This window comes from Bovifimicola ammoniilytica (assembly GCF_025567085.1).
Classification (GTDB): Bacteria; Bacillota; Clostridia; order Lachnospirales; family Lachnospiraceae; genus Bovifimicola; species Bovifimicola ammoniilytica.
The window spans coordinates 211,804-266,060 of the sequence record NZ_JAOQJN010000004.1; the positions used below are offsets into that span (position 1 = coordinate 211,804).

Sequence of the window (54,257 nt, forward strand, 5' to 3'; positions counted from 1 at the left end):
GCATTATTATTAATGTTTATGACTATAACAGGTAGTGTTGGTAATGGTATTGGAATCGGATTAATTTCATATTCATTAATCAAATTATTCACAGGCAGAGGAAAAGAAGTATCTGTCTTAACATATGTACTTGCAGTGTTATTTATTGCAAAATTCTTTATAACATTCTAAATATAAATAATTATTTAAAATGATATTGATAATTTTATGTGATTAAATAAAGGTCATATAATATTCAGGTATTCAACTGATTATTATATGACCTTTTTAGTATGTGTTTTTTGTTGTAAATCCTGTTAGTGTAAATATAATTTAGTATGTGAAACTTGTTAGCATAAAAATAATGTGTTATACTATGCAACATAATTATTATGAAAACAGGAGGGCATTTAGAATATATGGTTAAATATTATATTGCAATTATAGTGGTAGTATTTGCAATCTTTCTATATAATTCAATACAATTTAGAAAACGTGAATTAGAAAAACTAAGAAAAAAGATAAAAGAGGGTTTTGGTACACCTCCTGATAGAGAATATGAAGCAGCAGAATTTGAAAAAATAGCTGCTTATTATAAGAAAAATGCCGAAAATACATTTTCTATCGATGATATAACCTGGAACGATTTAGATATGGATAGTATTTTTATGTTGTTAAATAACACTTTTTCTTCATCTGGTGAGGAATATTTATATAAAATATTAAGAACACCTGAATTTGATGAAGAGGTATTGAAGGAAAGAGATAAATTAGCAACATATTTTCAGGAAAATGAAGAGGAGACGTTCAAGATTCAGGAGGTATTTGCACGTCTTGGACGAACAAAGTCAATTTCATTAACAGAATTTATCGATAGATTCATAGGTCTTGGTAAAAGAAGTAATCTCAAACACATTATTATGGATATTCTGCTTGTGGCATCATTTGTAATGTTGTTTATAAAGCCAATTACAGGAATGGTAATGCTTATAGTTATGGTATTTGTAAATATCGGAACATATTATAAAGAAAAAGCAGAAATTGAGTCATATTTCACATGTCTGAAATATCTGATGGATATGATAAATTGTGGAAATGCTCTTATTAAGTTAGATAATGAGGGTATTTCATCATATATTGATACAGTTAAAAGTGATTTGGATAAGTTAAAGAGCATCAGTAAGGGGATATTCTGGATATCAATGAATGGAAATAGCGGTTCTCTTGGTGAGATTATTATGGAATATATTAGAATGTTATTCCATGCAGACATTATTAAATTCAACTCAGTTCTTGGAGCAACACAGAGTAATCTCGGAACAGTCGAGGAGCTTTTTATGACATTTGGCAAATTAGAAGTGGGAATTGCCATTGCATCATTCAGAAAGCTGCTTATATATACCTGTAAACCAGAATTTACAAAGGAAAAGATTGTTAGTACAGATGAAATTTATCATCCGATGATAGCTAATCCTGTAGCTAATACTATTAATGAAAACAGAAGCATTCTTATTACAGGTTCTAATGCTTCTGGTAAGTCAACTTTTTTGAAAACTATAGCAATTAACAGTATTTTAGCCCAGACTATTTATACATGTACAGCTAAAAGTTACAAGACCTGTTTCTATAAATTATATACATCTATGTCTTTACGTGATAATTTAACTAATAATGAAAGTTATTATATTGTAGAGATTAAATCAATTAAAAGAATCTTAGATAGTATTAATGATGAGATACCAACTCTTTGTTTTGTAGATGAGGTATTAAGAGGAACTAATACTATAGAGAGAATAGCGGCATCTTCTCATATACTTAAATCACTTACTGATAAGAACGCACTTTGCTTTGCGGCAACACATGACATAGAACTTACAAATATATTAGAGAATATTTATTCTAATTATCATTTTACGGAAGATGTTAAAGATGATGATGTTTTATTTAGTTATAAGTTATTGAGTGGCAGAGCAACATCAAGAAATGCAATTAAGCTTCTTAATATAATAGGTTTTGATAAAAAAATTGTAAATGAAGCTGAAAATATGGCAAGTAATTTCAGTCTAAATGGAGAGTGGGAGGTACTTTAGGATGTATATGTTATTTTATTATTGTATAGGAAATATGACGAAATTTTCTGCATAGTAATGAAATAGTTGATATGCTAAAAGAACCTATATGATGAAATGAGAGCTATAGGATAAAATATATTGATGTCAAATATATTAAGTTGTTGGAAATAAAATTAAGAATGATATAAAAAAGGTATATAGAAACTAATCTATATACCTTTTAAAGTTAGTGCAGGTGGCGGGACTTGAACCCGCACGATGTTGCCACCGTCAGATTTTGAGTCTGATGCGTCTGCCATTCCGCCACACCTGCGTTGTAATTCGTGCAGAAAACATTTTATCATTTTAACTAAAACTTGTCAATGAATTTTAAATATTTTATGGTATTTTAAAATTATAAAACATTAGGATATAGACTATTTTTGTCAGGAATTAGGTTTGATAGATGAAAAAGAAAATGATAAGGAATGTCTAAAACATAATATTGTTCCATTTATAATTGATGACAGGCATAAGTTATATTACTATCGTGACTTAAAAGAATTTGAAAATGAGCCGGGATATCTTACTGATACCTGCCGCTCGGCACAGGATAATTATAAATTACTATTAGATTATTTTGAAATTCCATATAACGCATAGATACTAAATTAATCCTTTATAAATCATTAAAAATTTGGTATATTATTAGTGTTGCATATTAATAATTATATTAATTATCCGGAATGGAGAATGACTATGAAGTGTGAAGAATTTAACAGGTTACTTCCTAAATTTATAGATGATACATTAGAAAGTGAATATTATGATGAATTTGTGAATCATGCCAAAGAATGTTATGATTGCAGAGATGAATTAGAGATACACTATATGATAAGAGTAGGTCTTGAGAGAATCGAAAATGATTCAGGAAAATCGTTTGACATACGAGGAGAATTAGAAAATCGTCTGTCGGAATATGAGAACAGGGCAGATTTGATATTTAAAAGAAATGTATATAAAAATGTTATTGTTGCCTTGGCAGAAATTTGTGCATTAGCAGTTAGTATAATACAAATAATAAAGCTTATATAAAGTAATTTATAAAATATTAATTATAAAAATTGTAGAGTTTATTTTAAATTATATAAAATATATGTTGTAAATGCATTATTTAACATTGTATGTTTATGATGCGGAAATGAGGAAAAAGTGGAAAAAAAATTAGTATTAATAGATGGACACAGTATTTTAAACAGAGCATTTTATGGAGTTCCAGATTTAACTAATTCAGCAGGACTTCATACTAATGCTGTTTATGGCTTTCTTAATATAATGTTTAAGATACTTGAGGAGGAGAATCCTACCAATCTTGCAGTGGCATTTGATGTTAAGCAGCCGACATTCAGACATATAATGTATGCAGAGTACAAAGGAACAAGAAAACCAATGCCAGAAGAATTAAGAGAACAGGTGCCTCTTATTAAAGAAGTCTTACAGGCTATGAATATACGAATTGTAGAACTGCCGGGCTATGAAGCTGATGATGTACTTGGTACATTAGCAAAACGTGGCGAGAAAGAGAATATGTCAGTAAGTGTTATTACAGGTGATAGAGATTTACTTCAGCTTGCTACAGATAAAATCTTAATCCGTATTCCAAAGACTAAGAAAGGTACTACGGAAGTTGAGAACTATTATGACAAGCAGGTAGAGGAGAAATATCAGGTAACACCGATAGAATTTATAGATGTGAAGGCACTTATGGGTGATACAGCAGATAATATACCCGGTGTGCCATCAGTCGGTGAGAAAACAGCCACATCGTTAATAGTCCAGTATCATTCGGTTGAGAATCTGTATAAACATATAGATGAGATTACTAAGAAGAAATTAAAAGAGAATTTAGAGAATAACAAAGATAAAGCATTTATGAGTAAAACTCTTGCTACGATTAATATAGAATCTCCTGTTGAACTTGATTTTGCAGAAACAGAACTTGATAATATCTTCACTGAAAAAGCATATGAAATCATGAAAAAATTAGAATTCAAAAGTATTATCAGTAAATTCGATAAAAATATTAAAGATTCAGATAATTCTGATATAAAAATCGAAGGAAAACTTATAGAAGATTATGATGAAGCAGGAAAAATATTTAAAAAGGCATATAAAGCCTCTGATATCGGTCTTAATATAAGTGGCGATGATGAAAGTAAAGAGATTACTGCATTATCCATTGCATTTTCAACAGAGGAAATCTATGTTATTAAGAAACAGTGGTTTATTAATGATGCTTATCTTAAGGAAAATCTTAAGAAACTTTTTGTGGATAACAAGGTAAGAATTAGTCTTATTAATCTTAAGAGACATCTTAAATATATTGATAATGATGAATTTAATTCAGATAAGATATTTGATAATGAGATTGCAGCTTATCTTATGAATCCTCTTAAAGATACTTATAATTATGACGATATTGCAAGAGATTACTTAAATATGACTTTACCATCAAAAAGTGAATTATTAGGTAAAGATACATTTGATAAAGCTATCAGTGAACAGACAGAAAACTTTATAAAATACAGTTCATACAGTGCAGCAGTCCCTTTTATGTCAAAGGACATTCTTGAGGTTGAATTAAAGAACAGCGGGCAGTTAGAACTATTTAATAATATAGAGATGCCTTTAATATATGCCCTTAACCGTATGGAGAATGAGGGTATAATGATAGAAAGAGATGAATTAGCGGCATATGGTAAAGTTCTAGGTGAAAAAATCGTTAAGTTAGAGAAAGACATTTATGAAGAAGTCGGTACTGAATTCAATATTAATTCACCTAAGCAGCTTGGAGAGATATTATTTGTTAAAATGGGAATTGAGGGTGGCAAGAAGACGAAAACCGGATATTCCACATCAGCAGAGGTATTAGAAAAATTAGCACCTGATTATCCCGTGGTTAATAAGATACTAGAATACAGACAATTAACTAAATTAAAGTCAACCTATGCAGATGGACTGGCGAATTATATTAGAAGTGATGGTAGAATACATGGTAAGTTTAACCAGACTATTACTGCAACAGGAAGAATAAGCAGCACAGAGCCTAATCTTCAGAATATTCCAATCCGAATGGATATGGGCAAGAAATTCAGAAGAGTGTTTGTACCTAAGGAGGGTTGTGTGTTCATTGATGCGGACTATTCACAGATAGAATTAAGGGTGCTTGCACATATTTCAAATGATGAAAATCTTATAGAAGCATATAAATCAGCACAGGATATTCATAGAATTACTGCATCTAAGGTATTTAATACGCCATTAGAAGAAGTTACAGATACACAGAGAAGTAACGCTAAGGCAGTTAACTTTGGTATCGTTTACGGAATAAGTTCATTTGGACTTAGTCAGGACCTTAGCATTTCAAGAAAACAAGCAAAAGAATATATAGAACAGTATTTTGTGACATATCCAAAGATTAAGGAATTTCTTGATAAAACCGTAGCCGATGCAAAGAAAAATGGTTATGTAACAACACTTTCAGGTAGAAGAAGACCAATTCCTGAACTTAAATCAAGCAACTTTATGCAGAGGTCTTTTGGTGAACGAATAGCTATGAATTCGCCTATTCAGGGAACCGCTGCAGATATAATTAAGATTGCAATGATAAATGTTGACAGAGAATTATTAGACAGAAAGTTAAAGTCAAGAATTGTGCTTCAGGTTCATGATGAACTGTTAGTTGAGACATATGAGGACGAAATCGAAGAAGTTAAGAATATACTTGAAGACAAAATGAAGAATGCCATGCAGCTTCGTGTTAATATGGAAATAGGCCTTGGAATTGGTAAAAACTGGCTAGAAGCACATTAATATACTAATGTATTTAGAAATGAGGATTAAAATGATAATTGGAATAACCGGAGGAATAGGAACCGGAAAATCAACAGTTTTAAAGATACTTAATGAGAAGTTTGGATTCTCTATATTTGAAGCAGATAAAATTGCACATGAACTTATGAGTAAGGGCAATGCAGTATATGATAGAATTGTCAATGAATTTGGAAATGATATACTTAAGAGTGATGGCGAAATAGACAGAAAAGTAATGTCAAGTCTGGTATTTAATAATAAAAGCCGGTTAGAAACGATTAATAATATAGTTCATCCAGCAGTGATTGATGAAATTAAGAATAGGATTGAAAGAGAGAATAAGTTAAACGGAACAGATAAGTTTGTTGTCGAGGCTGCACTACTTATTGAATCAGGCTGTGGTAAGATATGTGATAAAATCTGGTACATTTATTCAGATGATTCAATAAGAATTGAAAGACTTAAATCAGGGCGTGGAATGGAAGAAGATGCTATTAAGGCTGTTATAAAGAATCAGCTTAATTATGAAGATTTTGAAGATAAAACAGATGCAATGATTGATAATAGTTTTTCGATTGATAATACGATTAGCCAGATAGAAAAATTACTAGAGTTTTAGGTGGATTTATGATAATATAGATATGATATAATACCATTTAGTTGGAGGATTACAATGTCAGAAAGCAATATTAATATTAATAAAAAGAATTTAGTTTTCGGACTTGATATAGGTACAAGAAGTATTGTAGGTTCAGTAGGTTATCTTGAAAGCAATAATAAGTTTAATGTTGTTGCACATTATTCTAAAGAGCATGAGACAAGATCGATGATGGATGGGCAGATTCATGATATATCCAAGGTGTCTGATACTATTTCCAAGGTTAAGAAAGAGTTAGAGATACAGCTTAATATGCCTTTGAAAGATGTATGTATTGCGGCAGCCGGACGAGTTCTTAGAACCATTACCGTACATATTGATTATGAACTTCCACAGGAAGGACCTGTTACAAGTGAACAGATTTATTCATTAGATTCCATGGGAGTCGAGAAAGCCTACGAGATAATAAGAGAAAATGAACATGAGATTAAATTCTACTGTGTCGGATATACAGTAATTAAGTATTATCTTAATGATTTTGCGATTACTAATCTTGAGGGACATAAGGCTAAGAAGATATCAGCCGATGTACTGGCTACATTTTTACCAGAGGACGTAGTAGATGGTCTGTATGCAGCAGTCGAAAATGCAGACTTAAATATTGCAAATCTTACTTTAGAGCCTATAGCAGCTATCAATATAGCGATTCCTGAAAAATTTAGATTATTAAATATTGCATTAGTTGACGTTGGTGCAGGTACAAGTGATATTTCTATTACTAAAGACGGAAGCATAGTTGCTTATGGAATGATTCCAAGAGCAGGAGATGAGATTACAGAGAGTCTGGTTTCAAAATATCTCGTTGATTTTAATACTGCCGAGAAGATAAAGCGTGGTTCGCTGATGAAGAGACAGATTAATTTCAAAGATATTATGGGACTTAAGCAAAAGATTTCACCTGATGAAGTAAAAAAAGCATATAGCAGTGTTGTAGAGTCAATAACAAAGGAAATAGCCAATAAGATACTAGAGTTAAATGGCGGCAAGAGTGTAAGTGCAGTATTCGTCGTAGGTGGCGGTGGAAAGGCAGCAGGTTTTACAGAAAATCTTGCTAAATATCTTGATATCCCAAATGAACGAGTTGCATTAAGAGGTGAAGAAGTTCTTACGGAAGTTAATTTTATGCAGGAGGGTATTAAGAAAGATCCACTTCTTGTTACACCTATCGGTATCTGTATGAGCTATTATGACCATAAGAATAATTTCATATTCATTAATGTTAATAATGAAAGAATTAAACTTTATGATAATGATAAACTTACGGTAATAGATGCTGCCATGCAAATAGGTTTTCCGAATGACGGATTATTTCCAAGACGTGGAGAAGCTCTTGAATTCACAATTAATGGTGAGAAACGCCTGGTAAGAGGCGCAATTGGTGAACCGGCGGTAATAACCATTAATGGCGAAGAAGCTAATATTAATTCTAAGATAGCTAAGAATGATAATATTGTAATTGAGGAATCTACATATGGTAAACCAGCAAGCCAGAATATAGAAGGGCTTCCTGAATATAAACAGACGATGCGGTTTATAGTTAACGGACAGGCAATAGATTGTCCAAGATTTGTTGAAGTAAATGGTGAACTTAAGTCTGGAGATTATAACATCTGTCAGGGAGATAAGATAGAGATTCTTAATTATTATACATTAGGACAGGTTCTTAAATTTATGGATATAGATTTCAATAAGAAGCGTGTTAAGGTTAATAATAAGATTTCTAATGAAGATGAGAAAGTATATGAGAACTTCAGCATAGATTTTGAAGATGATGAATATGAACCTGAATATAGGGAAGATGAAGAAGATTACGAAGAAGATTATAAAGATAATCAGATAGTTGAGATTTTAGAGAACGATTTTGAATATAATAAAACAGTTAATGAAAATACAACTGCTAATATGATAATTACAGTAAATGGAACTGTTGTGGTATTAAAGAATAAGAAACAATATATCTTCGTTGATATATTGGATTTTTATCATTTTGATACAAGTGTGGCAGGGGGAAAAGAACTGGTAACCACTATAAACGGAATTAAATGTGATTTTACAAGTAAGTTAAAAGATGGAGATGTTATAGAAATTTATTGGAGGAATTAAATTGCTTAACGAAGAAGAACCCTTAATTGTTAAAAAAAGGTCATCACTCTTTAATATGATATTAGTTGTAGGACTTTGCATATATCATCTTATATTCTATACATTTAATGAAGATGTTGCGAAGATAAATATATATATTTTTCTTTCATTTGCATTATTATTTATGTTGGAATTTGTGCTTGGAAAATATGATTTCTTTAAATCAGGCTTCCTGTATATAATTATAAAGATGTTAGAGTTGAGTCTGACTGTGATAATTGTATTTAATGCAAGAAATTTTATGATTAACAGTATAATTTATGTTATGTTATATTGCTTAATTGCTTTGCAGTTATTTGTTACATATGATGTTACTGAGATTTATTCTAAGATTGAGGCGATATTTTTAAGCAGTCTGCCAATGCTAGGAGTAACATTATTTGAGATTATATTTAATGGAATAAATAATTTCTATATATTTGTATTTATGGCATTTATTATAATTATATATTTTTGTGAGTATGTAGCATTAGATATTCAGGCAGAAGTTTTAAATAAATTATATATTAAAATCAATTGCCTTAATGGAATCGCCACAGTTAACAGAGAAGAAAATGATAGTATGAAAGTCACACAGGCAAAGCTATTACATGCGAATAAACAACTGAGTATACAGAGATTTAAACTTCAGGAGGCTAATGAACAAATTATAAGGAGCAGTGAGGAGACTCAACTTCAGAATTATATAATGAAGAATTTCACGAGTTCGTTAGATATTGATAAGATGCTTAAGATTACCATAGATGCGATTATGGATGGATTGAAGTGTGATCTTGTAAGTATAGGCATAGTAAGCAATGAACCAAATGAAGATATGAATGTTATTACACATTCTGAATATACAAAAGAAAGTGGCATTAACAAAGAAATTATTAAGGAAATTGAAAGCATAAGATGTATAAAAGAGTGTCATAATCATAATATTGTTATTGAGATATCTAATTATGCAAGTGTTAAATATGAATATATAGCAGGCAGTACAATAAAATCATTAATAGTTATTCCGGCAACAATTAATGAAAATGCATACTGTGTATATACATTTGGCAGTTGTAAGAATGAATTTTTTGAGAAAAACAAAGACTTCATTCAAAATCTCAGTAACCAGATTACACTTTCAATCACTAATTTGCTTTTATATATGAAGATGCATACAATGGCGATAAAAGATCCACTTACCAATATCTATAATAGAAGACACTTTAATGTAATGTCGGATACATTTAAGAAAAATTATATTGATAAAAATAGAAAAATTTCAGTTGTTTTATTTGATATTGATAAATTTAAAAATATTAATGATACATATGGACACGTTTTTGGTGATGAGGTAATTAGTTTTTGCGGCAAAATTGCAAATAAATATGCTAAAATATATGATGGCTTTCCAGTAAGGTACGGTGGAGAAGAGTTTGTTATTGTATATACTGATAAAGATTCTGAAGAGGTCAGACAAATATGTGAAGAATTGCAAAATGAAATTAAAACAAAAAAATTTGAATATGAAAATAAAGAAATATTTATTAATATAAGTATTGGTATTGCAACATATCCTACATATTGTTCGGAATTTGAAGAATTAGTTAATGCTGCTGATAGTGCAATGTATTGTTCTAAGAAGAATGGTCGAGGAAGTATTACGGTTTATGCAGGTATGTGATTTAGAAAGGGAATGGTTGTTTAAATGGAAATACAATTATGGAGAGAATTACTAGAACCATATCAGTTAGCTGTTGATGAACTGATGGTTAAGTTTGAATATTTAATTAAGGCATACAGAAATGCAGGGAAATATTCACCTATAGAAGAGGTCAATGGAAGAGTTAAGAAGATATCAAGTATTCTTGAGAAGATGCAGAAGAAGAAGATTCAATTTGAAGATATAGAAAAAAAGATTGAGGACATTGCAGGAATAAGAATTATATGTCAGTTTGTTGAGGATATATATACTGTTGTAGACATTATTAAGAACAGAAGTGATATGACTGTTAAGGCTGAAAAGGATTATATCAATAATACAAAGCCAAGTGGATACAGAAGTTATCATCTTATAGTATACTATGATGTAATGACGCTTACGGGAACAAAACGCATTAATGTGGAGATACAGATTAGAACACTTGCAATGAATTTCTGGGCTACTATAGAACATTCATTACAGTATAAATATCGACAGAATATGCCACCACATATAAGAGAAAGACTTAGTGGTGCAGCAGCTGCGGTAATAGCTTTAGATAAAGAGATGTCGTCTGTGCGAAGTGAGATTATGGACTCACAGAATTCATTCCAGATTAAAGCACATGTGGTTGCAGTGATTCTTAACACAATCCAGAATCTGTATAATGTTGCAAATAAGCGTGAAATAGTTAAGATTCAAGACGAATTCTATAAGATTTATAAACTTGATGATATTGATGTGTTAGAGAAGTTCAGTAAGGAATTAGATATAATTGCTGAGGGATACAGAGCACAGGGAATGGAAAATTATGAGTAAAGTAATAAGACTTGACAAATTTCTTTCAGAAATGGGAATTGCATCTAGAAAAGAGACTAAAGAATATGTTAAAAAAAAGCGAATAAAGGTCAATGATACAATAGTTAAAGCATCAGATTATAAGATAGATGTACAGAAAGATATAGTTACATTTGATGGAAGAACCATAGCATACGAACAGTTTGAATATTATATGTTAAACAAGCCGGCAGGAGTAGTGTCGGCTACTGTTGATAATAACGATAGAACAGTTATTGACTTGATAGACAGCGAACGGAAAAAAGACTTATTTCCCGTCGGAAGACTTGATAAGGATACAGTTGGATTGCTTATTATAACAAATGATGGCAAGTTAGCACACAGCCTTTTATCCCCTGTAAAACATATAGACAAAAAATATTTTGCAAGGGTAGAGGGCATTATAACTGAAGAACATATTAAAAGATTTAAAGAGGGACTGAAGTTAAAAGATGGTACATTAACAAAACCTGCTCAATTAGAAATAATTAAATCAGGTAATGTAAAATCAGGTAATAAAGGATTGGATAATTCTAAATTAGAAAATGAAAAATCAAATAATATATCTGATGTTGAGATAACTATATGTGAGGGAAAATATCATCAGATAAAGAGAATGATTGCGTGTATCGGAGGAAAAGTAATCTATCTTAAAAGGTTGTCAATGGGAAGGTTAGAACTTGATGAAAACCTGCATGAAGGCGAATATAGAAGACTTACAGAAGACGAAATTAAATGTCTGCGAAATGGAGAATAGTTAGAAAAGTAATACTGATGCGATTACTTTTCTAACAGCTAATTGCTTTCGTAAGAAGCAATTAGCGTTTATCGCAGAGCTGAATTTGAGATTCAGCTCGCGGTTCCTCCGACATAAATGTCTATGGAAATGGAGAACAGTATGATTAAAGATTTTTTGCCAATATCTAAAGAAGATATGATTAAAAGAGGCTGGGAGGAGGTAGATTTTGCATTTGTAATAGGTGATGCGTATGTAGATCACCCCTCATTTGGACATGCTATTATAAGTAGAGTATTAGAAGCAAATGGATATAAGGTAGGTATTATATCCCAACCAGATTGGAGAGATAAGAATAGTATTAATACATTTGGAAGACCACGTTTAGGCTTTCTGGTTATGAGTGGAAATATGGATTCAATGGTTAATCATTATTCCGTATCTAAGAAAAGACGTGCAACAGATGCATTCACTCCGGGTGGTCTTATGGGTAAAAGACCTGATTATGCGACAGTTGTATACTCTAATCTAATAAGACAGACATATAAAGATGTACCTATAATAATCGGTGGAATTGAGGCATCTTTAAGGAGACTTGGACATTATGATTATTGGTCTAATAAAGTAAAACGTTCAATTTTAATGGATAGTGGTGCTGACCTGATATCTTATGGAATGGGTGAAAGGTCTATTGTTGAAATTGCAAATGCGTTAAATGCGGGAATAAATGTAAAAGATATCACATTTATAGAAGGAACTGTCTATAAAACTCAGACTCTTGAGAATATATATGATTATATTAAGCTGCCATCTTTTGCAGAAATAAAGGCATCTAAAGAAACCTATGCGAGAAGTTTTTATATTCAATATTGTAATACAGATCCATTTGTGGCAAAAAAGCTTGTAGAAGAGTATAACGATGGAATTTATGTAGTACAGAATACCCCTACTAAGCCACTTAGTCAGCCGGAAATGGACAGGGTATATGCACTTAATTACATGAGAAACTATCATCCGTCTTATGAAGAAGCTGGTGGTGTACCGGCAATAAGTGAAGTAAAATTCAGCCTTGTAAGCAACAGAGGGTGCTTTGGTGGCTGCAGCTTTTGCGCATTAACGTTTAATCAGGGAAGAATCATACAGACTAGAAGTCACGAATCAATTATAAATGAAGCAAAACAGATAATATGGGATAAAGATTTTAAAGGATATATTCATGATGTAGGTGGTCCTACAGCAAATTTCAGACATACTTCATGCAATAAACAGCTAACTAAGGGTGTCTGTCCTAATAAGCAGTGTTTATTTCCTAAACCATGTAAGAATCTGATAGTAGACCATTCGGATTATCTTAAGTTACTAAGGAAATTACGTGAACTACCGAAGGTCAAGAAAGTATTTATACGTTCAGGAATTAGATTTGATTATCTTATGTGTGATTCTGATGATACATTTATGAGAGAAATGGTAGAACATCACATAAGCGGACAGCTTAAGGTTGCACCAGAACATATATCTGATAATGTATTGCAGATGATGGGTAAGCCTGAAAATGCGGTATATGAGAAGTTTATTAATAAATATAAGAAATTAAATGAAAAGATGGGAAAAAAGCAGTTCGTTGTACCATATCTTATGTCATCACATCCGGGTTCGAAATTAGAGGATGCAATTGCATTAGCAGAATATTTGAGAGATTTAGGATATATGCCTGAACAGGTACAGGATTTCTATCCTACACCATCAACTATATCTACATGTATGTACTACACAGGTTTAGACCCACGTACAATGAAACCTGTATATGTTCCTATTAATCCTCATGAGAAAGCTATGCAAAGAGCATTGATTCAATATCGTAATCCTAAGAATTATGATTTAGTGCATGAGGCATTAGTTAAAGCTGGAAGAACAGATTTGATAGGCTTTGATAAAAATTGTCTTATAAGACCTAGAAAAAATTATGGTTCAAGCTATGAAAAATATGGAAATAGTAGTAAAACTAATGTAAGTATTGACAATAAAAATAATAAAAACAATAAGAATAGCCACAACCAGATTAGTCACAATCAAAACAACAATCATAAGAATAGTGGCAATAAAGGTAATAATAAGTCATATACTCATATAAGCAATGATGGAATGAACAACAAAAATACAATAAATAAGAATAAAAACAAGAAAAAAACTATAAGAAACGTTCATAAAAATAAACATAATTAAATGTCTGCGGAAATAGAGAACAGTGAGAAAAGTAATGCTGATGCAATTACTTTTCTCACAGCTAATTGCTTTCATAAGAAGCAATTAGCGTTATGGCAGATGAGAAATCGCCTGCGCGAATTTCTCATCGCCTCTTCGCATAATATGCTCAGAAATGGAGAAGTGATAATATGAAAAATATAGCAATTGTAACAGGTGCATCTTCAGGAATGGGAAGAGAATTTGCACTAAAGATTGATAGAATGTTTAAAAATATAGATGAAATATGGATTATAGCAAGGAGACTTGACAGGCTTGAAGAATTAAGAGACAGTATTAATAAACCGTGTATAATTGTATGTGAAGATATTACTGATTCAGGTTTTAATATCAGGTTTAATAAGATGCTAAAGCAGGAAAATGTGGGTGTTAAGTTACTTGTTAATTGTGCTGGATATGGAATAATAGGAAGTTTTGGAGAAGCAGCACATGATGTAACGGTCGGAATGGTTAATACTAACTGTGCAGGACTTACATCAGTTACATATATGGTGCTTCCGTATATGGTTAAAAACAGTCGTATAATAAATCTGGCATCATCTTCAGCATTTTTACCACAACCTGGTTTCGGGGTTTATGCGGCATCTAAAGCATATGTATTAAGCTTTTCAAGAGCATTAAGATGTGAAGTTAAGAACAGAGATATATCAGTAACTGCAGTATGTCCGGGACCTGTTGCGACAGATTTCTTCTCTATTGCAGAGGGTGAACATAAACGAGCCTGGTTCAAAGATTTATTTATGGTAAATGCCTCTGATGTAGTTGATAAAGCAATAAAAGATTCAATTGAAAAAAAGGAAATATCTATTTACGGAGTACCAATGAAGTTATTATATCTTCTCACGAAGATTGTTCCACACAGAATAATTCTTAATATATACAGTGCAACATTAAAATAGAAAAGGTGACAGAAATTGAAGAATAAGAACAAAATTGAAAAAGGTAATTATGGATATATTAATAAGAACAAATTAAAACAGCTTGGTATGACATTACTTCTGTTAGCTATAGTATTAATTATTTTTTATACAGGAATAATAAGATATCATCATACTAAAAGCATATTTACAGTATTAGCTGCCGTATCAGCTATTCCGGCTGCTAAATATGGTGTGGCTTATTTAGTAATGTTTCCATACAAAACAGGAGATGCAGAAAAATATAAGAAGATATCAGCTTATAAAAATGTGAAAATATTAAGCGATTTATTAATTTCATCACCTGAGAAAATATATAATATAGAATTAGCGGCAGTAAGAGATAATTCGGTATATTGCTATGCACCAATTGATAAATACGATAATGTGGTTATAGAAAAATATGTAAGAAGTTTCCTGGAAACAGAATGTAAGGTATCTGCTGTAAAAGTATTTAAAGATTTTATACAATTTAAGAAAAGTGTTGAAATACTTGATAAAAATGAACAGGGTAAATATGATAAGCGAATAGGTGAATTAATGACAGTATATTCAATGTAATATCAAATGTAAAGAAAAAAATTAAAAGTAATTATTTAAGAAAATATAAATATATGTAAACAAATTAATAAACTCTGTAATACAATTAAGAATATGTGTCAAATAGCGAGGAAAATATGCGTGAAATTAAGATAAATAGTAACGAAGCTAATCAAAGAGTCGATAAATTTCTAAGTAAATATTTAGACAAGGCTAACAAAAGTTTTATATATAAAATGTTGAGAAAGAAAAATATTACACTTAATAATAAAAAGTCTGATGGAAGCGAGAAGCTAAATGAGGGCGATATTATTAAGATATTTTTTACAGAAGAGACTTTAGAAAAATTTTCATCGAAACCAGATAAGAATAACATTATAAGCAGTATGCAGAAAGTGTCAAAAATTGATGTGCATAATATTATATATGAAGATGATAACCTCATATTATATAATAAGCCGGCAGGAGAATTATCACAGAAAGCCGAAGTAAATGATATGAGTGTTAATGAACAGTTAATCAGATATATGCTTGATAATAATGAGATTAAAGAGTCAGAATTTAAAACATTTAAGCCTTCTGTATGCAACCGCTTAGACAGAAATACAAGTGGTATGCTGATATTTGGAAAATCTATGGCAGGACTTCAGACGATGGCAGAACTATTAAGAAATAGGGATATGCATAAATATTACCTGTGTATTGTAAGGGGAATTATTACTAAAGAGGAAGAGATAACAGGATATCTTACTAAAGACAGGAAGAATAATAAAGTGAAAATTGTTAAAGATAATATAGATTCTAAAGGTGAATATATCCGTACAAAATATATTCCAATCTGCAATAATAAGGAATATACCTTATTAAAGGTTTTACTTATAACAGGAAAGACACACCAGATAAGAGCACATTTATCAAGTATTGGACATTCAATTATAGGAGATGTAAAATATGGTGAGCAGTCGGTTAATTCGTATTTTAAAAGGGAATATGGACTTAAATATCAGTTATTACATTCTTATGAATTACAATTTGACAATGTAGATGGTGCTTTATCATATTTAAGCAACAAGAAATTTACTGCACCGCTTAGCGATAGGTTTATACAGATTATAAATGGAGAAAAGTTAAATGGGAACTTGGAACAGTAGAGGATTAAGAGGCTCTACATTAGAAGATTTGATTAATGTTACTAATGAGAAATATAGAGAGAAAGGAATCGGATTAATCCAGAAGATTCCTACACCTATTAAACCGGTTGCGATGGACAAGGAATCAAGACATATAACGTTAGCATATTTTGAGCAGAGAAGTACCGTAGATTATATAGGCGTAGTACAGGGAGTTCCTGTATGCTTTGACGCAAAGGAATGTAATACGGAAACATTTCCTATACATAACATTCATAAACATCAGGTAGAATTTATGAAAGAATTTGAGAAACAAAATGGTGTGGCATTTCTGATAATATATTATACCGGAATAAATGAGATATATTATCTGCCATTTGATAAAGTTTTAGAATTCTATGAGAGAAGTGAAAATGGTGGTAGAAAAAGCTTTAGATTTGAAGAGATTGACAAGGCATACAGAATAAGAACCAATGGTGGTGTTCCGGTACATTATTTAGAAGCATTATCAAGAGATTTATCAAATAGAGATTGACAGTTTAAGGTTATTAAAGTATAATCTGAAACGATTAATAAATTAACGTTGTAACGAATTAACACTTTACAACACTAAAGTAATTATAATCTATTTTAATTTACATCTTAATTAGGTTATAGACATTATAATTAAGATTAAAAGATTCATTACGTTTATAAGGATTATTGTATTTGTAATCTTAGCGAATATTTATATATGGAGGAAACAAAGAAATTATGAATAGTAAATTATTACATACACCTGTAGGAGTTAGGGATATATATAATGATGAATGTTATGATAAATTATTAATCCAGAACAGAATTCATAAGATTTTCAAGGAATACGGATATAGTGATATCCAGACACCAACATTTGAATTTTTCGACATTTTCAATAAAGAAAGAGGAAGTGTTGCATCGAAGAATATGTATAAGTTTTTTGACAGAGAGGGTAACACATTGGTCTTAAGACCTGATATGACACCATCTATAGCAAGGGCTTCAGCTAAATATTTTATGGATGAGGAGATGCCCATTAGATTATGTTATGTTGGCAATGCATTTATCAATAATTCGGAATATCAGGGCAAACTTAAAGAATTTACACAGATTGGTTCGGAATTATTAGGTGACAATACTTCAGATGCAGATGCAGAAGTTATTGCAATGGTTATAGAATCATTATTAAAGGCAGGTCTTACTGAATTTCAGATTGAAATAGGTCAGCCTGAATTCTTTAAAGGAATAGTTGAAAAAGCAGGACTTGATACAGATACAATTGAAGAACTCAGGGAATTACTAGAGAATAAGAAATATTTCGGAGTGGAAGATGTATTAGAGAAAGCTAATGTTCCACAAGAAGATAGAGAGGTATTTCTTAAGTTTCAGGAATTTGTGGGATCTATTGAGATGATAAAATTAGCAAAGACATTAAATATAAATGATAAATCTAAGGCAGCATTAGAAAGACTTGAAAAATTATATTCTATTTTAGTTATATACGGTTATGAAAAATATATTTCATTTGATTTATCAATGCTTAATATGTACCAGTATTATACAGGTATAGTATTTAAGGGATATACATATGGAACCGGTGATGCGATTGTTACTGGTGGCAGATATGACAATCTCTTAGGTCAGTTTGGAAAAGATTTTGCAGCCATAGGTTTTGCAGTTAACTTAGACCAGTTAATGGTTGCACTTGAGAGACAGCATATTAAATTAGGTGAGAGAGACAATAAGAAGATGATTTTATATGGTGTTGAGAACCAGAGAGAGGCAATTAATTATACAAAAACATTGAGAAGTGAAAATGAGTGTGTTATGATGGTTAGAAAGCGTTCTAATCATCAGATGGAGGATTATATTTCTTATGCAAAGAGAAGTAATGTATCCGAAATTATAATCATAGACGGAAATGGAATTGAGAAAAAGGAGATTAACTAAGATGAGATACTTAACATTTGCATTAGCAAAGGGAAGACTGGCAAAGAAATCTCTTGAAATGTTTGAAAAAATCGGAATTACCTGTGAAGAGATGAAAGATGAGAAAACCAGAAAGCTTATATTCGTTAATGAAGAATTAAAACTTAAGTTCTTTCTTGCAAAAGCAGGAGATGTTCCTACATATGTAGAATATGGTGCAGCTGATATAGGTGTAGTTGGTAAGGATACAATTCTAGAAGAGGGCAGAAAGCTTTATGAGGTTATGGATTTAGGTTTTGGAAAATGCAAGATGTGTGTATGTGGTCCTGAATCAGCAAAAGAACTTCTTAAGCACCATGAGATGATAAGGGTTGCAAGCAAATATCCTAACATTGCCAAGGATTATTTCTATAATAAGAAACATCAGACAGTTGAAATTATTAAACTTAACGGTTCTGTTGAACTAGCTCCTATTGTTAATCTCTCTGAAGTAATCGTAGATATTGTAGAAACAGGTTCTACATTACGCGAAAATGGTCTTGGTGTATTAGAAGAGATTTGTCCTCTATCAGCGAGAATGGTTGTTAATCAGGTAAGTATGAAGATGGAAAATGAAAGAATTAATAAATTACTTTCAGATTTAAAAACAGTAATATAAAACGGACATTATAGAAAAATAGATTGTTGCAAAAGAGGCAGTTAAAGATTTATAATGCTGATAGCTGATAAGATAGCAGCAGATATGGAGGCAGAAATGAGAACTATAAAATTAGATGAAGAATCAAAAAAGGATATACTTGATAATTTATTAAAGAGAAGTCCTAATAATTATGGTAAATTTTCGGATAGTGTTAATGCTATATTAGAAGATGTTAAAGCAAGAAGAGATGAAGCAATATTTGAATATACGAAGAAATTCGATGGTGCCGATATTAATGCTGATAATATCATAGTTACAAAAGAAGAGATAGAAGAAGCATATAAGGAAGTTGAGAAAACAGGCCTTGTTGAAATTATAAGAAAAGCCCTTGTAAATATAAGAGATTACCATCAGAAACAGAAGCAGTATAGCTGGTTTGACAGTAAGCCTGACGGAAGTATCTTAGGTCAGAAAGTAACTCCACTTGAGAAAGTCGGCGTATATGTACCTGGTGGTAAAGCAGCATATCCATCATCAGTTCTTATGAATATCATACCTGCTAAAGTCGCAGGAGTGGACAGAATAATTATGACTACACCACCTAATAAAGAAGGGAAAGTTAATCCAGGTACATTAGTTGCAGCAAATGAAGCAGGTGCAGATGTTATCTACAAAGTAGGTGGTGCGCAGGCAATTGCAGCACTTGCGTACGGTACTGAATCAATACCGAAAGTTGATAAAATAGTAGGTCCGGGTAATATATATGTTGCCCTTGCTAAAAAGGCAGTATATGGTTATGTAAGTATAGATTCAATTGCAGGACCAAGTGAGATACTTGTGTTAGCTGATGAAACAGCTAATCCGAGATATGTGGCAGCTGATTTATTATCACAGGCTGAACATGATGAAATGGCATCTGCAATATTAGTTACTACATCTAAAGAATTAGCTGAGAAAGTATCTGAACAGGTAGATAAATTTATTGAAGAATTATCAAGAAAAGAAATTTTAACAAAATCTATTGAGAATTACGGATATATTCTTATTGCTGATAATATGGATGAAGCTATTGCTGTTGCAAATGATATTGCATCAGAGCATTTAGAGATTGTTACAAAAGATCCGTTTAATACAATGACCAAAATCAGAAATGCCGGAGCAATATTCTTAGGAGAATACAGTTCAGAACCATTAGGAGACTATTTCGCAGGTCCTAACCACGTTCTTCCTACAAATGGAACAGCTAAATTCTTTTCAGCATTATCAGTAGATGATTTCATTAAGAAATCAAGTATTATTTCATTTTCAAAAGAAGCACTTGAGCCAATACATAATGATATTATGGCATTTGCGACAGCAGAACAGTTGACAGCACATGCTAATTCGATTAAAGTAAGATTTGAAAAATAATATATCAGTTTTGTAAAATTATTATCACAGGTTATGATATTATGAATTCCATAGGTTATAACCTGTATAATAAGTTAACACAGAACTGGTATTTTGCAGTAGAAATGAGGAAAATATGGAAACAGTTATTAGAAAAGCATCGGTTAAGCGTGAGACAAATGAAACAGATATTTCTATGGATTTTGTAATTGATGGAAGTGGTAAAGCAGAGATAAGTACAGGAATAGGTTTCTTTGATCATATGCTTAACAGCTTTACAAGACACGGCCTGTTTGATATGAAGCTTAGTGTGAAAGGTGACTTATATGTAGATACACACCATTCTATAGAAGATACGGGAATAGTGTTAGGACAGGCTATTAAAGAAGCTATAGGCGATAAGAAATCAATTAAGAGATATGGAAGTGTCATTTTACCAATGGACGAAGCACTTGTACTGTGTTCATTAGATTTATCAGGCCGTCCATATCTTGTATGTGATGCGGAATTTACGACTGACAGAGTCGGATATTTTGATACAGAGATGGTTAAGGAATTCTTCTATGCAATTTCATATTCGGCAGGAATGAATCTGCATATCAAGGTGTTATCAGGAAGTAATAATCATCATATTATCGAAGGAATCTTTAAAGCATTTGCAAAGGCATTAGATGAAGCAACTATTACTGATCCAAGAATTAAGGATATAATGAGTACAAAAGGAAGTTTGTAATCAGTAAAAATACTTTAAATTAGCGAAAGGCGTGTGTGAAAAATGAATTATTGTAATCTTATTCCGAGAATTATTATAAAAAATGGTAAAGCATTTAGAAAAGATGATTCTACAGCATATGATGCAGTTGAATTATGCGAGAAATTTGAAAATGACGGAGCAGATGAAGTCTATATTTTCGAGATATCTTCAACAGATGAAGAGCATGAGACAAATATAGGAATTATCAAGGAAATTGTAGCTGAATGTGATATCCAGATTTTACTTGGAGGAAATGTAAAGAGACTAGAAGATGTTAAGAAATATCTTTATGCCGGTGCTAAAATGGTTATTTTAGAAGATTCGAAAGAATCAAACAGAGAACTTGTAAATGAAGCATCAGAAAGATTCGGTGCAGATAAGGTAGCGGTTTTATTTGAGCGTAAATGTTCTGATGAAGAATTATGCAAGGCAGCTAATTTTTATTTTGATGAGGGAGCAACATTGTTTGTAGTTTCTGATAAATTGTCTGATGAGGCAGCTAAAAATTTCTCTGAGATAAATATTGATTTACTTCTTATTAATGACGAAATTACTAAAGAAGATATTGTAAAATATTGTAAAGTGACTAATATATATGGTTTTACATCAGATGCAATTCTTTCAGATACGCAGGAGATAATGAACATCAAACAGGAACTTAAAAAAGATGGTGTAGATGTAAATGTATTTGAAAGTAAGATGAATTATAGTGAATTTAAGCTTAATTCAGATGGATTAATCCCTGTTGTAGTTCAGGATTATAAGACAAATGAAGTATTAATGCTTGCTTATATGAATGAAGAAGCATTTGACAATACAATTAAGACTGGAAGAATGACTTATTATAGCAGAAGCCGTAAAGAATTATGGATAAAAGGTCTTACTTCAGGACATTATCAATATGTGAAATCATTATCAATCGACTGCGATAATGACACACTTTTAGCTAAGGTTAAACAGATTGGTGCAGCCTGCCATACAGGTAAACGTTCATGCTTCTATACAGAGCTTGTGAAGAAAGAATATGATGACACTAATCCGCTTATGGTATTTGAAGATGTGTTTAACGTTATAAAGGACAGAAAAGTTAATCCTAAAGAGGGTTCATATACAAATTATCTCTTTGATAAAGGAATTGATAAGATTCTTAAGAAAGTCGGAGAAGAAGCAACAGAGATAGTTATTGCTGCTAAGAATCCTGATAAAGAAGAGATTAAATATGAGATTTCAGACTTCTTATATCATGTAATGGTGCTTATGGCAGAAAAAGAAGTATCATGGGAAGACATAACAAGAGAATTGGCCAGAAGATAGAATATGTACATTATTATTGAAAGGAAAGTAGTGGTTTGAGAAAACTTGCGTTATCAGACGAGATTTTACTAAGTGTTGAAAAGCCGGCAAGATATATTGGCAACGAAGTAAATATGGTAAAAAAAGATTTGTCTAAAATAGATATTAGATTTGCAATGTGTTTTCCTGATGTATACGAAATAGGAATGTCACATTTAGGAATCCAGATTTTATATGATATGTTCAATCAGAGAGATGACATATATTGCGAAAGGGTATATTCTCCATGGACTGATTTAGATCAGATTATGAGAGAGAGGAATATACCTCTTTTTGCGTTAGAATCACAAGACCCAATTAAAAATTTTGATTTTTTAGGTATTACAATCCAGTATGAAATGTGTTATACAAATATTTTGCAGATATTAGATCTATCAGGAATTCCATTAGAGTCGGCTGATAGAACTGAAGATGATCCTATTGTAATCGGTGGTGGTCCATGTACATATAATCCTGAACCACTTGCACCGTTTTTCGATATATTTTATATGGGTGAGGGTGAAACGGTATATTTTGACTTAATGGATAAATATAAAGAGAATAAGAAAAATGGTGGTTCAAGAAGAGATTTTCTTGAAATGGCTGCTGATATAGAGGGGCTTTATGTTCCGGCATTCTATGATGTTGAATATAATGATGATGGAACTTTAAAGTCTTTTACACCTAATAATCCACATGCTAAGACTAAGATTAATAAACAGCTTGTTATGGATATGGATAATACATATTATCCAGAGAAACCGTTAGTTCCATTTATTAAGGCTACGCAGGACAGAGTTGTACTAGAGATACAAAGAGGTTGTATAAGAGGATGTAGATTCTGTCAGGCCGGTTCGGTATACAAACCGGTACGTGAAAGAAGTCTTGAATTTCTTAAGGACAAAGCATATAAGATGCTTAAAAATACCGGACATGAGGAGATTTCACTCAGTTCATTAAGCTCTAGTGATTATTCTAATCTTGAGGGACTTGTTAATTTCCTTATTGAAGAATTCAAAAATAAAGGTGTAAATATTTCCTTACCATCTCTTAGAATTGATGCATTTTCATTAGATGTAATGAGTAAAGTTCAGGACGTTCGAAAGAGTAGTCTTACATTTGCACCGGAAGCAGGCTCACAGAGACTTAGAAATGTAATTAATAAAGGTCTTACTGAAGAAGTTATTCTTAAAGGTGCATCTATGGCATTTGAGGGTGGATGGAATCGTGTCAAATTATATTTTATGTTAGGGCTTCCAACTGAAACAGTTGAAGATATGGAAGGAATTGCTGAATTATCAGAAAAGGTGGCTGAGGTCTATTATAGAATACCAAAAGACCAGAGAAATGGAAAGGTTCAGATAGTAGCAAGTTCGTCATTTTTTGTTCCAAAGCCATTTACACCATTTCAGTGGGCATCTATGAATACTAAAGAAGAATTCTTAGGTAAAGCACGTATAGTTAATGCTAAGATGAAAGAAATGCTTAATAAAAAAAGTATTAAATACAATTGGCATGAAGCAGATGTATCAGTCTTAGAGGGTTTATTAGCAAGGGGGGACAGAAGAGTTGCAAAGACTATTTTAGCTGCATATAAATCAGGTTGTATCTATGATGCGTGGAGTGAGACTTTTGATAATTCGAAATGGGAGAAAGCTATTAAAGATACTGATATTGATATGAATTTCTATATTTCAAGAGAACGTGATGTTGATGAATTACTTCCATGGGACTTCATAGATATAGGTGTAACTAAGGCATTTCTTAAGAATGAATGGAAACGTGCCAAAGAAGAGACTGTAACACCTAATTGCCGTATGAAGTGTGCAGGCTGTGGTGCAGCAAGATTTGGAGGAGGTGTGTGCTTTGAAAATAAGAATTAAATTTGCTAAAAATGGAAGTATGAAATTTATCGGACATCTTGATATTATGAGATATTTTCAGAAAGTAATGCGAAGAGCTGAAGTAGATATTGCTTATTCAGAGGGATTTAGTCCACATCAGATTATGTCTTTTGCAGCACCTTTAGGAGTAGGACTTACAAGCAGAGGCGAATACTTAGATATAGAGGTACATTCTACAGATAGTTCTGCGGAAATGTTAAAGAGAATTAATGACACAATGGTTGAGGGAATGGAGGTATTAAGCTATAGATTGCTTCCGGATTCTTCTAAAAATGCTATGTCATTAGTAGCAGGTGCAGATTATGTTGTGAAATTTCGTGATGGCTATGAGCCTGATATAGATATAAGAGAAAAGTTTAATGAATTTATCAAGCAATCTTCTATTGAGATACTCAAGAAAACTAAGAAAAGTGAGATGTTAGTGGATATCAGACCAATGATTTACAAAGCGTATATAGATGATGATAATACATTTTTTATGAAGCTTGCAACGGGAAGTGCTAACAATCTTAAGCCTGAACTGGTTATGCAGGCATTTAGTGACTATGCGGACTTTGAATTAAAAGAGTTTTCATTAATTGTGGAGCGGCTTGAAATATATGGAATGTTAGAGGATAAGTTAATTCCTTTAGAAGATTTCGGAGAGGACATCTAATCGTGAGTAAATTTATAATTGCTGATATTGATTTAACTTATATTCATAAAAATGCAGGGGAAAAAACTTGTAATTATCTTGCGAATAAGCAAAATTATGAACCTGGTAATAAAAATGAAAATAAATCTAATAATAATGCTGATAATAAGGCATTTAATAAGGTTTTCTGTGGTCTATATGAGGATAACAGATTTTATGAAGTGAATTTCTCTGAATATATAAGTAATGACGAATCAGCAAAGGCAGATTCAATAGGAAATATATACGTCGGTAAGGTTAAGGATGTAGTAAAGAACATCAATACGGCATTTGTAGAATATAAGAAAGGCTGTATCGGATATCTTTCATTAGAAGATAATAAACATATTATCTTTTTAAATAAAAAGAATACTGATAAAGTATGCGAAGGTGACGATATTATTGTGCAGATTTCTAAAGCTGCCGTAAAGACAAAATTTCCTGTTTTAACATCAAATATAAGCCTTACTGGACGAAATGTTGTAATAAATATCGGAAAGAGTGGTATTGGATTTTCAGGAAAAATTAAAAATGCGGGATTCAAAAACCGCATTCAGACTGAATTGGATGACATATTAGATAAGCTTAATGTAAAATTTGGTATAGTTATCAGAACTAATGCTGAGAATGCAAAAGAAGATGAAATAAAGAAAGAATTAAATGAATTATTATCAGAATGGGAACATGTAAAAGAAATTGCTATGATGCGTAAGTGCTATACACTGTTAAAAAGCGAGGATGCACTATATATAAAAATGATTAAGAATTTATATGCGAATGAAACTGATGAAATAATTACTGATAATGAAGAAATTTATTATGAACTTAAGGATAAATTTAATGGAAAATATAATATTCGATTATATGATGATACCTTATTACCTCTATATAAATTATATAGTATAGAAAAAGTTGTAGAGGAAGTGTGTTCTAAAAAAGTTTGGCTTAAATCGGGAGCATATCTTGTTATAGAACCTACAGAAGCTATGACGGTTATTGATGTAAATACTGGAAAATGCATTAAGGGCAAGAGATTAAGTGATACAATTTACAATGTAAATATAGAGGCTGCTAAGGAAATAGCATACCAGATGAGACTAAGAAATATGTCAGGAATAATAATGGTAGACTTTATAAATATGGAAAATAAAGAATATCAGGATAAATTAATTGAATATTTGAAAAAGATTGTACTTAAAGATAGAATAAGGACAAATGTTGTTGATATAACAAAGTTAAATATAGTAGAAATAACAAGAAAAAAAGTTGAACGACCTGTATATGAGCAGATATACCAATAATTAATAGCATTAATTATAGATTATATTTTTGTGTAATTTTATGTAATTAGTACAATTTACTATTGACGAAAACGTTTTCATTTGTTAAAATTTAATAAGAAAATCGTTTTTAAAAAGTTTAAAGGAGATAGGTTTTATGGACAACACAAAAACAAAGAAAGATTATAATGATTCTGAATTGTATGCTAATCAGTTAAACTATAATGCATATGTAGAAAAGAAAAAGAATGTGTACAGAGTATTATATTTTGTTGCATCAATTATTTCATTAGTTTCGATATTTATACTTCCAATGTATAAATATGAATTATTAGGTAAGAAAAAAGGCCAGATGAGAATCATCGGTGAATATACAGCTGAATATATAATTGAGAAATATTTCAATTATTCATTAGGACCACACAGCTTACTTAATACAGCTCTTATAATTTCAATATTTGCAATGATTATATTATCAGCATATGTAATTGTTGGTGGTGCAATGAACTTATTTGCTAAGAAGAAAATTGAGTCAAATGCAACACTTGCTAAATTATTTAACTATGGTATGTTAGAGATAATAGCTGCAGTATTATTCGTTGTTTTAATGATTTCAATGGTTTTCTGTAAAGTAGATGCATTTGGTAATGTTGAGAATATGATAGGCTTCTGGGCAATATTCGCATCATCTATAGTAATGATTTGTACATCAATTTCATTATCATCTAAATAGAATCACCTGATAAGAATAATATTTGTACTTGAAAAAAGACGCACTATATGTTACTATTATACCAATTGAGTAAATCGTCTATCGATTCTAAGGAGGTGTTAGAGTGCTTAAAACAGTTTTAGATATTATATTTGTTATCATTTGTATAGCTTTAACTATAATAGTTCTTATGCAGGAAGGTAAATCAGCAGGACTTACAGGTTCAATAAGTGGTATGGCAGATACATATTGGGGTAAGAATAAAGGACGTTCTATGGAAGGTGCTTTAGAGAAGATTACTAAGGTATTAGCTGTATTATTAATTGTATTAGCGGCTTTACTAAATTCTAAATTTATATAGAATAAATCAAATATATTCCTGAATACTAATTATTAGTATTCAGGTTTTTTACTTACCAGGAAATTTCGTTGAAATTGCCCTGGTAAGTAAAAAACGCTTCGCGAGGATCGCACTGCGGCGGAGCAGAAAATGTTGCTATAGCAACTCGCCTCAGGCGGAGAATGTCGCTTGCGACATTCTTTATTCTTTTGTATGATATAATTAATATAGTTAAACTACTTCGAAATGGAGGTTAGAAAGTATGGAAGAAAAGTTAATGAATGAGCGTAAAAAGATTATTTTAGATATAATTAATTCTGAAGAATATATACCAATGAAATTAAAGGAACTTGCTATTATTCTGAATATTCCGAAAGATAGAAGAAGTGAATTAGAAGAAGTATTAGATGCATTGTTAGCAGAGGGCAAGATTGGAATTTCTAAAAAAGGCAAATATGGTAAGCCGGGTGCTAATGTATTAATCGGAACCTATGAAGGTAATGCGAAAGGTTTTGGTTTTGTATCTATAGAGGGACAGGACGAGGATATCTATATACCTGAAAGTGCTACTAACGGAGCGTTGAATGGTGATTTAGTACAGGTAGTTCTAAGAGCTGCTAATACAGGAAGAAGACGTGAAGGAGAGATTATCAAGGTTATAGAGCATAAAATAGTTGAGGTCGTAGGATTATTTCAGAAATCAAAGAATTTCGGCTTCGTAATTCCTGATAATGCTAAAATCTCCAGAGATATATTTATTCCATTAGAGAAATCTAAAGGTGCTGTGACAGGTCATAAAGTTGTTGTTAAGATAACAGATTATGGTGATAAAAACAGAAAACCTGAGGGCGTGATTATTGAGATAATAGGACATATTAATGATCCGGGAACAGATATAATATCTGTTGTAAAAAGCTTAGAGATTCCAATGGAATTTCCAGATGGTGTAATGAAGCAGACCGAAGATATTGAAAATGAAGTTAATAGCAAGGATATGGCAGGACGACTAGATTTAAGAGATGTTATGATGGTTACAATTGATGGAGAAGATGCCAAAGACTTAGATGATGCAGTATCTTTAAGCTATGATAACGGAATCTATACACTTGGTGTCCATATTGCAGATGTATCTAATTATGTTATAGAGAATAGTCCACTGGATAAAGAGGCTGTAAAGCGTGGAACAAGTGTATACCTTGTAGACCGCGTAATTCCTATGCTTCCACACAAATTATCAAATGGAATATGTTCGTTAAATGCTAATGCAGACAGACTTGCATTAAGCTGTATTATGGAGATAGATAAAAAGGGAAATGTAGTAGGACATAAGATAGCTGAAACAGTTGTAAGAATTGATAAAAGAATGGATTATACTACAGTTAATAAGATTCTTGAATTTAATGATGAGACTGCAATTGAAGAAAATAAAGAGCTTGTACCGATGTTTAGACAGATGAATGAGCTTGCACTCATTTTAAGAGAGAAACGTCATAAACGTGGTTCTATAGATTTTGATTTTCCTGAAAGTAAGATAATCTTAGATGAGAAAGGCAAGCCTATAGATATTAAGCCATATGAGAGAAATTCTGCAACAAAACTTATCGAGGACTTTATGCTCATTGCAAATGAAACTGTTGCAGAAGACTATTTCTGGCAGGAATTGCCATTTGTATACAGAACACATGATATTCCTGACCCTGAAAAGATGCTTAAATTAAGTTTGTTTATAAATAATTTCGGATACGGAATTAAGACTACACAGGAAGAGATACATCCTAAAGAATTACAGAAGCTATTAGAGAAGATTGAGGGAACGGAAGAAGAGACTCTTATCAGCAGACTTACTTTACGTTCTATGAAACAGGCTAAATATACGACTTCATGTACAGGACATTTTGGATTGGCAGCTAAGTATTATTGCCATTTCACATCTCCTATCAGAAGATATCCTGATTTACAGATTCACAGAATAATTAAGGAGAATCTAAGAGGTGGTCTGTCTGAAAAACGTATAAAGCACTACGAAAGTATTCTTCCGGAAATAGCAGAGCAGGCAAGCAAGACTGAAAGACGTGCCGATGAGGCAGAAAGAGACACAGATAAACTCAAGAAGGTTGAATATATGCAGAATCATATAGGTGAAGTCTTTGATGGCGTGGTTTCGTCAATTACCAACTGGGGAATGTATGTGGAGCTGCCTAATACCGTAGAGGGAATGGTAAAACTTACAGCGTTACTAGATGACTACTATTATTATGATGAAGAAAGCTACGAACTAGTAGGAAAAGATACAGGTAATACCTATAAGCTCGGACAGAAAGTTAAGGTAGAAGTAACAGGTACTGATAAATTGCAGCGCCAGATTGATTTTAAGATATATGAGCCTGAAGATGACAATGAATGAAAGGAATATAAATTGTAATGAGTAAAGAATCATTCAAATTAGTTGCCAATAATAAAAAGGCATATCATGATTATTTTATAGAAGATAAATATGAAGCAGGAATATGCCTGCATGGAACTGAGGTAAAATCTCTTAGAATGGGTAAATGCAGTATCAAAGAGGCATTTGTCAGAATAGAGAATGGCGAAGTATTCATATATGGAATGCATATCAGCCCATATGAGAAAGGCAATATTTTCAATAAAGATCCATTAAGAGTTAAAAAGCTTATGCTTCACAACTATGAGATTAATAAAATAGCAGGCAAAATGGCAGAAAAAGGTTATACTTTAGTTCCATTGCAGGTCTATTTTAAGGGAAGTCTTGTCAAAGTAGAAATCGCTCTTGCAAAAGGTAAGAAATTATATGATAAGAGACAGGATATAGCTAAGAAAGACCAGCGAAGAGAGGCAGAAAAGGAATTTAAAGTAAGAAATCTGTATTAAATATTGTCATATGAATTGAATAATTAATTATAGATATTGACATTTTAAGATATTAGTTGTAGTATGATTAATACGTGTCGTTTGTGACAGTGACAGTAATAACTCTTTCGGGGTTGTACTGGTTTCGACGGGGTTTTAGAAGTTAGGATAGCCACCCGTGGACTAGGACCACGTAAAAACTTAGAAATTAAATATAAACGCAAACGAAAATTTAGCGTACGCTGCCTAGTGGCAGCTGTCGACCTTAAGTCACTCGCTGCTTAAGAGTTCGGCATCGACTTTGCGAGGCACTCTTTTACCAAAGCTTTGAGGTATCAGAAGAATTTATGAAGCTACTAAGTTCGTAAGCCTGTCTGTGGGCGTATGAATGAGGGAATGTTAAAACATAGACTGTGGTGGAAGAAGTCTTAATGGAAGAGGCTTCGGACAGGGGTTCGATTCCCCTCAGCTCCATTTATAAGAATCCTTGAAAACATAGAGTTTTCAAGGGTTTTATTTTTTTGGGTAAGTATAAAATTGACTGTTCGATACCGTTTAAAACTTCTTAAATCTAAAAAAAAGTGTCGTCAAAAGTGTCGTCAAAAGTGTCGTCAAAAATGTAATAACATTGTATTTTGCTAAAGTGATATACAATGTTATTGTTATTATGATATAATTAAAATATTAATTTGATAAATTGGAATTTGAAGCGGAGGTATGTATTATGAATATAGGATTTTGGTCGTGTATAATTTTGGTAATACCATTTCTGATTATAGGTGTGTTATTTGCGATTTTTAAGGAAAAAGCAGCAAAATTTGTTTCAGGATTTAATTCATTTTCTAAAGAAGAACAGGCATTGTATGATAAAGCTCATATCTCTCGTGATATAAGAAATCAGTGCTTTATGTGGGCTATTATAATGTTGGCAGGAGCATTATTATCCTGCTTTTTAACCCCATATATAGCTATACCAACCTATATTATTTGGTTAGTTCTGTTTTTTAGAGAAGTCCACTTTGATAATCATAAAGCGTTTGAAAAATATTTATTAAAGTAAATTCCAGTTTAATGGAGTGTCAGATTTCAATATATAGAACAGTTTAATAAAGTTGAATTCCAGGAGGTGCGATAATGCAAGATATTATGAACGTTAATGAGAAAGAATATAAAATTCTGAAGTTATTAGGACATGGAAAAGGTGGTTATTCCTATTTAGTTGAACGAGAAGGTAATTTTTATGTGTTAAAGCAGATACACCATGAACCATGTGAATATTACGCATTTGGCAATAAAATTGAAGCGGAACAAAATGATTATAACAGACTGTTGCAAACAGGAATTAGAATTCCAAGAATGTTAGACATTGATATGGCGAATGAAAGAATATTAAAAGAATACATTGATGGACCAACTATATATGATTTAGTGAAAAAAGATACAATGAAAGATTTGTATTTGATGCAAATGAGAGAAATGGCAAAGGTAGTATATGATGCAGGCTTGAATATAGATTATTTTCCGACTAATTTCATTGTACAGGATGAACAGATTTTTTATATTGATTATGAATGTAACAATTATATGGATGAATGGAATTTTGAAAATTGGGGAATTAAGTACTGGTCTAAGACACAAGAATTTATTGATTATCTGGAACAACATTAGTTATACAAATTAGTAATATTCTACGAGAATGATAGGTATAAGATTTTTTAAACTTCCAGTTTTTGGAATTAAGAAAATTGGAATTTGACGGAGGTGTGCTATGAAAATTGAACATATTGCTTTGTATGTAAATAATTTGGAAGAAACTCGTTACTTCTTTATGAAGTATTTAGATGCAAAATCCAATGATGGATATCATAATTCAAAAACGAATTTCCGTTCTTATTTCCTTACATTTGATGGTGATACACGGCTTGAAATTATGAACAAGCCAGAAATGCCAGATTTTCCAAAAGAACCTGCTCGTACTGGATATGCACATATCGCATTCAGCGTAGGTAGCAAGGAAAAGGTTGATGCATTGACTGCAAAATTGAAGAATGACGGTTATAAAGTTATTAGTGGACCACGTACGACGGGAGATGGCTACTACGAAAGCTGCATTGTTGCAATTGAAGGAAATCAAATTGAAATCACGATTTGAGTGTAATAACTTCCAGTTTTTGGAATTAAGAAAATTGTTGTTTGAGGAGGTAAGCATGTTTTGAAAAAGTATAGATTTGGTTTTGATATTTTGGGATTAGCGCTTTTCTTTTTAATTATGATACCAAATTTTATTTGGTTTGCAATTCCTGCACAGCATGACATTTTAAGAGTTGAGTCTATAACGCCCATAGTAGACACCATTGCATCAATTGCTCAAGTAATAATGATAATTTGCTTATGTATTTTTAAAAATAAAGAGAAAGAAAAGATTCGCAAAACAAATTTGATAATAGCTATGATATTCGGCTGTTTATTATATTTTTTATGTTGGGTATTATATTACTTAGGAATAACAAATGCGGGAGTTATATTAGGTTTAACTATTTTTCCATGCTTAACATTTTTATTATATTCTTTAGAGCGGAAAAATATGATTGCTTTTGTTACTGCTTTAGTTTTTACGATATGTCATTTAATATATGCTATCGTTAATTATATTGTATAATAATTGGAAGTTGAGGTGGAAATATGGCATCAAGCAAGGAATACTTAGAGTTTATTTTAGAACAACTATCTGAGTTAGAAGAAATTACTTATCGAGCTATGATGGGAGAATTTATTATTTATTATCGTGGCAAGATTGTAGGCGGTATCTATGATGATAGATTACTTGTTAAACCAGTAAAATCAGCAATTAGTTATATGCCGACAGCTCCGTATGAATTACCATATGAGGGAGCAAAAGAGATGTTGTTGGTAGATGAAGTTGATAATAAGGAATTTTTGACTGGCTTGTTTTATGCAATGTATGATGAATTGCCAGTTCCAAAACCGAAAAAGAAATAAGCAACTTCCAGTTTTTGGAATTAAGAAAATTGGAATTTGTAGAGATTGTAAGTTTTTATATACTTAACATAGGAGGATGATCGAATATGGATGATATAGAATTTGTTAGATGTTCTGGCATAAATGAAGACTTTATTATGAACTGTCAGTTATTAGATATGGATCTAGATAGGCGAGTAGGAAGAGTAATTAAGAGAGAAAAGTACAAACAGTACAACCAACTTGATGAAATTAAAGAGGCTATAGTTGTATATGTTGATGGCAAAGCTGTTGGTGCAGGAGCAATTAGAGAATATCAGTATGGTGATATTGATGATGCAACCGAATTGAAAAGAGTATTTGTCAGAGATGAGTTTCAAGGGAAAGGAATAGGAAACAAGTTGCTTCTTGAATTGATTGAGTGGGCAAAAGAGCTGGGATACAAGAGGTTGATTCTTGAAACTGGAGAACTACTACAAGAATCATGTCATATATATCGGAAAGTAGGATTTAAAAAAATAGATAATTATGGTCCTTACATTTCGATGCCAGAATCATTGTGTATGATGAAAGAATTGTAGCTGACAACTTCCTGTTGCCGGAGAGTTGCATAGAGTGACAAATACAGATTTTATGGAGGCAAATCATGAATAGAATAATTTCTAAAATCGGTGCGACGGTCGTAGCATTACGGTTGATTGAAATCTTTAGAGGGAATAAATATGCTTGAGACAAATAGATTATTAATACGAAATTTTGTGGCGGAAGATACACATTCCTGCCTTGAGGGGTGGGGGAAAGATAAAAAGCTTGGAAAATATATACTTGGTTATCCGACAGAAGAAAAGCAGATGGAAGCATTTGTAGATGCCTGGTCGAAGAATAAAAACGCATGGCTTATTTTGGAAAAAGAGAGTAAGAATTGTATCGGATATGTAACGATTGATATACCGTACATACAGATTGGAATTGGAGAGATAGGGTATGTGATCGGTGAACGTTTTCAAAATAGAGGGTACGCATTTGAGGCATTACAGTGTATTATTCAAGAATATTTGGTAAAAAGAGATATGTATATGATTGAAGCAAAATATAATATATGTAATATGGCTTCTGGAAATTTATTGAAAAAGCTGGGCTTTCAATTTGATGGAGAGCTTAGAAACAGAAGAATTGATATTGCCTCAGGAGAACGTAAAAACTTAGTAATTTGTTCTATTACAAAGGAAGAATTGAAATTTAAAATGTGTAATTGTGATTAAAACCGTCCATATTCATGAGTTGTCAGATGTAATATTTTATTGCATAGAGGGTGATTTCGATATCGTGACCGACGACGGGATTGTGCATCTTACTGAAGGTGATTTTGTATTAATTGCGAAGGGAACACGACATAGACTAATACTAACAATACTTGTTAAGTGTCTGTTGATTGAGATGGACGGAATACTGAACAAAGAGAATATGGGTGGAACATACTACCAGACAAATTCAAGTTTGGAAAGCATTATCAAAAAAAATAGACCGTTAGAAAAATTGATATAAATTGGAGGATGGAAATAGTGAAAATTATAGATATTGTTGGAGAAAATTATTTTGGTAATTGGGATAAAACCAGAACTGCTTGCAGAGGAATCGTTATAGATGGTAAACGTATTTTACTTTCATATGAAACACAAACAAATCAGTATATGATTCCAGGTGGAGGCTTGGAAAACAATGAAAGTGATGAAGAATGCTGTGTTCGGGAAATTGCTGAAGAAACAGGAATGATTGTAGATGTTTCGGAGTGTATGCTTGAAATTGATGAATATTATGAGAACTGGAAATGGGTTAATAGGTATTTTATTTGCAAAGCAATAGGTACAACTGAAATAAAACAAACAGAAAGTGAAATACAAGTTGGTATGGAACCAAGATGGCTTAACATATCTGAAATTAAAGATATTTTTTCGCAGTATAATTTATATCAAGGAATAGATGATATGCGTAGAGGAATGTATTTTAGAGAATATACAGCATTAAGTGAATTGATTTAATGAAGTAACAACTTACTTTTGTTGTAAAGGAAATTAAGGCAGGCACTTAATGAACCGAAATGCTAATAAAATTAGAAATTCCAAACTCCCACGATAAGCTGCGTTAACGTGCTAAAACTTTTCCTTGACCTTGCATTTTATTAATGTTATTATATATCACTGTGTAAAGCACATATTAATTTTAAAAGGAGAATTGAAAATGAAGAGAAACGTAACAAAAGTAGTAAGTGTATTACTTGTCTTAGTTATGGCAATGTCGCTCATGGCATGTGGTTCAAAGAAATCAGATGACAAAAAGAGCAACAAGAATTTAGCATCACTTACAGCAGAGGAATTAGTAAACAAAGTATCAGAAGCTACTACAGATGTAAAAGGTATTTCATCAAAGATTACATTAGATGCTGCAGTATCAGCTTCAGGAATGGATATGTCAATATCTGGTACAGTTGAATCAAAGGCAAATGTTGATCCAGCTGAATCATATGTAAAAGTAGATTTATCATCAAATGCGTTAGGTCAAGAAAGAAATGTTAATTCTGAAGTGTATATGGTAAAGAATGATGACAAGATTGATACTTATACATTATATGATGGTGAATGGTCATATGAATCAGCAGATGCATCAGAATATACAGATAGTATTAATGATGTTATAGAACAGTTACAGTCAATTGATTATAAAGAAGTTTCTAAATATTTTGGAGAAGGAAAAGTAGAGAAAAAGAATGGTAACTACCAGTTAACAATGTCTGCATCTACAGAAGACCTTATCAGCAAATTAGAAGAATCTGAACTTGCTGACAAACTTGATTCAGTAGATTTATCATCAATACCAGCGGCAACAATTACATTAAAAGTTGTTTTAGATGGTAAAACATATTTACCAGTATCGGCAAAAGTTGGTTTTGATATGGATACAATTACTTATGAAGGAGTTGAAATTGAATTAACAAAATTTGATTTTGCTATTGATTTCACATCATACGATGCAGTAGATATCAAAGTTCCTGATGAAGCTTTAGATGCTAAATAAATTTCGAATTTAATAATACAGATTATTGAATAAAGAAGCTGTTAAATTTAGGATATGAATTAAATATTATATATGATATTTAAAATCTAATCCTTGAATTTAACAGCTTTTATTTAACTTATAACTATAGGATAAAATGTGTTGATGAAAAACCAGGACCATCGGAATCTAACTTACGGTTATCGTCGTATAATAATATTTTCCACATTTTGCTACAGGAGTGAAGCTGAACTGGGAAGCAGTCCGGCTATGTCCTAATTGAATTGAAATATCATCTGATATAGAACTGTTTTCTAAATCAATATTTTCAGGAAAATAAAAGGTTACTTTTGAGTTTCCGCGACTATACAGGGAAGTAATAGTTGATGGTAATTGATATATACTTGATAATATATAATAAGGAACATCTTTTTGCTTTTCCTGATACATATATTTCTCAGAAATACAGTTCTTTAATTTCTTATCAGGCTTATGATCTAAATACATCTGCTCATTAGTTATAAGAAAGTAATCATATCGCAGAAAATTATTACCTGCTTCATTACGCCCAGAGACATCAATAGGATCATCATAGGTACAGTCGACTTGATACCATTCTCCCTCTAAACATACTACATTCCAGGCATGTGATATTCCATCCGCATATCCAGTTTCAATTTCACAATCAATATCTAATGAATTCATTAGAAGTTTGAAAGCTTCTGAATATCCTCGACATACACCGATATGATTTTCAAGAACACCTTTAGCTGTATAGTCAATATCGGGTATTGTATTATTTTCGAGATTATCGTGGTCATATTCAGTTGTTGACACAATATAATCATGTATGGTTTTGACTTTTTCATAGTCTGTCATTGTTGGTATTATATTTTCGGTAATGATATTGTTTATAACATCAGTACTAACTTCATATTTAGATGGACTTATATAATCGTCATCGTATTTCGTATAAAAAGCATAGGCAACAATTACAGATAGTATTAACACTAGAAATAATTTTCTTAATTTCAAGGTATTTCCTCCACATTAATATTTTATTAAATTAAAGCAAAATAAATTATTGATATCAAATGTGTTAAGAGATATAAGCTTGTTTTACAATCACCAATAATATGATGCTAATATATTTATTATATATTATATCCTAAAATAAATCAAAACTTGTTTGAATTTTGACACTATAATAATTATATGTTAAAATCATTAGATAATTGAGTTGACATATTAAATTTGCATTTATTAGAAAGGCAGTGTTATTGATATGAAAAATGTAATTATGGGTTTTGAATTTAATAATGAAGAAAATTTTAATATGGCCAAAAAGGAATTAGATTATATGATGCATATAAATGTGAATCTTGACAATCTAAGTTCCGAAAAGACATTGGAATTATACAATAAATTAATAGATGATAAATTATTTAAGACCCCTATAGGTATGGAATTCTTAAGAAAGTTACAGAAGAAGCTTTTCGATGATAAGGCAATTGATAATTCTAAGATTAAAAATATTCCGGCGACAATATATATAGAAGAAACTACTGATAATTCAGACAATAGTAATCGCAGAGACAGAAAAAATAGCGGAAATAGCAACAATAATAGTAATATAAGTAATAATAAAAGTAGCAAAAGTATCAAAAGCAGCAATAATAAAAAAAATATTGTTTCTAAGGAGAATAAAAAGAATAACACAAGAGCAAATAGCTCTGGTAATAAAGGTAAAAATAATAAATATAAAGATTTATACGTAAAGATGCTGATTATTAATCTGGCACTTGTGATTACGATTGTTGTAATGTTTGTAATCACTAAAAGGGCGGATAAATTTGATGAAGATTATTATCGTGAAAGTATTGAAAATGAGTATGTAAGCTGGCAGAAAGCATTAGAAGAAAAAGAGTCATCTATTGTAGCTGAAGAAAATGCAAGTTAGTTCACAGATTAATCATATTTTTTGTTTATAATCAGGATAAGATAAAGTTTAATTATAAATCACTTGGAAATGAGGTTTAAATATGAATAATCTGAAGATATTAGTAGTTGATGATGAAAGCAGAATGAGAAAACTTGTTAATGATTTTCTTACGAAACATGGATATACAGTTATAGAGGCAGCCGATGGTGAAGAGGCTGTAGAGATATTTTATCAGGATAAGGAGATTGCTTTAATTATATTGGATGTTATGATGCCTAGGATGGATGGCTGGCAGGTATGTCGTGAGATTCGTAAGAATTCTAAAGTACCTATAGTTATGCTTACAGCTAAATCAGAAGAAAATGATGAATTACTAGGATTTGATTTGGGGGTAGATGAATATATCTCTAAACCATTTAGTCCTAAGATATTAGTAGCAAGGGTTGATTCGATTTTAAGACGTACGAATAAGTTAGATTCGAATGAGACTGTTTCAGCAGGAAATATTACAATTGATAAGTCTGCACATCAGGTTAAGGTTGGTGAGGAGACGATTGAATTAAGTTTCAAGGAATTCGAACTGCTATTATATTTCATTGAGAATAAAGGAATTGCATTATCTAGAGAAAAGATTCTTAATAATGTGTGGAATTATGATTATTTCGGTGATGCCAGAACAGTTGATACACATGTTAAGAAATTAAGAAGCAAATTAGGCGAATCAGGCGAATATATAAAGACTATCTGGGGTATGGGTTACAAATTCGAAGTAAATTAGGAGAAATCAGATCATGCATGTTAAAGTGAAGAATTCACTTAGAATGAAACTCGCAGTTGTACTGTTATGTCTTACAGCAGGAACTTTTTTAATATATTTCCTTATCAACCAGTTCTTCTTAGAGGATTATTATCTGTATACAAAGGAGAAGAGCTTGTTAAAAGGTTATCATAAGATTAGTGAGATATTGTCTGATTCAGGGGCAATAACGACTGAATCAGCTAATCAGATTGTAAATGTATGTGAAAAATACGGAATAACAATAATTGTAGTAGATACAGCAGATAATATTAAGTTACAATATGGTAATGGTGCCATATTACAGCAGAGGTTACAGCAGATTAATTTTGGTTTTAACCTGAATAATGAAAATACAAAAGTAATAAAAGAAACAGATAAATACGTATTGCAAAGTTATAATTTAGATAAAAGTAATGGTGGATATATGGAGGTAAGCGGGTTCTTTAATAAGAATATGATATTTCTTATGAGGATGGCAGTTCAGAGCATTAACGAAAGTGTAAGCATTTCAATGAAATTTTTCGTCTATGTTGGTACTTTCGTATCATTAATAGGAATAATTGTAGCATTTGTAATATCAGGAGAATTTACAAGACCGATTTTGCATCTGGCTGACATTTCTAAGGAAATGTCTAACCTTAATTTTAATGTAAAATATGAAAATAAATCGAATGATGAACTGGGTATTCTAGGAGAAAGCATGAATGAACTGTCAGATAAATTAGAGTCGACAATCATTGATTTAAAACAGGCAAATTATAAATTACAGAGTGATATTGAACAAAAAGAGAAGATTGATGAGATGCGTAAAGATTTTATCTCTAATGCATCTCATGAATTAAAGACACCAATTGCACTTATTCAGGGATATGCAGAAGGCTTAAGCGAATGTGTTAATGATGATGCAGATTCAAGAGAGTTCTATTGCGAAGTAATCATTGATGAAGCGAATAAGATGAATAAGTTAGTTAAAAATCTTTTATCACTTAATCAATTAGAATATGGAAGTTCAATGATTCAATATGAGAAATTCGATATAATTATGGTTATAAAGGGTGTGATTAATAAGCTTGATTATCCACTAAAGCAGAAAGAAGCAGTTGTGGACTTTGTTTATGACGGAAAATTATTTGTATATGCAGATGAATTTAAGATAGAGGAAGTTATAACTAACTATCTTACAAATGCCATTAACCACCTTGATGAAAATAAAATAATTAAGGTAAATATTTCTCAAAATGATAAGAAAATCAGAGTTTCGGTATTTAATTCAGGAAAACAGATACCTGATAATGAATTAGAAAATATCTGGATTAAGTTCTATAAGGTTGATAAAGCAAGAACAAGAGAGTATGGTGGAAGTGGAATTGGTCTGTCTATTGTAAAGGCAATAATGAACGCACATAATAATGAATGTGGTGTATTAAATAAGAAAAATGGAGTTGAATTTTGGTTTGAACTTGATACAGAATTATGTTGAACTTAGAGACATAAAATGATAAAATAGATATAAGATATTTTAATATTAAGACAATAATTGATGTTGTAGAACAGAGGAAGATATGAGATATAATAAACGTATAAAGCAGGTCGTAATGGTATGTCTTTTGTGTATAGGAATGGTAGCTTTAACAGGTTGTGATTCGCTTGATTATACAACTGAACAGGAAGATGTTATTGCTAATTATGCAGCAAATATATTGTTAAGACATGACAAGAATTATAAAAGTGATTACATAAGTGAAGAAGAGACTACATCTAAGGGAGAAGATACTGAAGTAACAGAAGAAGAGACTACAACTGTTGATAATTCTGTTAATGGTGATGGTATTAATGGTGACACTAATGTAGGAAAAGTGTCTAGTGCCGAAGATGTAACAAGTGCATTACATTTACCGGATGGAGTGACTGCACAATATGTTGATTATGATGTAGTTGACCAGTATCCTGATGATAGCTCGACAGATATATTTGTTATGAAAGCTGTTGAGAATAGCAAATTACTAATTGTTAAATTTAATATATCCAATACAACATCTCAGGATATTAGTATTAATATTATGTCATCAGTTCAGAAGTTTAAAGGAATTGTAAATGATGCAAAGAAATATAATGCACAGTTAACATTATTACTAGATGCTCTTAATACATATGAAGGTACTTTGAAAGCGGGGACATCACAGACATTGATTTTGGTTTATCAGACACAATTAGACGAGAAGGATGATGTAAAATCGCTATCGGTAGAACTTACAGATATATCAGGAAATGAAAGTGTTCTTAATCTAAAATAGCATACTATATTACCCAGGAGGAAAAGTATATGGAGACAAATATTTTATTAGAAAATGGAACAAATGAATTGGAGATTTTGGAGTTTTCAATTGACGGAAACTGTTATGGAATTAATGTTGCAAAAATTCGTGAGATTTTACCATATCAGACGGTTACACCTATTCCTAACTCACATACAAGTATTGAGGGTATATTTATGCCACGAGATACAATGATTACAGTAATTAATCTTCCTAGGGAATTAGGATTAAAAGAGAGTACTAATACTTCAAATGATATGATGATTATAACAAATTTTAATAATCTTAATATTGCATTTCATGTTCAATCGGTAATGGGTATTCACAGAGTTTCGTGGGCAGATATAATTACGCCTGATAAGACAATTAATACTAAAGAATCAAGTATTGCAACCGGAATAGTAAAGATTAACGGAAAGATTATAATTATTCTCGATTTTGAAAAGATTGTATCAGATATTAACCCTGAAACAGGACTTAAGGTTTCTGACATTGATGCACTTGGCGAAAGAAAAAGAAGTGATTCAACTATACTTATTGCGGAAGATTCAGCTTTACTCAGTACATTAATTGTAGATTCATTACATAAGGCAGGATATGTTAATGTTATAAAGAATGTAAATGGACAGGAAGCATGGGATAAGCTGTGCGAGTTGAAAGCCGATGGTTCGGTATTAGACAAGATAAAATGTATTATAACAGATATTGAGATGCCTCTTATGGACGGACATCGACTGACGAAGTTAGTTAAATCTGACGAGGTACTACATAATATACCTTTAATAATATTCTCATCACTTGTAAACGACGAGATGAAAACAAAAGGTGCTTCACTAGGTGCAGATGCACAACTTTCAAAACCTGAGATTGGTAATCTGGTTAAGATAATTGATGGATTAATTAAATAGATATGACATAAAGGTCGGCTTTATTTAGTCCGACCTTTATTATAATATTCATCAGGATTGTATAAATGTAGCATATAACAATCCAGTAAATCTTATTCATATATTTAATAACAGCTTAGTAATTGAATAAAGTTTTAAACAAATTCTATTTGTAGAATGGAGAATGAAATGAGTGACGAAACTAAAAGCGAGGAATATCTAGAGAATCTGCTTAATTCATTGAAGAATGAAGAATCAACTGAAGCGAATACAGATAATAATGAAGATATTGGAATATCAGACAATGAAAATATTTTAAATGATGATGCACCTGATTCATCGATAGTTGATAGAGATATTGCGGCTAATATGTTTTCAGCTGATAATAATATTAATAAATCATTAGATATTACTGATGATATGACATTAAATGACAATAATAATATTAATTTAGATGATATCTTAGACAATACTACAGAAAGTCCGGATATTGAAAAAATTATGAATGATTTAAATACAATGTCTGATAATTCAGATGATGATAAAAATATGGATAATGAAAAAGCGAAAGATGAGAAAAGTGACGTGGATAATGTAAAAAATAGTGATATAGACAATAAAGATAAGAAAAAGAAGTCTCTATTCGGTAAAATATTCTCAAAGAAATCTAAAAAAGAAAAGTCAGATTTGAATGAAATAGATGCTGATGAGATTCTGGATGAAACAGGAAGTACATCTGATGATATGGCAGATTTTGATTTGAATGAATTTGGTTTTAATGGAGATGCAGAAAGTATCTTGAGAGATTTAGATGAATTAGATGATATAGAAGATAAATCAGACAGTAAGAAGAAAGAAAAGAAGGAAAAAAAAGAGAAAAAAGCCAGAAAACCTAAAAAAGAGAAGAAAATAAAACAACCAAAGATAAAGACTAAGAAAGAAAAGCCAAAAAGGAGGGAAGAGATAATCAGAATTTCGCCATTGGCTATAATTCTTATGATTACGGTAATAGCTCTGTTAGTTGGTGGCATATATATAGGTTCTAATGTATTCTCATACAATAGTAATATTAAAGAGGCTACAAACAGTTACATTGATAATGACTATACTAAAGCATATAATCTGTTAGCAGGAATGAAACTTAAAGATAAGGATAAAGATTTCTACAAACAGGTAGAGAATATAATGAAAGTAGAAAAACATATTAATGATTTTAATTCATTTATAACCATAGAGAAATATACATATGCACTAGAGGCACTTATACGTGGTATTGAAAGCTACGATGAAAATATAGAGGCTTCTAAAGAACTTGGAACATATGAAATTCTTGAAACTGAAATGAATGAAATTGATACCCTGTTAAAGAATTATTTTGGAATGTCAATTGAAGATGCCCGTACAATTATTCAGATAACTGATAGTGGAAAGTATGCTAAAGAAATAAATGAAAGAGCAGCTAAGATAAATATAGTAGCAGAAGAGTAAAGTCAAACGCCTAAAAGAGATAAACAATTTTGAAAGGAAATATTTAGCATAAGTATTTTTAATAAAAAACTGAGAAAGGCAATGACAGATGGAGAGTATATCTGTTCTGAGTGCAGAGGATTAATGAAATTTAAAGATGAATGGGAAGATACATTAGTGTGTCATCATTGTGGTCACAGCATTGATTTAAAGGAATATGGTTGTGAAGGAGATGAAAAGCACAAGAATTTATATCCGACTAGAAAGGAAGTTCTGGGTATTGCCACGGAATGAGTCTAAAGAAGAAAATTAAGAATGAAAAAAAGCTAGATGAGAGAGTCTTAGAGAAATCTAAGGCTTTTTTACTTACCAGGAAATTTCGTTGAAATTGTCCAGGTAAGTAAAAAACGCTCCGCTTGAAAAATTCGTAAATCAAGTTGAACAAATATAAAATATCGACAATGTGCCTTTGATGTGATATTATTTACATATGTATTCGGGGTACTTTTTAATGGAGGGCTGAGAATATTGCAAATAAAATTGCATCTGAAAAGAACAAACCGACAAGAAAAACGTTGAGGACTGACGAATACTATAATCCAAAAATGAAAAGGTATGAGCATCATTATAAAGATGCTTTTGAAAAGGAAAGAGTGATAAGCTCCTATAGACTCGAACCTACGGATCAATTACCAAAGGGTAAGCGTTCGGGGAAAAGTTTACGTGAAAAGGAGGCAGAATTAAAGGTACAGTCAGAAAAAATATCGAAAATCACGTACTAAGTATTTACTAAATATATGCTGGTATGAAATATAATTAAATATAATAAAGAGTAATGAAATGGAATAACTCCAAAAGCTTTAAGCAGCTTAATTACTCTAAGAATGAAGTAATGAATGGAGACGAACAAGAATGATAGCAATTATAGACTATGATGCAGGCAACCTGAAGAGTGTTGAAAAAGCACTTAAATTCATCGGCGAAGATGCAATAATCTCAAGAGACAAAGATGAGATTTTAGAGGCTGACAAGGTTATTTTACCGGGAGTTGGAAGCTTCGGTGATGCAATGAGTAAATTAAAGAAATATGATTTGGTTAATACCATAAATGATGTAATAGATAAAAGGACACCTTTTCTTGGAATATGTTTAGGACTTCAGTTGTTATTTGAGAGAAGTGATGAATCTAAGGGAGTTTCAGGACTTGGAATACTTAAGGGTAACATTCTTAGAATACCTGATGCCCCTAATTTAAAGATTCCTCATATAGGCTGGAATTCATTACATCTTATGAATAATGGAAGATTGTTTAAGAATATTGATGATGATGAATATGTTTATTTTGTACATTCATATTATCTTAAAGCAGCTGATACAAGTATTGTGAAAGCTGTTACTGAATATAGTACAATCTTAGATGTTTCAGTTGAAAAGGACAATATATTTGCATGCCAGTTCCACCCTGAAAAAAGTGGCGAAGTTGGTTTGAAGATACTTAAGAATTTTGCAGAGATTTAGGAGGAAGATATGCATACAAAGAGAATTATTCCATGTTTAGATGTTAATAATAACAGAGTTGTCAAAGGAATTAATTTCGTTAATCTAAGGGATGCCGGAGATCCTGTCGAAGTAGCTGCTGCATATGATAAAGCCGGTGCAGATGAAGTAGTATTCCTTGATATAACGGCATCTTCTGATAATAGAGAAACAGTAGTTGATATGGTAAGAAAAGTAGCAGAAAAGGTATTTATTCCTTTTACTGTAGGTGGTGGTATCAGAACAGTTGATAATTTCAAAGAATTATTACGTGAGGGCGCTGATAAGATAGCTATTAATTCGGCAGCCATAAATACACCAAAGCTTATAAGTGATGCTGCAGATAAGTTCGGAAGTCAGTGTGTGGTAGTTGCAATTGACGCAAAACGCAGAGCTGATGGAAGTGGCTGGAATATTTATAAAAATGGCGGCAGAATTGATACAGGTATTGATGCTGTTGAATGGGCTATGAAAGTTAATAAATTAGGTGCCGGAGAAATCTTGCTTACAAGTATGGATTGTGATGGAACTAAAAACGGATATGACATAGAACTCACTAGAAGCATAGCAGAAAATGTTTCGATACCTGTCATAGCATCGGGTGGTGCTGGTACAAAAGAGCATTTTTATGAAGCACTTACTGATGGAAAAGCAGATGCAGCATTAGCAGCTTCATTATTCCATTATAAAGAGCTTGAGATAATGGAATTAAAAAACTATTTATATGGTAAAGGAGTTCCTGTTAGATATGTCAGCAATAAGTAATGATTGGTTAGAACAGTTAAGGCCGGAATTTAGTAAGGCTTATTATAAAAAACTATTTGATAAAATTAAAGAGGAATATTCGAAATGTGCGGTATATCCTAATTCAGATGATATATTTAATGCATTTCATTTAACACCATATAATAAAGTAAAAGTAGTCATACTTGGTCAGGATCCATATCACGAACCGGGACAGGCACATGGTTTAAGCTTTTCAGTAAAACCAGGCATAGACATACCACCATCATTAGTAAATATATACAAAGAACTTCATAATGATGTAGGAACATATATTCCTAATAATGGATATCTTGTTAAATGGGCAGAACAGGGAGTATTATTGTTAAATACAATTCTTACAGTAAGAGCTCACGGAGCTATGTCACATAGCAGAATTGGCTGGGAAGAATTTACGAATGCGGCAATTGAAGCACTTAATAAATCTGACAGACCACTCGTATTTATGTTATGGGGAAAGCCGGCACAGGCAAAAGAAGTGATGTTAACGAACAGTAATCATCTTATACTTAAAGCACCACACCCAAGTCCGCTATCAGCATATAGAGGTTTCTTTGGATGCAGACATTTTAGTAAGGCTAATGAATTCTTAACTGCTCATGGCGAAACACCAATCGACTGGCAGATTGAAAATATCTAAAAATTATTTGCACTTGTAATATTGATAATATGAAAAGGTTATAATATTAAAGAGCTATAAACTTACATTTCTTTGTACCAACTACAAGGAGTTTGATTAGAATCCAATGATTTGAAGTTGCTACATATTTGATACATCCAATGTAGGTTTATAGCTCTTTTGAAATTCTATTTCTTAGCTTTAAGATTCTTTTGTGCAGTTGCCAGCATAAGTTTAATTCTGTTCAACTGGTTAACTTCACTTGCACCTGGATCATAGTCAACAGCTACAATATTTGATTCAGGATGCTGTCTTCTAAGTTCTTTAATTACACCTTTACCAACTATATGGTTAGGAAGGCAGGCAAATGGCTGGGCACATACAATATTTGGAACACCACTATGTATTAATTCAAGCATTTCGCCTGTAAGGAACCAACCCTCACCAGTCTGGTTGCCGAGAGATGCAATATCCTTAGCCATATTTGCTATATCTTCTATATGTGATGGTGGTGTAAAATGCTTACTCTTCTTGAATTCTTCAACAGCAGGTTTACGAACGTGTTCTAATGCACTGATTCCAAGATTAGTAAGTCTTGCGGTTGATTTCTTCATACCGAGATTCTCAACTTTGAAATTACAGTTGTAGAAGCTGTATAATAAGAAGTCTAATAAGTCAGGCATAACTGCTTCGGCGCCCTCTTTTTCTAACAGGTCAACTATATGGTTGTTAGCCATAGGGAGAAATTTAACTAAGATTTCGCCTACGACACCAACTCTAGGTTTAACTATATCTTCATGTATTGGAAGGTTATCGAAATCTTTTATGATTCCCTTTATATTCTTCTTAAATGTCGAATTATTAATACCAGGTTTTGCGAGGTCTGCATTACATTTATCTCTCCATTTTCTATGTAATTCATTAGCAGAACCAGGTTCAATTTCATATGGTCTCATTCTGTATAAGACTCTCATAAATATATCGCCATATACAACAGCCTGAAGTGCTTTGAATAACAATTTAGGAGTTATCTTAAAGCCTTCATTATGCTCTAAGCCCTGAGCACTGATTGATACAACAGGAATCTGAGCCATTCCGGCTTTCTCAAGAGCTCTTCTGATAAATCCTACATAGTTGCTGGCACGACAACCACCACCAGTCTGTGACATTACAACTGCTGTTTTATTAAGGTCATATTTGCCTGAAAGAAGTGCATCCATAATCTGTCCGACTACGATTAATGATGGATAGCAGGCATCATTGTTAACAAATTTAAGTCCGGTATCAACAGCTGTTCTGTTATCATTCTGGAGAACTACGATATTATAACCACAGGTTTTAAATGCAGTTTCAACTAATTCAAAATGAATAGGAGACATCTGTGGACAAAGAATTGTATAATTCTCTTTCATTTCTTTTGTGAATTCCACACGATTTATATTAGCAGGAACGATTGTTCGCTTTTCGTTTAATTTCTCTCTTACGCGGATAGCAGAGAGAAGTGAACGTATTCTGATTCTTGCAGCACCTAAGTTATTTACTTCATCGATTTTCAATACAGTATAAATTTTACCTGATTTTGTTAAAATATCATTTACCTGGTCTGTTGTTACGGCATCAAGACCACAACCAAATGAGTTAAGCTGAATTAAATCAAGGTTATCCTGAGTCTTAACGAAGTTAGCGGCTCTATATAATCTTGAATGGTACATCCACTGGTCCATTACAATAAGTGGTCGTTCAACCTCAGCAAGATGAGATACAGAATCTTCTGTAAGTACGGCAATTCCATATGAATTAATTAATTCAGGAATACCATGGTTAATTTCAGGGTCAATATGGTAAGGTCTGCCTGCTAATACAATGCCTCGCTTATTATTGTCTTTCATATATTTAAGAACTTCTTCACCCTTACGTTCAATGTCAGCACGTACATTTTCTAATTCAGCCCAGCCTGCGTTAACGGCCACAGTTACTTCATTAGCAGGTATATTAAGTTCATTTTTGAAAACCTTAACTAATTGTTTTGATAATACATCTTTATTAGTCATTGCCATAAATGGATTCATAAATTTAACTTCTTTATTAACGATTTCTTCAACGTTATTTTTGATGTTTTCAGCATAAGAAGTTACAATAGGGCAATTGTAGTGGTTATTAGCATCAGGTGTCTCATTTCTCTCATATGGTATACAAGGATAGAAGATGAAATCAACACCATGTCGTATAAGCCATGTTACATGTCCATGTGCTAATTTGGCAGGATAACATTCAGATTCACTTGGAATTGATTCGATACCTAATTCATAAATCTTTCTGTTTGAGCTAGGTGATAATACGACCTGATATCCTAATTTCTTAAAGAAAACAGCCCAGAAAGGATAGTTTTCATACATATTTAAGACTCTTGGTATACCGACGGTTCCTCTTGGAGCTTCATCTGATGTAAGTGATTCATAATTAAATATCTTATTAAGTTTATATTCGAAGAGGTTAGGAATATTTTCTTTGTTTTTCTGTTTGCCTATACCACGTTCACATCTGTTACCTGTTATAAACTGTCGTCCACCTGTGAATTTATTAATTGTAAGGAGACAACTGTTAGTACATCCTTTACAACGAGCCATAGAAGTAGAGTATTCTAATGAATTAATCTTATTGATTGATAACATTGTAGTTTCTTTAGATTCATCATATCTTTCGCGGGCAACCAAAGCAGCACCGAAAGCACCCATAATACCTGCAATGTCAGGCCTTACGGCATTACAGCCTGAAATCTTTTCAAAACTTCTAAGGACGGCATCATTATAGAATGTACCACCCTGAACTACGACTTTACTTCCTAAATCCTTAGGATCAGTAATTTTAATAACTTTGTAAAGAGCATTCTTTATAACTGAATATGCAAGACCGGCAGAGATATCTGAAACTTCAGAACCTTCTTTCTGTGCCTGTTTAACATTGGAATTCATAAATACTGTACATCTTGTACCTAAGTCAACTGGGTTCTTTGCAAATAACGCCTCTTTTGCAAAGTCAATTACACTGTAATTAAGAGATTTTGCAAATGTTTCAATGAATGAACCACAACCTGAAGAACAAGCTTCGTTAAGCTGAACACTGTCAACTGTCTTATTCTTGATTCTGATACATTTCATATCCTGTCCACCGATATCTAATATACAGTCAACATCTGGTTCAAAGAATGATGCGGCATAGAAGTGGGAAACAGTTTCAACTTCGCCCTCATCAAGCATAAGTGCAGCTTTAATCAATGCTTCACCATAACCTGTTGAACAGGAATATACGATTTTAGCACTATCAGGAATAATACTGTAGATTTCCTTAATTGCCTTAATAGTTGTCGCAAGCGGACTTCCATTGTTATTACTGTAAAATGAATACAATAAAGTTCCGTCCTCGCCGACTAAGGCAACTTTAGTTGTAGTTGAACCTGCATCGACACCTAAGAAGCAGTCACCTTCATAGTCTTTAAGGTCCATAGATGCAACTTTATGTTCATTATGACGTTTTACAAATTCATCATATTCTTCCTGGGAAGCAAAAAGAGGATCCATACGTTTGATTTCGAATTCCATCTTAATGCCGTTAGATAGTTTCTCAATCATTTCGGTAAGTGAAACGGACATATTCTCTTTATAATTTAATGCAGCACCTGTTGCAGCAAATAGATGCGAATGTTCAGGTGCAATAATGTGTTCATCTGTAAGATTCAATGTTCTTATAAATGCAGCACGAAGCTCTGATAAGAAGTGAAGAGGACCACCAAGAAATGCAACATTTCCTCTAATTGGTTTACCACATGCAAGACCACTGATTGTCTGGTTAACAACAGCCTGGAATATTGATGCTGATAAATCTTCCTTTGTAGCACCTTCATTTATAAGAGGCTGGATATCAGTCTTTGCAAATACACCACAACGTGCAGCAATAGGATAAATTGCTTTATAATCCTTGGCATATTCATTTAATCCCGTAGCATCAGTCTGTAATAATGATGCCATCTGATCAATGAATGAACCTGTTCCACCGGCACATATACCATTCATTCTCTGCTCAACACCACCAGTGAAATAGATGATTTTAGCATCTTCTCCACCGAGCTCAATAGCTACATCTGTCTGTGGAGCATAGTCATTTAAGGCTGTAGAAACAGCTACAACTTCCTGTACAAATGGAATATTAAGGTGTTTTGAAAGTGTAAGTCCACCAGAACCTGTAATCATTGGATGCACTTCTATTTCGCCAGTAATTTCTTTGCATTTCGAAAGTAATTTAGCAAGTGTGTCCTGAATGTTTGCAAAATGTCTCTCATAATCAGAGAAGATAATTTCGTTTTTAGAATTAAGTACGGCAATTTTGACAGTAGTAGAGCCAATGTCGATACCTAAAGAATATAATTCGCTCATAAAGCACCTCATTTATTTTCATTTCGATTATAATCACATAATAATTCTAAAATTATTATTTAACGGTCTGGTTATGTATATTTATGGATAAATGCGTTAAAGATAAAATTTATCTATAAGGAAAAATAAAAATTGTTTCCTATTAAAATATGCATTAACTAGCCTGAAAAATTATAAACTATATTTCTACAAATTTCAACTAAAAACATTATAAATAAATCAGGTATTAAATATAAAAATAATTGAAAGAAAATCCATATATACAGTATATAGCGGAAACTCAAAATATTTGACAAATAATTATTATATAACTATAATAGTTGATTATAGTGTGAAAAGGAGATTGTGACTTGAAATTTTTTGATAAATTAGAACGAAAATATGGAAAATATGCTATCAGAAATCTAATGAAATATATTATTGTTCTGTACATTATCGGTTGGGCAATAGAGATAATCAATCAGGATTTCTATAATGACATCTTAGCCTTGAATATTGGAGATGTGCTGCATGGAGAAGTCTGGAGACTTGTAACATTTATAATTATGCCGCCGCAGGACACATCATATTTATTTATGATTTTCTCACTCTATCTGTATTATGTACTTGGCACTAATTTAGAGAGAGTATGGGGTGCGTTTAAGTTTAATGTATATTTTTTTATGGGAGTAATATTCCATATAATTGCGGCATTTATAATTTATTTTATCTGGGGCATTTCCTGGCCACTTACAACTTATTATCTTAATATGTCGCTTTTCTTTGCATTTGCAAGTGTTTATCCGGATATGGAGCTTTTATTGTTCTTCATACTTCCGATAAAGATAAAGTGGTTAGCAATAATAGATGGTGTATACTTTGGAGCAACCATATTCTTTGGTTTCTTTATTAAATATTTACCAGCGACAACACAGCTTAGCTTATTGAAAGTATTGCTTAACCTTGGAATAGTACCGTTACCACAGATTGCAGTGGCGGCACTCGTATCTCTTTTGAACTTCGTGGTATTCTTTTTTATGACAAGAAATTACAAGCGCGTATCGCCTAAAGAGATTCATAGAAGAAATTCATATCGTAAACAGGTCGTACATTCAAGGTCACAGGCATCTGTTCACAAATGCGATATTTGTGGAAGAACAAGTACTGATTATCCTGAATTATCATTCAGATATTGCTCAAAATGTGCAGGTAATCATGAATATTGTCAGGACCATCTGTTTACACATGAACATATAAAGTAGCAGATAAATAATAGCAGAATGGAGAAAAAAATATGGAAAAGAAACCTTTTGTAACACTTGAACAGCTTAAAGAAATCGATAAGACATACAAGACACCTTATCATTTATACGACGAAAAAGGTATAAGAGAAAATGCACTTCGTTTGAAAGATGCTTTTTCTTGGAATAAAGGATTTAGAGAATATTTCGCAGTTAAGGCGACTCCTAATCCATATATTATCAAAATATTACAGGAATGTGGTTGCGGTGTTGACTGTTCATCACTTACAGAACTTATGATGTCTGAAAAATTAGGCTTCAGAGGTAATGATATAATGTTTTCATCAAATGATACACCTGCTGAAGAATTTGCGCTTGCAAGAAAATTAGATGCACAGATTAACCTTGATGATATAACACATATTGATTTCTTAAATAATATATGTGGTATACCTGAAACAATCTGCTGTAGATTTAATCCGGGTGGAGTATTTAAGATAAGTACATCAATTATGGATAATCCGGGCGATGCAAAATACGGCTTTACAAAACCACAGATAATAGAGGGATATAAGAGATTAAAAGAAATGGGTGCCAAGAGATTCGGTATTCATTCATTCCTTGCAAGTAACACTGTAACGAATGAATATTATCCAACACTTGCGAAAATCTTATTTGAGACAGTAGTAGAAATTAAGGAGAAAACAGGTGTACAGATTTCGTTTGTTAATTTATCAGGCGGCGTTGGTATACCATATACACCAGACCAGGAACCAAATGACATTTATAAAATATCTGAGGGCGTAAAGAAAGCATATGATGAAATTTTAGTTCCTGCAGGTATAGATGTAGCTATTTATACAGAATTAGGAAGATATATGTTAGGACCTTATGGTTGCCTTGTTACAAAAGCAATTCATGAGAAACATACGCATAAAGAATATATTGGTGTAGATGCTTGTGCTGTTAACCTTATGAGACCTGCAATGTATGGAGCATATCATCATATTACTGTAATGGGCAAAGAGAATGAGCCTTGCGACCACAAATATGATATCACAGGTTCGCTTTGTGAAAACAATGATAAATTTGCAATTGATAGAATGTTACCAAAGATTGATATGGGCGATTTCCTTGTTATTCATGATACAGGTGCTCATGGTTTTGCAATGGGATATAATTACAATGGTAAATTAAAATCAGCAGAATTATTACTTAAGGAAGACGGAAGCGTTCAGATGATAAGACGTGCTGAAACACCAAAGGATTACTTTGCAACATTTGATTTTTCGGATATTTTAAAGTAAGTTGTAAATGATTTTAGTCTTATAATTTTATGAATGTTCACTAAATATTCATTTAAGTTGAGATGTCCGTCTATGACACACGCGTTCATATTAATTTATCTAGTACGTGTAAATCAAGTGTGTGGCATAGACGTAACATCACTTTAAGTATCATATATGCTATGAATACCGATAATTTAAAGAGTCGAAAATATAGTAGGGTAGATATTTATGGAATATAAATAAATATTGCTAAATAATATAAAAGCAGTAAAGAATACAGAGACATATATTTTTAATT

The 54,257-nt window shown here is 31.9% G+C and carries 52 protein-coding genes, 1 tRNA gene, 1 other RNA gene and 1 pseudogene (1 of these 55 running past the window's edge); 52 read left to right on the top strand and 3 right to left on the bottom strand.

The genetic code is table 11. The annotated features are described in order from the left end of the window. Together OCV48_RS06690 and OCV48_RS06695 are read left to right on the top strand one after the other, a co-directional pair. Window positions 1–171, top strand: partial view of an NCS2 family permease gene (locus OCV48_RS06690; protein WP_021982841.1) — the 3' end only. It extends 1,284 nt beyond the left edge of the window; the window shows 171 of its 1,455 coding nt (coding positions 1,285–1,455); its start codon lies beyond the left edge, outside the window; the stop codon is at window positions 169–171. 227 nt (window positions 172–398) lie between these two features. Next, window positions 399–2,069 (top strand): MutS-related protein, encoded by a 1,671-nt coding sequence (locus tag OCV48_RS06695; protein WP_262559304.1) that lies wholly within the window; start codon window positions 399–401, stop codon window positions 2,067–2,069. 212 nt (window positions 2,070–2,281) lie between these two features. Here OCV48_RS06695 and OCV48_RS06700 read toward each other — a convergent pair. Continuing rightward, window positions 2,282–2,364, bottom strand: a tRNA-Leu gene (locus OCV48_RS06700). Window positions 2,365–2,489: 125 nt separating this feature from the next. Here OCV48_RS06700 and OCV48_RS06705 point away from each other — a divergent pair. The 37 genes and pseudogenes from OCV48_RS06705 (at window position 2,490) to OCV48_RS06880 (ending at window position 36,693) form a co-directional block, all read left to right on the top strand. Next, window positions 2,490–2,693 (top strand): hypothetical protein, encoded by a 204-nt coding sequence (locus OCV48_RS06705; protein ID WP_394803242.1) that lies wholly within the window; start codon window positions 2,490–2,492, stop codon window positions 2,691–2,693. Between the two features lie 96 nt (window positions 2,694–2,789). Next, window positions 2,790–3,125: a zf-HC2 domain-containing protein gene (locus OCV48_RS06710; RefSeq protein WP_021982843.1), complete on the top strand. Its 336-nt coding sequence runs from the start codon at window positions 2,790–2,792 to the stop codon at window positions 3,123–3,125. 117 nt (window positions 3,126–3,242) lie between these two features. Next, window positions 3,243–5,903, top strand: a complete 2,661-nt coding sequence (gene polA / locus OCV48_RS06715; protein ID WP_147591463.1) for a DNA polymerase I — start codon at window positions 3,243–3,245, stop codon at window positions 5,901–5,903. Window positions 5,904–5,934: 31 nt separating this feature from the next. Further along, the gene (gene coaE, locus OCV48_RS06720; protein ID WP_262559306.1) at window positions 5,935–6,522 is read left to right on the top strand and encodes a dephospho-CoA kinase; all 588 of its coding nucleotides are present in this window, start codon (window positions 5,935–5,937) and stop codon (window positions 6,520–6,522) included. 54 nt (window positions 6,523–6,576) lie between these two features. Beyond that, on the top strand, window positions 6,577–8,664 hold the full coding sequence (locus OCV48_RS06725) for a cell division FtsA domain-containing protein (protein ID WP_021982846.1): 2,088 nt from the start codon (window positions 6,577–6,579) through the stop codon (window positions 8,662–8,664). Between the two features lies 1 nt (window position 8,665). Continuing rightward, window positions 8,666–10,363 carry a sensor domain-containing diguanylate cyclase gene (locus tag OCV48_RS06730; protein WP_147591465.1) on the top strand — a complete coding sequence of 566 codons (1,698 nt, stop codon included), beginning with the start codon at window positions 8,666–8,668 and terminating at the stop codon, window positions 10,361–10,363. Between the two features lie 24 nt (window positions 10,364–10,387). Continuing rightward, window positions 10,388–11,200, top strand: coding sequence for a GTP pyrophosphokinase (locus OCV48_RS06735; protein ID WP_021982848.1), 813 nt, complete (start codon window positions 10,388–10,390; stop codon window positions 11,198–11,200). Then, complete coding sequence (locus OCV48_RS06740; protein WP_147591466.1) at window positions 11,193–11,975, top strand: pseudouridine synthase; 783 nt, start codon at window positions 11,193–11,195, stop codon at window positions 11,973–11,975. Before OCV48_RS06735 ends, OCV48_RS06740 begins: the two co-directional genes overlap by 8 nt. A 141-nt stretch (window positions 11,976–12,116) precedes the next feature. Beyond that, window positions 12,117–14,177 (top strand): YgiQ family radical SAM protein, encoded by a 2,061-nt coding sequence (locus OCV48_RS06745; RefSeq protein ID WP_147591467.1) that lies wholly within the window; start codon window positions 12,117–12,119, stop codon window positions 14,175–14,177. Window positions 14,178–14,347: 170 nt separating this feature from the next. Next, complete coding sequence (locus OCV48_RS06750; protein WP_021982851.1) at window positions 14,348–15,115, top strand: SDR family NAD(P)-dependent oxidoreductase; 768 nt, start codon at window positions 14,348–14,350, stop codon at window positions 15,113–15,115. A gap of 15 nt (window positions 15,116–15,130) precedes the next feature. Further along, on the top strand, window positions 15,131–15,694 hold the full coding sequence (locus OCV48_RS06755) for a hypothetical protein (RefSeq protein WP_021982852.1): 564 nt from the start codon (window positions 15,131–15,133) through the stop codon (window positions 15,692–15,694). A 116-nt stretch (window positions 15,695–15,810) separates the two neighbouring features. Continuing rightward, on the top strand, window positions 15,811–16,824 hold the full coding sequence (locus tag OCV48_RS06760) for an RluA family pseudouridine synthase (RefSeq protein WP_147591468.1): 1,014 nt from the start codon (window positions 15,811–15,813) through the stop codon (window positions 16,822–16,824). Next, a complete protein-coding gene (locus tag OCV48_RS06765) occupies window positions 16,805–17,338 on the top strand; it encodes a Holliday junction resolvase RecU (RefSeq protein ID WP_021982854.1) in 534 nt (177 codons plus the stop codon). The genes OCV48_RS06760 and OCV48_RS06765 overlap by 20 nt, the downstream gene beginning before the upstream one ends. 218 nt (window positions 17,339–17,556) lie before the next feature. Beyond that, window positions 17,557–18,771, top strand: coding sequence for an ATP phosphoribosyltransferase regulatory subunit (gene hisZ / locus OCV48_RS06770; RefSeq protein ID WP_021982855.1), 1,215 nt, complete (start codon window positions 17,557–17,559; stop codon window positions 18,769–18,771). 1 nt (window position 18,772) lies between these two features. Next, window positions 18,773–19,408 carry an ATP phosphoribosyltransferase gene (gene hisG / locus OCV48_RS06775; RefSeq protein WP_021982856.1) on the top strand — a complete coding sequence of 212 codons (636 nt, stop codon included), beginning with the start codon at window positions 18,773–18,775 and terminating at the stop codon, window positions 19,406–19,408. A gap of 96 nt (window positions 19,409–19,504) precedes the next feature. Continuing rightward, complete coding sequence (gene hisD / locus OCV48_RS06780; RefSeq protein WP_147591469.1) at window positions 19,505–20,800, top strand: histidinol dehydrogenase; 1,296 nt, start codon at window positions 19,505–19,507, stop codon at window positions 20,798–20,800. A 115-nt stretch (window positions 20,801–20,915) separates the two neighbouring features. Beyond that, window positions 20,916–21,512, top strand: a complete 597-nt coding sequence (gene hisB, locus OCV48_RS06785; RefSeq protein ID WP_021982858.1) for an imidazoleglycerol-phosphate dehydratase HisB — start codon at window positions 20,916–20,918, stop codon at window positions 21,510–21,512. A 42-nt stretch (window positions 21,513–21,554) separates the two neighbouring features. Continuing rightward, window positions 21,555–21,911, top strand: a pseudogene (locus OCV48_RS14050) (HisA/HisF-related TIM barrel protein); the annotation flags it as partial. A gap of 321 nt (window positions 21,912–22,232) precedes the next feature. After that, on the top strand, window positions 22,233–22,847 hold the full coding sequence (hisIE, locus tag OCV48_RS14055; protein ID WP_394803251.1) for a bifunctional phosphoribosyl-AMP cyclohydrolase/phosphoribosyl-ATP diphosphatase HisIE: 615 nt from the start codon (window positions 22,233–22,235) through the stop codon (window positions 22,845–22,847). A gap of 35 nt (window positions 22,848–22,882) precedes the next feature. Continuing rightward, window positions 22,883–24,748 carry a TIGR03960 family B12-binding radical SAM protein gene (locus tag OCV48_RS06795; RefSeq protein ID WP_021982860.1) on the top strand — a complete coding sequence of 622 codons (1,866 nt, stop codon included), beginning with the start codon at window positions 22,883–22,885 and terminating at the stop codon, window positions 24,746–24,748. Next, on the top strand, window positions 24,723–25,424 hold the full coding sequence (locus OCV48_RS06800) for a TIGR03936 family radical SAM-associated protein (RefSeq protein ID WP_394803252.1): 702 nt from the start codon (window positions 24,723–24,725) through the stop codon (window positions 25,422–25,424). The genes OCV48_RS06795 and OCV48_RS06800 overlap by 26 nt, the downstream gene beginning before the upstream one ends. A gap of 2 nt (window positions 25,425–25,426) precedes the next feature. Next, the gene (locus OCV48_RS06805; RefSeq protein ID WP_021982862.1) at window positions 25,427–26,743 is read left to right on the top strand and encodes a ribonuclease E/G; all 1,317 of its coding nucleotides are present in this window, start codon (window positions 25,427–25,429) and stop codon (window positions 26,741–26,743) included. Window positions 26,744–26,879: 136 nt separating this feature from the next. Then, window positions 26,880–27,455, top strand: coding sequence for a hypothetical protein (locus OCV48_RS06810; RefSeq protein ID WP_147591472.1), 576 nt, complete (start codon window positions 26,880–26,882; stop codon window positions 27,453–27,455). A gap of 103 nt (window positions 27,456–27,558) precedes the next feature. Then, window positions 27,559–27,795 (top strand): preprotein translocase subunit SecG, encoded by a 237-nt coding sequence (gene secG / locus OCV48_RS06815; RefSeq protein WP_021982864.1) that lies wholly within the window; start codon window positions 27,559–27,561, stop codon window positions 27,793–27,795. Between the two features lie 241 nt (window positions 27,796–28,036). Beyond that, window positions 28,037–30,178 carry a ribonuclease R gene (rnr, locus tag OCV48_RS06820; RefSeq protein WP_147591473.1) on the top strand — a complete coding sequence of 714 codons (2,142 nt, stop codon included), beginning with the start codon at window positions 28,037–28,039 and terminating at the stop codon, window positions 30,176–30,178. A gap of 17 nt (window positions 30,179–30,195) precedes the next feature. Further along, window positions 30,196–30,663 carry an SsrA-binding protein SmpB gene (smpB, locus tag OCV48_RS06825; protein WP_021982866.1) on the top strand — a complete coding sequence of 156 codons (468 nt, stop codon included), beginning with the start codon at window positions 30,196–30,198 and terminating at the stop codon, window positions 30,661–30,663. A 109-nt stretch (window positions 30,664–30,772) separates the two neighbouring features. Further along, window positions 30,773–31,119, top strand: a transfer-messenger RNA (tmRNA) gene (gene ssrA / locus OCV48_RS06830). Between the two features lie 247 nt (window positions 31,120–31,366). Further along, entirely contained in the window at window positions 31,367–31,702 is a 336-nt protein-coding gene (locus tag OCV48_RS06835) for a DUF3784 domain-containing protein (protein ID WP_021982867.1), read from the top strand. Between the two features lie 74 nt (window positions 31,703–31,776). Then, window positions 31,777–32,310, top strand: coding sequence for a BUD32 family EKC/KEOPS complex subunit (locus tag OCV48_RS06840; RefSeq protein WP_021982868.1), 534 nt, complete (start codon window positions 31,777–31,779; stop codon window positions 32,308–32,310). 100 nt (window positions 32,311–32,410) lie between these two features. Beyond that, window positions 32,411–32,794 carry a VOC family protein gene (locus OCV48_RS06845; protein ID WP_021982869.1) on the top strand — a complete coding sequence of 128 codons (384 nt, stop codon included), beginning with the start codon at window positions 32,411–32,413 and terminating at the stop codon, window positions 32,792–32,794. A gap of 60 nt (window positions 32,795–32,854) precedes the next feature. Then, a complete protein-coding gene (locus OCV48_RS06850) occupies window positions 32,855–33,301 on the top strand; it encodes a hypothetical protein (protein ID WP_021982870.1) in 447 nt (148 codons plus the stop codon). 23 nt (window positions 33,302–33,324) lie between these two features. Next, window positions 33,325–33,642, top strand: a complete 318-nt coding sequence (locus OCV48_RS06855; protein ID WP_021982871.1) for a TfoX/Sxy family protein — start codon at window positions 33,325–33,327, stop codon at window positions 33,640–33,642. Between the two features lie 86 nt (window positions 33,643–33,728). After that, on the top strand, window positions 33,729–34,202 hold the full coding sequence (locus OCV48_RS06860) for a GNAT family N-acetyltransferase (protein ID WP_147591474.1): 474 nt from the start codon (window positions 33,729–33,731) through the stop codon (window positions 34,200–34,202). Between the two features lie 141 nt (window positions 34,203–34,343). Further along, on the top strand, window positions 34,344–34,883 hold the full coding sequence (locus tag OCV48_RS06865) for a GNAT family N-acetyltransferase (protein ID WP_021982873.1): 540 nt from the start codon (window positions 34,344–34,346) through the stop codon (window positions 34,881–34,883). Next, entirely contained in the window at window positions 34,876–35,166 is a 291-nt protein-coding gene (locus OCV48_RS06870) for a cupin domain-containing protein (RefSeq protein WP_021982874.1), read from the top strand. Before OCV48_RS06865 ends, OCV48_RS06870 begins: the two co-directional genes overlap by 8 nt. A 17-nt stretch (window positions 35,167–35,183) precedes the next feature. Then, on the top strand, window positions 35,184–35,660 hold the full coding sequence (locus tag OCV48_RS06875; RefSeq protein ID WP_021982875.1) for an NUDIX hydrolase: 477 nt from the start codon (window positions 35,184–35,186) through the stop codon (window positions 35,658–35,660). Between the two features lie 199 nt (window positions 35,661–35,859). Beyond that, window positions 35,860–36,693, top strand: coding sequence for a DUF6612 family protein (locus OCV48_RS06880; RefSeq protein ID WP_021982876.1), 834 nt, complete (start codon window positions 35,860–35,862; stop codon window positions 36,691–36,693). 168 nt (window positions 36,694–36,861) lie between these two features. Here the strand turns inward: OCV48_RS06880 and OCV48_RS06885 are convergent, their stop codons facing one another. After that, on the bottom strand, window positions 36,862–37,707 hold the full coding sequence (locus OCV48_RS06885) for a transglutaminase domain-containing protein (protein ID WP_021982877.1): 846 nt from the start codon (window positions 37,705–37,707) through the stop codon (window positions 36,862–36,864). A gap of 250 nt (window positions 37,708–37,957) precedes the next feature. Between OCV48_RS06885 and OCV48_RS06890 the strand changes: the two genes are divergently transcribed. The 11 genes from OCV48_RS06890 to OCV48_RS06935 all read left to right on the top strand — a co-directional run bounded on the left by OCV48_RS06890 (window position 37,958) and on the right by OCV48_RS06935 (window position 47,041). Then, complete coding sequence (locus OCV48_RS06890; protein ID WP_021982878.1) at window positions 37,958–38,632, top strand: hypothetical protein; 675 nt, start codon at window positions 37,958–37,960, stop codon at window positions 38,630–38,632. Window positions 38,633–38,714: 82 nt separating this feature from the next. Beyond that, the gene (locus tag OCV48_RS06895) at window positions 38,715–39,392 is read left to right on the top strand and encodes a response regulator transcription factor (protein ID WP_147591478.1); all 678 of its coding nucleotides are present in this window, start codon (window positions 38,715–38,717) and stop codon (window positions 39,390–39,392) included. Between the two features lie 13 nt (window positions 39,393–39,405). Next, entirely contained in the window at window positions 39,406–40,893 is a 1,488-nt protein-coding gene (locus tag OCV48_RS06900) for a sensor histidine kinase (RefSeq protein ID WP_021982879.1), read from the top strand. 82 nt (window positions 40,894–40,975) lie between these two features. Next, window positions 40,976–41,707, top strand: coding sequence for a DUF4352 domain-containing protein (locus OCV48_RS06905; protein WP_021982880.1), 732 nt, complete (start codon window positions 40,976–40,978; stop codon window positions 41,705–41,707). Between the two features lie 29 nt (window positions 41,708–41,736). Beyond that, the gene (locus tag OCV48_RS06910) at window positions 41,737–42,636 is read left to right on the top strand and encodes a chemotaxis protein (protein WP_021982881.1); all 900 of its coding nucleotides are present in this window, start codon (window positions 41,737–41,739) and stop codon (window positions 42,634–42,636) included. A gap of 168 nt (window positions 42,637–42,804) precedes the next feature. Continuing rightward, window positions 42,805–44,103, top strand: coding sequence for a hypothetical protein (locus tag OCV48_RS06915; protein WP_021982882.1), 1,299 nt, complete (start codon window positions 42,805–42,807; stop codon window positions 44,101–44,103). A gap of 81 nt (window positions 44,104–44,184) precedes the next feature. After that, window positions 44,185–44,376, top strand: coding sequence for a hypothetical protein (locus OCV48_RS06920; RefSeq protein ID WP_021982883.1), 192 nt, complete (start codon window positions 44,185–44,187; stop codon window positions 44,374–44,376). Window positions 44,377–44,621: 245 nt separating this feature from the next. Next, window positions 44,622–44,864: an integrase DNA-binding domain-containing protein gene (locus OCV48_RS14060; protein WP_394803253.1), complete on the top strand. Its 243-nt coding sequence runs from the start codon at window positions 44,622–44,624 to the stop codon at window positions 44,862–44,864. Between the two features lie 130 nt (window positions 44,865–44,994). Then, a complete protein-coding gene (hisH, locus tag OCV48_RS06925; protein WP_021981875.1) occupies window positions 44,995–45,600 on the top strand; it encodes an imidazole glycerol phosphate synthase subunit HisH in 606 nt (201 codons plus the stop codon). Between the two features lie 9 nt (window positions 45,601–45,609). Further along, window positions 45,610–46,383 carry an imidazole glycerol phosphate synthase subunit HisF gene (gene hisF / locus OCV48_RS06930; RefSeq protein ID WP_021981874.1) on the top strand — a complete coding sequence of 258 codons (774 nt, stop codon included), beginning with the start codon at window positions 45,610–45,612 and terminating at the stop codon, window positions 46,381–46,383. Continuing rightward, a complete protein-coding gene (locus tag OCV48_RS06935; protein WP_147591479.1) occupies window positions 46,367–47,041 on the top strand; it encodes a uracil-DNA glycosylase in 675 nt (224 codons plus the stop codon). Before hisF ends, OCV48_RS06935 begins: the two co-directional genes overlap by 17 nt. 167 nt (window positions 47,042–47,208) lie before the next feature. Here OCV48_RS06935 and OCV48_RS06940 read toward each other — a convergent pair whose 3' ends face one another. Beyond that, window positions 47,209–51,450 carry a 2-hydroxyacyl-CoA dehydratase gene (locus OCV48_RS06940; RefSeq protein WP_394803243.1) on the bottom strand — a complete coding sequence of 1,414 codons (4,242 nt, stop codon included), beginning with the start codon at window positions 51,448–51,450 and terminating at the stop codon, window positions 47,209–47,211. A 350-nt stretch (window positions 51,451–51,800) separates the two neighbouring features. Between OCV48_RS06940 and OCV48_RS06945 the strand changes: the two genes are divergently transcribed. Both OCV48_RS06945 and OCV48_RS06950 read left to right on the top strand, forming a co-directional pair. Beyond that, window positions 51,801–52,691 (top strand): hypothetical protein, encoded by an 891-nt coding sequence (locus OCV48_RS06945; RefSeq protein WP_021981871.1) that lies wholly within the window; start codon window positions 51,801–51,803, stop codon window positions 52,689–52,691. 32 nt (window positions 52,692–52,723) lie between these two features. Then, complete coding sequence (locus OCV48_RS06950) at window positions 52,724–53,977, top strand: diaminopimelate decarboxylase (RefSeq protein WP_147591481.1); 1,254 nt, start codon at window positions 52,724–52,726, stop codon at window positions 53,975–53,977. Window positions 53,978–54,257 lie beyond the last annotated feature (280 nt).

Coding starts and splice junctions, on each gene's coding strand:
- OCV48_RS06695 (WP_262559304.1), top strand. CDS start 399: ATGGTTAAATATTATATTGCAATTATAGTGGTAGTATTTGCAATCTTT.
- OCV48_RS06710 (WP_021982843.1), top strand. CDS start 2,790: ATGAAGTGTGAAGAATTTAACAGGTTACTTCCTAAATTTATAGATGAT.
- coaE (WP_262559306.1), top strand. CDS start 5,935: ATGATAATTGGAATAACCGGAGGAATAGGAACCGGAAAATCAACAGTT.
- OCV48_RS06725 (WP_021982846.1), top strand. CDS start 6,577: ATGTCAGAAAGCAATATTAATATTAATAAAAAGAATTTAGTTTTCGGA.
- OCV48_RS06735 (WP_021982848.1), top strand. CDS start 10,388: ATGGAAATACAATTATGGAGAGAATTACTAGAACCATATCAGTTAGCT.
- OCV48_RS06740 (WP_147591466.1), top strand. CDS start 11,193: ATGAGTAAAGTAATAAGACTTGACAAATTTCTTTCAGAAATGGGAATT.
- OCV48_RS06745 (WP_147591467.1), top strand. CDS start 12,117: ATGATTAAAGATTTTTTGCCAATATCTAAAGAAGATATGATTAAAAGA.
- OCV48_RS06750 (WP_021982851.1), top strand. CDS start 14,348: ATGAAAAATATAGCAATTGTAACAGGTGCATCTTCAGGAATGGGAAGA.
- OCV48_RS06760 (WP_147591468.1), top strand. CDS start 15,811: ATGCGTGAAATTAAGATAAATAGTAACGAAGCTAATCAAAGAGTCGAT.
- OCV48_RS06765 (WP_021982854.1), top strand. CDS start 16,805: ATGGGAACTTGGAACAGTAGAGGATTAAGAGGCTCTACATTAGAAGAT.
- hisZ (WP_021982855.1), top strand. CDS start 17,557: ATGAATAGTAAATTATTACATACACCTGTAGGAGTTAGGGATATATAT.
- hisG (WP_021982856.1), top strand. CDS start 18,773: ATGAGATACTTAACATTTGCATTAGCAAAGGGAAGACTGGCAAAGAAA.
- hisD (WP_147591469.1), top strand. CDS start 19,505: ATGAGAACTATAAAATTAGATGAAGAATCAAAAAAGGATATACTTGAT.
- hisB (WP_021982858.1), top strand. CDS start 20,916: ATGGAAACAGTTATTAGAAAAGCATCGGTTAAGCGTGAGACAAATGAA.
- hisIE (WP_394803251.1), top strand. CDS start 22,233: ATGAATTATAGTGAATTTAAGCTTAATTCAGATGGATTAATCCCTGTT.
- OCV48_RS06810 (WP_147591472.1), top strand. CDS start 26,880: ATGGACAACACAAAAACAAAGAAAGATTATAATGATTCTGAATTGTAT.
- rnr (WP_147591473.1), top strand. CDS start 28,037: ATGGAAGAAAAGTTAATGAATGAGCGTAAAAAGATTATTTTAGATATA.
- smpB (WP_021982866.1), top strand. CDS start 30,196: ATGAGTAAAGAATCATTCAAATTAGTTGCCAATAATAAAAAGGCATAT.
- OCV48_RS06835 (WP_021982867.1), top strand. CDS start 31,367: ATGAATATAGGATTTTGGTCGTGTATAATTTTGGTAATACCATTTCTG.
- OCV48_RS06840 (WP_021982868.1), top strand. CDS start 31,777: ATGCAAGATATTATGAACGTTAATGAGAAAGAATATAAAATTCTGAAG.
- OCV48_RS06845 (WP_021982869.1), top strand. CDS start 32,411: ATGAAAATTGAACATATTGCTTTGTATGTAAATAATTTGGAAGAAACT.
- OCV48_RS06855 (WP_021982871.1), top strand. CDS start 33,325: ATGGCATCAAGCAAGGAATACTTAGAGTTTATTTTAGAACAACTATCT.
- OCV48_RS06860 (WP_147591474.1), top strand. CDS start 33,729: ATGGATGATATAGAATTTGTTAGATGTTCTGGCATAAATGAAGACTTT.
- OCV48_RS06865 (WP_021982873.1), top strand. CDS start 34,344: ATGCTTGAGACAAATAGATTATTAATACGAAATTTTGTGGCGGAAGAT.
- OCV48_RS06880 (WP_021982876.1), top strand. CDS start 35,860: ATGAAGAGAAACGTAACAAAAGTAGTAAGTGTATTACTTGTCTTAGTT.
- OCV48_RS06890 (WP_021982878.1), top strand. CDS start 37,958: ATGAAAAATGTAATTATGGGTTTTGAATTTAATAATGAAGAAAATTTT.
- OCV48_RS06895 (WP_147591478.1), top strand. CDS start 38,715: ATGAATAATCTGAAGATATTAGTAGTTGATGATGAAAGCAGAATGAGA.
- OCV48_RS06900 (WP_021982879.1), top strand. CDS start 39,406: ATGCATGTTAAAGTGAAGAATTCACTTAGAATGAAACTCGCAGTTGTA.
- OCV48_RS06905 (WP_021982880.1), top strand. CDS start 40,976: ATGAGATATAATAAACGTATAAAGCAGGTCGTAATGGTATGTCTTTTG.
- OCV48_RS06910 (WP_021982881.1), top strand. CDS start 41,737: ATGGAGACAAATATTTTATTAGAAAATGGAACAAATGAATTGGAGATT.
- OCV48_RS06915 (WP_021982882.1), top strand. CDS start 42,805: ATGAGTGACGAAACTAAAAGCGAGGAATATCTAGAGAATCTGCTTAAT.
- OCV48_RS06920 (WP_021982883.1), top strand. CDS start 44,185: ATGACAGATGGAGAGTATATCTGTTCTGAGTGCAGAGGATTAATGAAA.
- hisH (WP_021981875.1), top strand. CDS start 44,995: ATGATAGCAATTATAGACTATGATGCAGGCAACCTGAAGAGTGTTGAA.
- hisF (WP_021981874.1), top strand. CDS start 45,610: ATGCATACAAAGAGAATTATTCCATGTTTAGATGTTAATAATAACAGA.
- OCV48_RS06935 (WP_147591479.1), top strand. CDS start 46,367: ATGTCAGCAATAAGTAATGATTGGTTAGAACAGTTAAGGCCGGAATTT.
- OCV48_RS06940 (WP_394803243.1), bottom strand. CDS start 51,450: ATGAGCGAATTATATTCTTTAGGTATCGACATTGGCTCTACTACTGTC.
- OCV48_RS06950 (WP_147591481.1), top strand. CDS start 52,724: ATGGAAAAGAAACCTTTTGTAACACTTGAACAGCTTAAAGAAATCGAT.